Genomic DNA, 51,792 nt, shown 5'->3' on the forward strand with positions numbered 1-51,792 from the left:
CCGTCCGGCTTTGGCCGAGCGGCGTCAGGAAGCGCGGCAAGTCGGACATGCCGGCCGACATGATCTTCATCGTTCGGTAGGCGGTCCCCGCCGCGCAATGCGCCAGCGCCTGGCCGAGCCGCTCCCACGCCAGCACGAAGGCGGTCATGTCGAAATTGCCGTGCGACAGCATCAGGCCTTCGTCGATCAGCACGACTGGATTGTCGCCGGAGCTGGCGATCTCGATTTCCGTTATCTGACGCGCCTCGCCGATGGCGTGGAGGAGTGCGCCTGAGACCTGCGGCGCGCAGCGGTAGCTCAAGGGATCCTGCAGCCGCCGGGCCGCGCCATCGGCCAGCAAGGAACTGCCAGTGAGCAGGTCGCGAAGTCGTGCGGCCGCCTCGCGCTGACCGAAGGCCGGCCGTGCCGCCAGCGCCCGGTCATCGAAGGCGGTCACATTGGCGCGGAATGCCTCGAAATTCAGGGCGACAGCGGCAAGCGACCAAGTGAAGAGCTGTTCGATATCTTCAAGGCAAAGGCAGGCCTTGCCGACGGACAGGCTGTTGGCAACCACGATCGCGTGCCCGTCCTTCGGCGCAAGCCGAAGCGGTTCGAGCCCGGCTGTCATCAGCGCCTCGCCGGCCGCCATGACAGCGCCGCCGATTTCCGCTTCGCCGTCGCCCAGAAGCGCCCTGCCCATATGCGCCAGCGGTGCAAGGTCAGCCGCCCCGATCGAGCCGAGAGAAGGCACGACCGGATGGAAACCGGCATTCAGCGCCGCGACGAGACCCGAAAACACCGGCAGCGACACGCCGGAACCGCCAGCCGCCATTCCAGCGATCCGGACGGCCATCATCGCGCGCACGACGTCTCGTGGAAGCGGAGCCCCGACGCCAACGGCCCGGGCTTGTGGCACGCGTAGCTGGAAGGCGACGAGATCGTCGGTTGCGAGACGCGTATCGACGCCTGCGCCGAGCCCGGTCGTCAAGCCATATACGGGCACGTCGGATGCTGTGTAGCGATCGACGATGGCGCGCGCTGCTAGGATCTTATGTTCGACATCGGAAGAAATCGTCACCCGGGCATTCCGCCGCGCAATGGCAGCAATGTCGCTCACCGTCGGAGCGGTTCCCATGAAGGAGACGATATTGCCGGCGTTGGTCATCCCTGCCTGCCCTCCAGAAGAGCGAGCGGCTTTGCCCGTCCCTTGCCCGAACGTGCTTCCAGCCGGTACTTGTCGCCGGGATAAGAGAGCAGCGCGCAGGTGACGACGGCGTCGCCGGACCATGTGCGGCGGAAGACCCTGAGGCAAGGCTGATCCGGCTTCATGCCGAGCAATTTCCTGACCGTGGCATCCGGCTTCATCGCCTCGACGAAATGCTCGAATTCGGTAATCGGTGCCACCCGCGTCAGGTATTCGTTTGGGGTGATCTCGTTGAAATCATTGGTGAGATAGTCGGGCGCGACCACCGGATTGACATAGCGTTCCTCAACCTGGATCGGCTGATTGTCTTCCAGATGCACGATCAGCGTATGCATGACCTCGATGCCCGGCTCCAGATCGAGCGACTGGGCGACGCTTGCGTCCGCCTTGATGCGGTCGGCAATCAGCACCTTGGCGGTATGGCGATGACCCCGGCTGGAAATCTCCTCGGCGATGTTCTTGATCTGCAGGAGATCGATATCGTGGCGCTGCGAGGAAACGAAGGTACCGAGGCCGGCGGAGCGGGTCAGTACGCCTTCGAACATCAATTCGCGTAGCGCCCGGTTGGCGGTCATGCGGCTAACGCCGAAGGACGAGACCAGTTCGCTTTCGGAAAAAACGCGATCGCCCGGCTTGAGCTTGCCTTCGGCGATCAAACCCATGATCTTTTCTTTGATGCGCAGATAATGTGGCGCATCGCCCGCCGGTTTGGGTTTCGGTCCAGTCATGCCAACCTCGCAGTTCCATAATCGAGCGCCGTGACAGCACGCGCGGGCACTCGAGCCCGGAAGCGTATGTCGTGGCTTTCTCGCCAAATATCGAATTCCAGCTGGTCGCCGGGAAAGACGACGGCGGTGAAGCGGGCGGCGATGAAGCCGACATCCGCAATTTCGTTTGTACCCAACGTCCGCCCGATCGCGTAGCCGGCATAGCCGAATGTGCACAGGCCGTGCAGGATTGGGCGCGGGAAACCGGCGCGGGCCGCATAGGCAGGATCGGAATGAAGCGGATTGAGATCGCCGTTCAGCCGGTAGAGCAGGGCAGCATCTTCCGGCACCGCGATTGCGAAAACCGTATCCGGCGCGCGATCGGGAACGAGCGGCAGCGGCGCCAGTGGCGTTCCCGCCGATCCGCATCCACCGTCGCCGCGACAGGCATTCGTCTGAAGGATGGTCGCGACAGGTGTTTCATTCGCTTCTGTAACGATCGTTCGCTCGAAGGTCGCAAACATGCCCTTTTCCGTCCCACGGTCCACGACGGAGAGCATGTGGGAGCGCGACAGCAGCGGCGTGTCGAGGGGAAGGGGGCGATGGATCGTCAGGCGATGCTCCGAGTGAACGAGGCGCTGCCAATCGACGCCGGCATCCTTCATCCATGGACCGGCATGGGCGATCACATTCGCCATGGTTGGCGCGGCGCGCAGATCTTCTTCCTGCAGCCGCTGCAGATGCGCCGGATCGAGAGGGGCGGCGCCATAGCCGACGGTCAGCGCGTAGAGAATGGCGTCGCGCGCCGTTACCGTCTGCCGGGCTTCCGGAATGGGAAAGTCCATGAGCGCTTGCAGCGAGACGGTCATGGTCACGCTCCCGACTTGGCGGTAGGTTTGCGCACGCCGCCCGCCAGGCGGATACCGCCATCGACGGAGAGCAATTCGCCGGTGACGAACTCCGCGCCCTCGACCAGCCAGACAACCGCGCCGGCGACATCTTCGGGCGTTGCGACACGTCCGAGCGGTGCTGTGCCGGAAAAGCGAGCGGCAAGCGCATCGTAGGCATCGGTTCCAAGCGTCTGGCGCATCCAGCGGGTATCGATGACGCCGGGGCAGACGGCGTTGACGCGGATCTCGGGGCCACAGGTGCGGGCAAGCGCCATGGTCAGCGCGTTGAGCGCGCCCTTTGAGGCGGTATAGGCGAGCGAGGTGCCGCCGCCGGTAAAGGCGACATTCGAAGAGACGTTGACGATCGCGCCGGCGCCGGTGGCACGCATGGCCGGGATGGCGGCACGGCACATCTGATAGGCGCCGACGACGTTGACGCCGAACACCTTCTGGAAATCCTCAGCTGAAAGCGTTTCGAGATCGAAGGGATCGGATTTGACGGTAACGGCGGCATTGTTGACCAGCGCATCGAGCCGGCCCCAGCGCTCAACGGCCCTGGCCACCATCGCGCGGCAGGCGGCATCGTCGGATACATCTGCCTGAACGAGTTCGACCTCGGCGCCGAGCGCCTCGCAGGCGGCGACGGTCTCTTCCGCCTCGTCGCGGCTGCGGCTATAGTTGACGACGACCCTTGCGCCCTTTTCGGCAAACATGCGGACGCAGGCCGCGCCGACGCCGGTCGCCGATCCCGTGACGATGACGACGGAGCCATCAATCTTCATGGTCGAAATCCTTCATGGCGGATTGACGGAAAAGGCGGATGTCCATCTGCCCGAGCTGGTCGGCGATTGCGACGCCCGACGGCAGGCGATCGATGATATGGGCTTTCACATCGATATCCGGCGCGACTTCCATCAGTGTCAGCCGGCCATCGATGACGCGAAAAACGGCGCGTTCGGTGATGACGATCTGTTTTTGACCTTGCGGAGCGGCGGCGGGATCGGAGCTTACTTGGGCTACCTTGTCGACGATCTTGCAGGAACGGCCGTCCGTGACGATCGAGAGCTTCCCATCCTCGACCCGGATATCGGCGCTGCCATGCGAGAACGAGCCCATATAGACGACGGTGCCGGCGGTCTGGGAAATATTGGTGAAGCCGCCGACGCCGACGATGGACTTGCCGAAGCGGCTGACATTCACCGCCCCGCGCACGTCCACCTCCGCCATCCCAAGGAAAGCGACATCGAGGCCACCGCCGTCGTAGAAGTCGAACTGAGAGGCCTGTGGAATGATGGCGCTCGGATTGATCGCCGCGCCGAAGGAAAGCTCCTCGGCCGGAATGCCGCCGATGACACCGGATTCGATGGTCACGGTATAGTCGTCATAGGCTTCTTCACCGGCGATACGACCGATCCCCGCCGCGATGCCGATGCCGAGATTGATCGTTGCGTTGTTGTGGCCGAGAAGCTCCTGGAATGCGCGGCGCTGGATGATCTTGTCGACGGAAAGCGGTAGCGGTGGCAACTGGCCGGCAGCGGCCCGGAAGCGGCCGGTATAGGCGATATTGTCGGTTTCGCCGAAGCTGACGCCATGCTGGGCGGGATCGTCGCAGATGACGACATAATCCACCAGCATACCCGGAATGCGGACATCGGTGGCTGGCAGCGAGCCGCGTTCGGCGATGCGCTTCACCTGAACGACGACGATGCCGCCGGAATTCCGGCCGGCCTGCGCCATGGCGAGAACGTCGACCGGAAAAGCTTCGTCCTCCATCGTGATATTGCCGTCCTCGTCGGCGGTCGTACCACGCAGAAGGACGCAATCGAGCGGCATCGAGGGATAAAGCAGCCAGTCGCGGCCGCGCAAGGTGACCCGCTCCACCAGTTCGGTCGTCGTGCTTTCGTTCATACGGCCGCCGCCGTGCAGCGGATCCATGAAGGAGCCGAGGCCGATATGGGTGATGACGCCGGGCTGGCCGCTGGCAATGGCGCGATAGAGCTGGGCGATTACGCCCTGCGGCCAGCAATAGGCATCGATCTTTTCCGCAAGTGCCAGTTCGCCGAGCCGGGGAGTGCCGCGCCAGCCGCCGGCGATGACGCGCTTGACAAGACCCTCATATCCGAAATGGCCCATGCCGCGCGTCTTGCGGTCGCCGGCGCTGGCGGCAAACAGAAGCGTGAGATCGCGGGGAGCCCCCTCCGTCAGGTAACGCTCCTCGACGGCGGCCGAAATGGCCTCGGGATGGCAGCATCCTCCGAAAGCGGAGGCGGCGACGGTCATGCCGTCTTTCAAAAGAGCCGCCGCATCATTCGGAGTGATGATCTGCATACACGCATCCATTTAAGGGTTGGCTGTATATACAGGCATAGCGAATGAGCATTTGCAAGGCAATAATCGGTGCTGATTAAAAATCTGGCAGTCGGCCATGAAAGCCGGTGTGGCGCGCTGCTTGCTGGAGCTCGCGGGCCGGGGTTTCGCCCTTGCATACACCGTCACTAATCAAATCGATGGTTTTTATCAAGTTGCGAGGCCGAGGATTTTCAGGTCCGGCGCTGCGGAGCGGTATTCGGTACGCGCTCGCAACGCGAGACATTTAAATGCAGGTTTTTGCATATTAAATGGGCATGCCGCTAGTCCGGCTAAAATTTTTGCCATCCCAGTTGCGCAGCCATTGGTTTCGTGTAACCTGTATATACAGGTGGAACAAGAATGGGTGAGCCAGGTTGATCACTTTCGAAAATGTGACGAAGCGCTATCACGGCGATGTTGTGGCGGTGAACGAACTGTCGTTCACGGCGCCGACCGGTAAATTGACGGTGCTTGTCGGGCCGTCCGGATGCGGCAAGACGACATCGCTGCGCATGATCAATCGTCTCGTGGCTCCGAGTTCCGGCACGATCCGGCTGGGCGACGAACCGACATCGCGGATGGACGAAGCGGTGCTTCGGCGTCGGATCGGCTATGTCATTCAGCATGCCGGTCTCTTCCCGCACCGGACGATCATCGACAATGTCGCGACGACCGCCCGCCTGAACGGCACGCCGAAGAAGCAGGCCCGCGCGATCGCGCTGGAACTGCTCGAGCGTGTCGGTCTCTCGGAAAGCTTTGCGGATCGTTATCCCTGGCAGCTTTCGGGCGGCCAGCAGCAGCGCGTCGGCGTGGCGCGCGCGCTCGCCTCCAATCCCAAATTCATGCTGATGGATGAGCCTTTCAGCGCGGTCGATCCCATCGTCCGCACGCAGCTCCAGGACGAGTTCCTGCGTCTTCAGCGAGAGATGGGCAAGACCATCATCATGGTGACCCACGATATCGACGAGGCGCTGAAGCTTGGCGATCAGGTCGCGGTTCTGCGCGTCGGCGGCGAGCTCGCGCAGATCGCGACGCCGCAGGAGTTGCTGACCAAACCGGCCGATGCCTTCGTCGCCAATTTCGTCGGTCGCGACCGGGGCTATCGTTTCCTGGGCTTCGTCGGTGCCAATGGACGGCTGGCTGTCAAGACCGAGCCGACCGTGCGCCTCGGCGATGCGCCGGAAGCAGCGAGAGGCGCTGCCAAGGATCGCTGGCTGCTGGTGACCAACGAGCGCGGTGAACCTCTCGGCTGGACGGAACCGGCAAGCCTGCAGGGGCCAATCCGGATGGGCGACCTCAATCTCAGCGGTACGCTCGCCTCGGCTGACGGCTCACTTCGACAGCTTCTCGACGCGGCTTTGAGCTCGCCGAGCCGGCGCGGCGTTGTCGTCGACGACAAGGGGCAGCTGATGGGCTCCATTGGGGTCGCGGATCTGGTTGCGCTGCTGGATGGATCGGAAGATCCGGCGGCTCCGGTAAAGGGAGCCGACCATGCGGTTTGACTGGCTGCTGCGTGAGTCCGGGAACATTGCCAACCTGTTCTGGTGGCATGTCGGTCTTTCCGTCATTCCCGTCATTGCCGCTCTCATCCTTTCGCTGCCGCTCGGATGGCTGGCGCATAAAAGCGGGCTGTTCAAGTCGGCGATCCTCGGGGTCGCGGGCTTGCTCTACACCATCCCGTCGCTGGCGCTCTTCGTTCTGCTGCCTCTGGTGCTTCACACGAAAATCCTCGATCCGCTTAATGTGGTCGTGGCGCTGACGGTCTATTCGCTTGCCCTGCTTGTCCGCACCGTCAGCGATGGCCTCGGCGCCGTGCCCCCGGATACGCTGCAGGCCGCGACCGCCATGGGGTACCGGCCTTTGCAGCGGTTCTTCATGGTCGAGCTGCCGATTGCCGTGCCCGTTATTGCCGCGGGTCTGCGCGTGGCGCTCGTCTCCAATGTCAGCATCGTTTCTGTCGCTGCCTTGATCGGGACGCCGCAGCTCGGGCTGCTGTTCACGCAAGGTCTTCAGCTTCGATTCGTCACACCGCTGATCGCCGGCATCGTGCTCTGCCTGTTGCTTGCCGTCGTCCTCGACGGTCTCGTCGTCCTGCTCAATCGCTGGCTGACGCCCTGGCGGCCGAGAAAGGTGTGAGCTCATGATAGAATGGTTTCTCAATCCAGCGCAGTGGCAGGGCTCGGAGGGCATCCCGAACCTTCTTGCCCAGCACCTGCAATATAGTTTCATCTCGCTTTTCATCGCGGCGCTCATCGGCCTGCCTGCCGGCCTCTATGTCGGACATACCGGCAAGGGGACATTCCTGATCGCCGGCCTTGCCAACGCCACGCGCGCTCTGCCGAGCCTCGGCCTGATCGTCCTGCTCGTCATTCTCGTCGGGCCTTATTTCAAATCGGACCTGGCCTATCTGGTGCCGAGCATCGCCGTCCTGGTGCTGATCGCGGTGCCGCCGATCATGATGGGCGCCTATTCCGGGATCACCTCGGTGGATCCGGCCGCCGTCGATGCGGCCAGGGGCATGGGTTACCGACCGCTCGCCTTGCTGCTCACCGTCGAGCTTCCCTGTGCATTGCCGCTGATCTTTTCGGGCTTTCGCAGTGCGGCCTTGCAGGTGATTTCGACAGCGACAATCGCCGCCTACGTCTCGCTTGGCGGCCTCGGCCGGCTCATCATCGATGGCCGCGCCCAAAACGACTACATGCAGATGGCCGCCGGCGCCGTTCTCGTGGGTGTTCTCGCCCTGATCGTCGACCTGTTTTTCGGCCTCGCATCCAGGATCGCAGTCTCGCCCGGCTTGACGCGCCGGACTGTGAAGGGCGCCGCCACCCGGCGCCAGCTTGCAAACGGAAAATAACGGAACAGCTAGGAAGAACGATAATGATAAAGCGAAACATGCTTGCAATCGGCGCTATCGCCATTTCTGCCCTTCTTGCGGTCGCTCCGCTCGCGCGGGCCGAAGACCCCTTGTCCTCGAGCACGCCACGCTCGGATGCGGATACGATCATCGTCGGATCCGCGGACTTCCCGGAAAGCCAGCTCCTCGCCAAGATCTATGCCCTGGCGCTCGCCGCCAAGGGCATGAAGGTGGACACGAAGCTCAATATCGGCAGCCGCGAAGTCTACATGCCGGCGTTGCTCGACGGCTCGATCGACCTTCTTCCCGAATATGCCGGCGCGACGCTGAGCTACCTCGACAAGAACGCGACCGCCCATGCCCCGAAGGATGTCGTCGAGGCGCTCGGCAAGGTGCTGCCGAAGGGCGTGTCTATGCTGACGGCATCCGATGCCCAGGATTCTGACGTGCTTGCCGTCACCGAGGAAACCGCCAAGAAATACTCCCTGACGTCGATCGAGGATCTGAAGCCGGTCGCCGGCGAACTCGTTCTCGGTGGTCCGCCGGAATGGAAGACGCGCAAGGAAGGCGTCGTCGGCCTGAAGGACGTCTACGGCCTGGTATTCAAGGATTTCAAAACCCTTGACGTCGCTGGTCCGCTGACCCTTTCGGCTCTGACCAACGGCCAGGTCCATGCGGCTGATATGACCTCGACCGATCCGGCGATGAAGGCGAGCAAGCTCGTCGCGCTGAAGGACACGAAAAACCTGTTCCCGGCGCAGAACATCCTGCCGATCATCGCCACCAGCAAGGTCAGCGACAAGGTCACCGCGACGCTCAACGCCGTCTCCGCCGCGTTGACAACCGAGGACCTGATCGAGATGAACGGTCGTCTCGCCAATCAGGAAAGCTTCGACACCGTTGCCGGCGATTGGCTGGCGAAGAACAAGCTGAACTAATCGATATCGCGGCGGCCGAGCCCACGTTCGGCCGCCGGCACCTGAATAAAGGGAAGTAGAGAGGCCGCTTGTCTCCAGAAGGAGAAGGCTGGCATCCGTCCAAGGGAGGGCGGAAATGGAACATAGCGATCAATCGTCACACGCCTCCACCACCGTCACGCTCGGCACCGCGCCGACCACGATCGAGGAGATCGCGGCGATCGCCATGGGAGCAAAGGTCGCGCTTTGCCCAGATGCCCTCGAGGGCATGAGCAGGGTCCAGCAACATCTCCTCAAAGCGATCAAGAATAACGTGCCCATCTACGGTCTGACGACCGGGGTCGGCGATCTCTACACGGTCAAGCTCAAGCCCGAAGACATGTCGCAGATGCAGCTCAACACGCTGCTCAGTCATGCGAGCGGTATGGGCACGCCGCTTGATCCGCCGGCCGTGCGCGCCATCATGGCGACGATGATCAAGGCGCTCTTGCAGGGGTGTAGCGGCGTCAGCGCCGGGCTTGTGGAGACCATGAGCGAGATGCTCAACCGTGGCGTCATCCCCTGGTCGCCTGCGAAGGGTTCGGTCGGCTATCTGATCGCCACCTCGCATATCGGTCTCGTCATTTTCGGCGAGGGACGCGCCTGGTACGAAGGCGAGTTGCTTTCCGGACGCGAAGCGATGACCCGCGCCGGCATTGCCATCAAGGCTCCCGGTCCGCGCGAAGGGCATGCGCTGATCAGTGGTACCTATGAAATCACCGGCATCGGCGCGCTCGCCGTCCATCAGGTCGAGCAACTGGTGGCGATCGCCGATGTCGCCGGCGCCATGAGCCTGGAAGCGCTGAAGGGCAACAGCCGAGGCTATGACGAACGCCTGCAGCGGATGCGGCCGCATCCCGGTCAGGTCGCGACGGCAAGCCGGCTGCGAAGCCTGTTGTCGGATAGCGAGGTATTGGCGAAGCATCGCGATCACCGCCTTCAGGATGCGCTCAGCCTGCGCTGCATTCCGCAGGTTCATGGCGGCGTGCGCGACGCGCTTGCCTATTGCCGTGATGTCCTGACCATCGAGATCAACTCCGTGACCGACAATCCCGTTTTCGTCATCGAAGACGAGGAGCTTGTGCCTTTGCCCGGCGGTAACGGGCATGGCGCGCCAGCGGCGCTGGCGCTGGATGTGCTGGCGATTGCCATCGCCCATGTCAGCACCATGTCGCAGGCAAGGTCGGACCGCCTGACCAACGGCCATATCAGCGAGCTGCCGCCTTTCCTCATGGGCGCGAGCGGCGCCAATTCCGGCTTCATGATCCCGCCCTATGCGGCCGCTGCTATCGCCGGCGACAACCGCAGTCTCGCGGCGCCGGCTTCGGTCCATACGGTGACCACCTGCGCCAGCCAGGAAGACCATGTGAGCATGGGCGTTTCCGCTGCAATGCAGGCCCGCACGGCGGCCGACAATCTCGCCGATATTCTGACGATCGAGCTGATCTGTGCCGCCCAGGGGCTGGAATTCCACCAGCCTTTGCGGCCGGGCAGGGGTACGGGTGCGGCCTATGACGCGATCCGGCAGGTCGTTCCGCCGCGCGACAGCGACCGCGCCATGTATCCGGAATTGCAGGCCGTCCGCGACCTTATCGACAACGGCACCATCGCCGGGGCCGTCGACCGTGCCCTCGCAGTCAACGTTTAAGAGCTTGGAGACTTCCGTGACCGAAGCAACGCAGGCCGTACGGCCGCTGGATGGAATAAAGGTGCTGGATCTGGCGCGCGTGCTTGCGGGGCCACTGTGCTCCGCCATGCTCGGCGATCTCGGCGCAACGGTGACCAAGATCGAAATCCCCGATCATGGCGACGATTCCCGCGCCTTTTCCCCGCATGTCGGCGGCGAGAGCAGCTATTTCATGCTGGTCAATCGCGGCAAGAAAAGCGTCACGCTCGACCTGAAATCCGATGAGGGCCGCGAACTGCTGCTCGGATTGATCAAGCAGGCCGATATTCTCGTCGAGAATTTCAGGCCGGGCGTCACGGCGCGTTTGGGCATCGATTACGAAGCCGTAAAAGCGCTCAATCCGCGCCTGATCTATGTCAGCATTTCCGGCTTCGGCCAGGATGGCCCGCTTGCGCACCGCGCCGCCTATGATCACGTCGTCCAGGCGATGGGCGGCATCATGACCGTCACCGGTTGGCCGGACGGCCCGCCGACCCGTGTGGGTGATGCGATCGGCGATGTCGTCGCCGGCATTTATGGTTCCTGGGGCGCGCTTGCGGCGCTGCTTCAGCGCGATCGAACCGGCAATGGCCAGCATGTCGATGTCGCCATGCTCGATTCCATCATGTCCCTGCAGATGGTTTCGCTGTCGCAGATTGCCGGCGGCAGAGGCGCACCCGGCCGCGTCGGCAACGCGCATCCGATCAGCGCGCCGATGGATTCCTATCAGGCGGCCGATGGCTATGTCGTCATCGCCGTTGCTAACGATGCGCTCTTTGCCCGACTGGCGCGGGCGCTCGGCAATCCGGGCTTGACGGATGATCCTCGTTTCAAGACGGATCCCGACCGGCAGGGCCACCAGGAGGAGCTGCGAGCCATCATCGAGAACTGGACACGCACTCGCTCGACGGAGGAGGTGACGCAGCTGCTTGACCAGGCGGGTGTTCCGGCGGCGCCGATCTACGATCTCGCCCAAGCGCTCGCCACGCCGCATGCGCAGCACCGCCAGCTGTTGCATACCGTGCAGCATCGCAACGCCGGCGAATTCCAGGTCATGCCGCAGCCGGTTCGCTTCAGCGGCATTACTTCGGGTGGCGATTATGTTGCGCCGACCCTGGGGCAACATACCGATGCAGTCTTGAGCGACGAACTGGGGCTCAATGGCCCCGATATCGAGAATCTCCGGTTGCGAGGGGTCATCTGATCATGGCGCGAGATATCAACGACAAGACCAGTATCCGGCCGAAGGTCGCCGTTCTCGGCGCGGGCACGATGGGTGCCGGCATCGCCGGCGTGTTTGCAGCACAAGGCTATCCTGTCGCCGTCTATTCCCGCAGCGCGGAGACGCTTGACAAGGCGAGCAGCCGGATCGTCGCCATCGCCGGCGAAGCGGCCGTCACGTACACGACCTCGATCGAGGACTGCGTCGCCGGTGCCGGCATCATCAGTGAGAATCTCGCGGAAGACGTCACGCTGAAGCAGCGCATCTTCGGTGAGATCGAAGCCGCGGCGCCGGACGACTGCCTTCTGACGACGAACACCTCCAGCGTTCCAATCACCCTGATTGCGGCGGGGCTTGCCCGGCCGGAGCGGGTCGTCGGCATTCACTGGTTCAATCCACCGGCCGTCATGCCGCTTGTCGAGATCGTGCGCGGCGAGAAAACCTCGGATGAGGTCGTCCAACGCGCCCGCGCGCTTTGCGCCGATATCGGCAAGGAAGTGATTGAGGTGAAGACCGATATAGCGGGCTTCGTCGTCAATCGGCTGCAATATGCGATCCTGCGCGAGGCGCTTCACCTCGTCGAAGTGGGCGCCGCCTCGATTGAAGACGTCGACCGGGCAGTCGAGACCACGCTCGCGCCGCGCTGGTCGGCGGCGGGGCCGCTGCGGCTGATGGATCTGGCCGGTCTCGACACGGTCGAGAAAGTGTCGCGCATTCTGATGCCGGCGCTCGACCGCAGCGAAGGCATACCCTCCCTGGTGAGCCGGCTGTGCGAGGAAGGTGCTTTCGGAACGAAGAGCGGTCGCGGCTTTTACGATTGGACGGCGGAAGAGATTGCGGCTGTAATCGCGCGCCGCGACGATACCGTCCGCCTGCTGACGGAAAGGCGCGAGCCATGACATCCTCCCTCGTCAAAACCGAGAAGCAAAGCGGCGTCGCGCGCGTCATCCTCGACCGGCCGGCCAAGCGGAATGCGCTCAACATCGAGATGTTGACCGGGCTCGTCGATGCGTTGCGCGACTGCCAGGCGGATACCTCCGTGCGGGCGATCGTCATCAGCGGCAGCGAGCGCGGCTTTGCCGCCGGCGCCGATATCGGATCGCTCGCCGCCGCCAGTCCCATCGAGCTTTATATCAGCGGCTTCAGCGAGAAATGGGACGAGGTGGCGGCCATCACCAAGCCGCTCATCGCCGCGATTTCGAGCTATGCCCTTGGCGGCGGTCTTGAGCTGGCGCTGATCTGCGACATCGTCGTCGCCGACAAGACGGCGCTGTTCGGCCTTCCGGAAACCGCGATCGGCACCATACCCGGCGCCGGCGGAACCCAGCGCCTCGTGCGCGCCGTCGGCAAGTCGATGGCGATGGAGATGGTTCTGGCCGGGCGAAAGCTTGATGCGGAAGAGGCAAGGGCCTGCGGCCTGATCAGCAGCATCGCCGCCGATGGCGAGACGGTGGAAGCGCATGCCTGCACGATTGCCGAACGGATCGCCAAGGCGGCTCCCCTTGCCGTGGCGATGGCCAAGGCCGCGGTGCTCGAAAGCTTCGAAACGCCGCTCTCCGCCGGCATCCGCTACGAACGCTCGCTCTCGGCCCTGATCGCGGCAAGCGACGATCGTGCGGAGGGCATGCGTGCCTTCGCCGCGAAGGAACCGCCACAGTTCAAGGGACGGTGAGGGGCGGCGTTCCCGTCAACTCCTAAAGCTGGCGCCGAATGCGACGGCATCTCTTCCGGATCAAATGGGTCAGGCGTTCGAGTATCTTCGTCGGATCGCCGCCTCGTTCCAGGATCTCTGTTCTGACACTATCGCAGGCACTGTCAACGAGCACCGAAAGGTCCTCGATACGCTTGATCGTCGACGCCGGGCTGAGGCCTACCTCTTCGGCAAATGCTTTCCAATCCTTGCCGTGCAGATCCGAAGCGCTGAATTTTCCCCCGATGCCCTGCGGCAGGCTCTGGTCGACTTGTTCATAGGCCGCCGCGCACATCACGTCGTAGAGCGGCGCTAATTTGGTCGATCCGCCCGCGCCTATCAGGATGGAGTAGTTCTTCGCGTGGGAGTCGGAGTTGCAAATCAGCAGGTTGAAGATGACGGCATCCAGCAGTTTCAGTCGTTCACCCGGCGATATCAGATCATTCACCGCACCGAACATCTGTTTTAGCGTGACGCCTGTGCCGGATGATGAGCGCTCGTACTTTTGCGACGGAAAATGGCCGGTGAGCTGGCAAAGATCTTCCTGATGGAGCCGGCGCATGTCGCCTTGCTCGTCGGCGAAGCGATCATAGCGCTTCACCAGCAGATAGCGACGCTTGCCCGCCTGACGGACAGCCGCCTCGGCGGCGTCCAGGCCGCATGCCCCCGCCAGCGCCAGGCAGAAAGCTTCGTTGTCGACGCTTCCTTTCAAGCGATCCGTGTCCGGTTTGACAATATGGGTCGAAGGGGTGCCGTCGACCGGGATTGAGATCCGTCCATCCTGATCGACAAAGACCGGCAGCTTTTCCTGGACGCCGGCCAGCGACATCGAGACGCCACGTTCGCCGACAAGGAATGGCCTGGCTGGAAGTTCATTCAGAATGCGCTCCAAGGCCGCTTCGTCCGGAACCGGTCTGAGGTGGATGCCGGGTTTCTTTGGCTCACCGATGGAGAGAGCGCCGGCGGTGTCGCGGCCAATATGCCCAAGGAGACCGACGATATCCTGGGGGGATACTTTGAGGCGTTGACCGATTTCCGCAAGATGAAGTTCGGGCAGCAGGTTTGCGAGCCAGGGAAGGAGTTTGTCTGCGGCCACCGATCCTGATCGCAGCGGCATTGTAAGCGAAACCGGAAAAGCGGAGCGGCGTGCTTCCCATGTGGGATCATAGTCGAGGCGCCACTGATCCGTGAACGTCAAGTGCGCAAGGGGAAATCTCTCGTAATAGATGGCCGTCATGTCCCATCACCAAAGGTTGGCAGGAAGCCGAGTTCGTCGTCTTCCGGCCGCGGCGGCTGTGGCGATGCGGATTTGAGATCGGCGATCTCGCAGCCTGCGGCACGAGCAACGATGAGCGCCTTTTCAAGCTGGCAGCTTGGTTTGCCGGCTTCCAGCTCGACAATGAAACGCTCGCCTGTCCCAGACCGGGTTGCGAGTTCAGCCTGGGTCCAGCCGAGCGCTTTTCGCTTGTCTTTGATCAGGGTTCCAAAGTCGCGCGCCGAGCGGATCATTCTTCTCTCCCGTTTGTCTTACCGTACAGGAAGATTATCGCGTCAACAAGAGCAATCTTACCGATCGGGAAGTATGTCATATGGAGATTGAAAAACTTCCCGATCGGTAAGTTTTTATATGGAGAGGCACGCGTTGATGGCGACGAATTCAACAATTCTTGGGATCGTAGTCGACGGGCTGCGCTACAGGTAATGTGCCCATGGTGTCGATAGCCGGCGCGAGATCACATCGTCGCGCCGAGCTGCCAGGGCACGAACTCGTTGCGGCCGTAGCCGAGCAGTTCGGATTTCGAGCGCTTGCCGGAGGCGGTTTCCAGGATGGACTGGAAGATTTCGCGGCCTTTTTCCTCGATCGACACGCCGTTGATGATATCGCCGCAATTGATATCCATGTCCTCTTCCATCCGCGTGAACAGGTCGGAATTGGTGGCGAGCTTGAGGGACGGTGTCGGCTTGCAGCCATAGGCCGATCCGCGGCCGGTGGTGAAGCAGAGCACGTTGGCGCCGCCTGCAACCTGGCCGGTCGCGGCGACCGGATCGTAGCCGGGCGTATCCATATAGACGAAGCCCTTGCGGTCGATGCGCTCGGCATAGCGATAGACGCCGCGCAGGGTGGAACTGCCGCCCTTGGCGACGGCGCCGAGAGACTTTTCCAGAATGGTCGTCAAGCCGCCGGCCTTATTGCCGGGCGAGGGGTTATTGTTCAATTCGCCGCCCGTCTTGGCGGCGTAATCCCGCCACCAGTCGATCAGGTCGACGATCTTCTGGCCGACTTCCGGGCTCTCCGCCCGCCGGGTGAGGAGGTGTTCCGCGCCATAGATCTCCGGAGTTTCCGACAGGATCGCGGTGCCGCCATGGCGCACGAGAATATCAACGGCAGCCCCCAGGGCCGGATTGGCGGTCAGCCCGGAATAGCCGTCCGAGCCGCCGCATTGCAGCGCCAGCATCAGCTCCGAGGCCGGAACCGTCTCGCGTACCGACCTATTGGCAAATGGCAGCATCTCGCGGATTTTCTCGACGCCCATCATCACCGATTTGCGGGTGCCGCCGACGTCCTGGATCGTCAAGCTCTGGAAATGCTCGCCCTCGGCAATCCGGTAGGTCTTTTTCAGGCGCGGGATCTGAAACACCTCGCAGCCGAGCCCGATCAGGAGAATGGCGGAGAAGTTCGGATGGCTCGCATAACCCCATTGGGTCCTTGCCAGCAGATCGTACTCCTCGCCCTTGCTGCCCATGCCGCATCCGGTTCCATGGGTGAAGGGAACGACGCCGTCGACATTGGGATAATCGGCAAGGATGCCGGAGCGCATGATCTCGTCGGCGATGAAGTCGACGACGGTGGCGGAACAGTTCACGGAGCTGAGGATGCCGATATAATTGCGCGTGCCGACGCGGCCGTCAGCGCGCCGGAAGCCCTCGAACGTCGCCGGGCTTTCGCCGGGCAGAAGCCCGCTATCGGGTTTCGCCTCCGAGGCAAAGGCATAGTCGCGCTCGAAATCATGGATCGCGACATTATGCTCATGCACCCAATCGCCCGGCTGGATATCGCTGCTCGCAAAACCGATGATCTGCCCGAATTTGCGGATCGGCTCGCCAGTCCGGATCGGTTGGACGGCGACCTTATGGCCGCGCGGAACGGCTGCCGCGACCGTGACGCCGCCATCGATCACCTTGCCTCGCGACAGGCTTTCGATGGTGATGACGACATTGTCGGCGTCATGGAGACGAAGCGTGCGCGGCGTGACCATGCAATCACACCTCCAGAATGGCTTTGATGACGCCGGCTTCGGGGCGCAGCCATTCGGTGAAGAGCCCCGGAGCGTCCGAAAGCGCGCCGCGATGGGTGTTGAGGGCGGCGGTCGGCACGCGTCCCGCCTCCATCTGCTTTACCACTTCGGCAAAATCATCCGGCTGAGCATTGCGGCTGGCAAAGAGTGTCGTCTCGCGCTTGTGGAATTCCGGATCGGAAAAGGTGATGTCCTGGCGGACGACGCTGACGAGGACGTAGCGGCCGCCATGGGCGACGAAGCCGAAGCCACGCTGCATCGCGCCGGCATTGCCGGTGGCGTCGATGACGACATCGAAGAAATCGCCGTCCGTCAGGCGCTTGGCTTCCGCCTCCGCCTCTTCGTTGGCGAGAAGGGTCCTGTCAGCGCCGAGGGCGCTGGTCGTAAAGGCGAGGCGATCCTCGCGCATGTCCATGACGGTCACATCAGCACCGCGCGCCTTTGCGAAGATGATCGCCGACATGCCGATCGGTCCCGAGCCGACCACAAGAACGCGATCGGAAGCCTGGATGTTGCCGCGCTTGACGCCATGGGCGCCGATCGCCAGGAATTCGATCATCGCGGCGTCGTCGAGCGAGGCTTTGCCGGCCGAGATGACGTTCTGTTCGGGAACGCACAAATATTCGGACATGCCGCCGTCCTTGTGCACGCCGAGCACGGCGATGTTCTGGCAGGCATTGGTCACGCCGCGACGGCAGGCAACGCATTTCCCGCAGGAGAGGTATGGGACGATATAGACATTGTCGCCCTTCTTCAGCCGCGACGATCCCTGTGCGTCCTCGACGATGCCTGAGAGCTCATGGCCCATGACGCGCGGATATTCGAGGAAAGGGTGCTTGCCTTGGAAGATATGAAAATCCGTGCCGCATATGCCGACACGCTTGATGCGGACCAGCACCTCTCCATCCGCGGGAACGGGGATGTCCCGCTCGATCAGAGACAGCCGGCCCGGCTCGTTGCAGATCAATGCTTTCATCGTTCACTCCTTGTCCGCAGGGGCCAGCCCGCTCGAACCGCTTTATGGGATTGCAGGGAGCGCCGACAATGCGGCGCTCCGGTGTTTGTTTTACGTCTTCGGCATTTCGGCCGGAAGCGCTACGCCATTATACTTCTGATAGATCTCGTTGAGCTTGCCGTTGGCAAGGTTCTTGGCGATCCATTCGTTCAGCGTCGCCTTCAGCGCGTCGTCGCCCTTGCGCAGGCCGATGGCGTAAGGGTTGGTCTTCAGCACCAGCTTGACCTCGAGCGGGTCGCTCGTCCGGCGTTGATTGACGGCAGCCATGATCTGCGGAGAAGACGCCATGATGTTGACTTGGCCGGAAACCAGGGCTGTGATCAGAGTCGCGTCATCGTCGTAACGCACCATCTCGGCGCCTTGCGCCTCCGTTGTCGCGACCTTGTCGTTGGTCGAGCCGCGGGTCGTGCCAAGGCGCTGGCCGACAACATCCTGCAGGGTTTTGATGTTTACGCTCTTCGGCGCTGCGACAACGATCTGGATAACGCCATAGGCGTCGGTGAAATCGATGACCTTCTTGCGCTCCTCGTTGACGCTGAAGGAGGCCATGACGATGTCGGCCTTGCTGGTCAGCAGGAAGGGTACGCGGTTCGGGCTGGTGACCGGCACGATTTCCAACGGAAAACCGAGATCGGCGGCCAGCAGCTTGGCGGTCTCGACGTCGGAGCCGGTTGGCTGCATCGCCGCATCGCTCATGCCGAATGGCGGCGAGCCGAGATCGACGGCGATCAGTAGCTTCTTCCGCGTCTTGATGGTCTCCAGCGTATCGGCCAGAGCCTGGCGGGCGTTGACGCCCAAGAGTGTTGCACCGGCCAATGCGCCGGTTATGCCTGCCAGAAAACTTCTACGTTTCATGTTCTCCATCCCTTTGTCCTTCCAACAAAATCTCTTCCCGTTTCGGCCTCAGAGACCGCTGCCCACGAATTCGCGCAATTCCGTCGTCTGAGGATTGTCCAGCATCGCGCCCGGTCCGGTTTCCCAGACCTGGCCCTGATGCATGTAGACGACCTTCGATGCCACCTTGCGGGCAAAGGCCATCTCATGCGTGACGAGGATCATCGTCATCCCGCCACGGGCGAGATCCTCCATGACCTTCAGCACCTCGCCGGTGAGCTGCGGGTCGAGCGCCGATGTCACCTCGTCGAAGAGCATCAGCTTCGGCTTCATCGCCAGGGAGCGGGCGATCGCCACACGCTGCTGCTGGCCGCCGGAGAGCTGTTCCGGAAAATGCTCTGCCTTGGCTTCGAGGCCGACGCGGCTCAGCACTTCGCGCGCCAGATCGCGGGCGGCGGCCTTGCCGAGCTTCTTCACGCAGGTCGGAGCGAGCATGATATTCTGCTCGGCCGTCAGATGAGGAAAGAGATTGTAGCTCTGGAAGACGATGCCGACGTCGCGGCGCAGCGCGCTCTTGTCGAGCTTGGGGTCATGGACCGCGTGGTCGCAGACCTCGATCGTGCCGCTCTCGATGGTCTCGAGCGCATTGATGCAGCGCAGCGCCGTCGACTTGCCCGAACCGGACTGGCCGATCACCGCGGCAACCTCGCCGCGTCCAACCTCGAACGACACGCCGTTCAAAACCTTGACGGCGCCGAAGGCCTTGTGGACGTTCGTGACTTTAACGATGGATGACATTGAGCTTCCTCTCGAGGTTGCGGCTCCACAGAGAGAGCGGAAAGCACATGGCGAAGTAAAATACTGCCACCACGATGAAGACGGTGAAGGGTTCGAAGATCGAATTGTTGATGAGCTTGCCGGCCTGCGACAGCTCGACAAAGCCGACGACCGAGGCGAGCGAGGTGTTCTTGACGATCTGTACCAGGAAGCCGACCGTCGGCGGCGTGGCGATGCGCAGCGCCTGTGGCAGGATGACCTTGACCATACGCTGCCAGCGCGACAGCGCCAGACACTCCGCCGCCTCCCACTGGGTCTTCGGCACGGATTCGATGCAGCCGCGCCAGATCTCGCCGAGAAAGCCGGAGGAATAGATGATGAGGCCGGCTGCCGCCGCGATGATCGCCGGAACCTGATCGAAGCCGAGAATGGCGATGCCGAAGTAGATCAGGAACAGCAGCACCAGCAGCGGTGTGCCCTGAACGATCTGAATGTAGGCCGCCGCCGCCGTTCGCAGTGCGCCCGAGCTACTGACGCGCGCCAGTGCCACCAGAAAGCCGAGAAGCCCGCCGCCAACGAAGGCGATCGCTGAAAGGCCCGCCGTCCACATCGCGGCCCAGGCCAGAAACTCCAGATGAACGAAGCTAAAACTTGGCATTGCCGGGTCCTTTAAAGTGCCGTGCCGAGCTTGCGCCGGCGAACAAAGAGACCGAGGCCCAGCAGCCAGAGGGCGATGCGGACAACGAAGGACAGAAGGAGATAGAGGACACCGACGACGATGTAGGTCTCGAAGCTGCGGAACGTATCCGACTGGATGCGGTTGGCGACGGCGGTCAATTCCTCGGCCGAGATCTGCGAGGTGATCGAGGAGGCCAGCATCAGCAGCACGTATTGGCTGGTCAGCGCCGGATAGACGCGCTCGATGGCAGGGCGGATGATCACATGCCAGTAGGTCTGTTTGCGCGACAGCCCAAGACATTCCGCCGCTTCGAGCTGTGCCTTGTGGATGGATTGCAGGCCGGCGCGGACGATCTCGCAGGTATAGGCGCCGACATTGACGACCAGCGCTACGACGGCAGCCATGTTCGCCGAGACGTGGACGCCGAGGGTGGCGATGCCGAAATAGACGAGGAACACCTGCACCAGCAGCGGCGTGTTGCGGATGACTTCGACATAGGTGGCAATGATACCGCGAAGCCAGGGGCCGCCATCGGCCCGGCCGATGGCGCAGAGGGTGCCGAGGACGAAGCCGATGATGGTGGAGATGACGGAGAGCTGAAGCGTCAGCCAAACGCCCAGCGCGAACTCCTTCCAGTAAGGAAGGAGAGAGGCAAAATCGAACTGGTAGTTCATGCGGCGCCTCCGGATGCCGGATAACGTGACGCTATCGCCCGCAGGATCGGAGCCTCGTACCGCTCGGGCGTCTCTCCGACCCAGTCGAGAAAGGCGGCGATACGGCGCTCGACCTTCTGGGCATGATGTTGCGCGATATCGGCAATGCGGTGATTGAGGAACGGGTTGAGGAAACGATCAAGCGTGGTCGCAACATAGGACCGGGCCTCGTCGCCCATGCCTTTCGAGGCGAAGCCGGGGATGACTTCGCTATCGTAGAGGGCTTCCAGCCGGGCCTTTATGTCGGGATCAGCGAGGATTCCGCCGACAGTCTGACCCTCCGCGTGGCCTTCGGTCTGCCAAATCTCGGCGAGATAGGTGTGCCCGAGGTTGAGGATATGCAGCTTCAGACGCTCATAGGGTTCGAGGTCATCGGTCAGTACGATCTGCTCGTGCGTGCATGGCGGACGGACGCCCGGCGCCCGTTTGATCGCCCAGAGGGCATAGGGTTCCGCAACGGCGCCGATCGGTTCGATCGGCTCGGATACGATCCTGTCGACGAGCGTATCGGCAAAGGCGACATCGCGGTCGAGCCATTCGAAGAACTCGGCCGGCAAACCGTTTCGCCGCGCGCTTTCGATGACGACCTGTTTCAGGGCCTGGCCGTTGCCTGTTACCAGTTCGCACGGCAGCACCACCAGGGGACGCCCCGATGCCTGCCAGCGACGACAGAGAAGCTCTGCCAGTTTCGCCGGGAATGAGTGTGGAGGGCGGTCGCTGGAGGAGAACTCATCTCCATCCGGATCGGTCCGATAGCCGGTGTCGCCGGTATTGGAGACGACGAAATCCGCCTCCTCGACAAAGAGCCTGGTGATCTCGGCCCAGTCGTTTGCCGCCGACAGGCCACGGTCGACACTTCTGACCCGAACCGTACGATCGATCACCTTGCCGTCTGACATGCCGCGAATGACAACGGGATAGCCCTCTGGGCTGCCGAATGCCGCGACGCGGCCGCTTCGGCTGCCTGATCCGGAGACCTGAACGACGGAAATGGGGCCGACCTTCTGGCCGGCTTCGGCCGCTTCGTGGAAGAAGAACGCCACATGTGCTTGCAGGAAGCGGCTCGTTCCGAATTGGATGATGCGGCCGCTCACGCGTCTATCTTCCCGAAGGAGGCGCGGTCCAGAGATGTGTTTGCAAGATGAATTCCAGACAAGCTTCGATCCTCCCTTCGACTGTCTTTTGCATATATAAAACAGGCTGGAATTTTCGAGTCAACTGTTTTTTATATAAATAATCCGACCTATATGATACGGAGCGGTCGCAGCAGGGGGATGGTTTGGAATGAAAGGGAATGCAGTCTACAAGGGCGCGTACAACCGCTGCCTGTCCTATCTCGGCGATGTCGAGGTCGATCAGAAGCTGCCGTCGAATTCGGAATTGGCGTCGAAACTGGCGGTCAGCCGCACGACGGTGCGCTCGGTGCTGTCATCCCTGACGGATGCCGGAATTCTTCGCCTCGACGATGCCATCCACGCTTTGCGGCGACGGCCGGAGCCTGGCGACTATTTCCCCGAAACGCAGACCATGTCCGCTGCCGCCGCCGTCGAGCGCCGGTTCATGGAATGGATTCTGCAGGGGGATTTTCGCGCTGGGCAGCTGCTCAACAGCGCCGAACTTGCGCGGCAGTTCGGCACCTCGACCACCACCATTCGCGAATATCTTACGCATTTTCAGCACTTTGGGTTGATCGAGCGACGACCCAACAGCGCCTGGGTGTTTCTCGGCGTCACCCCGAATTTCGCCGCGGAAATATATGAAGTCCGCGAAATGTTCGAGCTGCGCTCGGCCAGACACCTGCTCAAATTGCCGGATAGCGACCCCTGCTGGAGGGAGCTGCAGGCGATCGAGGCGGAGCATCTTGAGCTGCTGAAGGACATTGATCGGCGCTATCGCGAATTTCCGGCGCTGGACGAACGCCTGCATCGTTGCGTGCATGATGCCTCGAAAAACAGGTACATTATCGAGTTCTACAATGTCGTTTCCGCCTTCTTCCACTACACCTATCAGTGGAATATCGATGACGAGAAACAGCGCAACATCAGGGCACTCACGCAGCATCTCGATTACATCGCAGCCCTTCGCAGCCGGGATCCGGCAGCGGTAGAAGCAAACTTGCTGGCCCATCTGGGCAGTGCCCGCGCAACGTTGCTGCGCTCCATCCAGATGGGACCGTTCAAGGTTCAGTCCTAGAGCGGTTCAACGCAATTCCGGACGAAAAACCGCTGCGCACTTTTCCTGAAATTGCTTTAAGGCGTCTGCACGCCCGTCGTGGCGGTATAGATGCTATAGAGAGACTTGGTGGCGGTGATGAACAGCTGGTTGCGGCGCGGCCCGCCGAAGGTGAGGTTGGAGACCGTCTGAGGCACCTTGATTTTGCCGAGCAATGTTCCATCCGAGGCGAAACAATGTACGCCGTCGCCCGCGCTCGTCCAGACATTGCCAGCGACATCGACGCGGAAGCCGTCCGGAAGTCCGCTGTCGATGTCGCAGAATACCCGGCTATTGGCGAGTGTCCGGCCGTCGATCACGTCGAAGACGCGGATGTGCCGTGGCGCGTTGATGTCATGGCTCGATGCTGAATCGGCGACATAGAGCTTGGTTTCGGCCGGCGAGAAGGCCAGGCCGTTCGGTTGGCCGAAATCGTCGACCACGATCTCCATCTCGCCGGTTTCCGGATCGAGCCGGTAGACGTTGCGCGTAGCCTGCTCGGGCTCGGCTTTATAGCCTTCATAGTCGGACAGGATACCGTAGGTCGGATCGGTGAACCAGACCGATCCATCGGAGCGGACGATCACGTCGTTGGGCGAATTCAGCCGTTTGCCCTGAAAGCTGTCGGCGAGAACAGTGATCGATCCATCGATCTCGGTGCGGGTGACGCGCCTTGCGCCGTGCTCGCAGGAAACGAGCCGTCCCTGGCGGTCGCGCGTGTTGCCGTTGGTGAAGTTCGAGGGTTCGCGAAAGGTCGAGACGCCGCTGTCCGGCACCCAGCGCAGCATGCGCTGGTTCGGAATGTCGCTCCAGATCAGGCAGCCGGAATCGGCGAACCACACCGGACCTTCCGCCCAGCGGCAACCGGAATAGAGTTCGTCCAGAGCGGCGCTCCCGACAACAAGATAGCGAAACCGGGGATCGTGTATTTCGTAGAGGGGGGGCTCGTTCTTGGCCATTACGGTGTTTCCTGTGATGCCTGCATGGATGTCGAAAAGAGTCTCAGCGCCCGCCGAGCGGGCGGCCGCCGGCCATCAGAATGACAGCGATGATGATGAAGCCGGTGAGGATAAGCCGCGAGCCCGCGCCGAAACCGTAGGTGTTCAGCATTGACACGACAAGGAACATGAAGAGCGATGCGCCCCAGATGCCCGGCACGTTCGAATCCCCGCCCGCGACCGCTGTCCCGCCGATGATGACAACGGCAATCGACATGAGCAGATATTCCGAGCCCATGTTGAGGGCGGCGCCGCCGGAGAAGCTGGCGAGGAGGTAGCCGCAGACCGAGGCGAGGATGGCGCAGAGGATATAGGTCGCGAGCCGCGTGCCATCGACAGGAATGCCGGCCATGCGGGCCGCGAACATGCTCTGGCCGATGGCCGAAATCCAGCGGCCATAGATGGTCTTTTCCAGCAGTATCCAGGCAAGTACGGAGAGCAGAAAGGCGACGATGGCGATGTTCGGGATGCCGACGAGGCTGGACATGGTGAAGTCCGCCAGCTGCTCCGGCGGCTTGATGCGCAGGCCCCGGTTGCTCCAGATCGCGCAGGATTGCACGATGAAGCTCATCGACAGCGTCGCGATGATCGGCGGGATGCGCAGGAGCTTGATCAGGGCATAATTGCCGATGCCGATGCCAAAACCGATCAGGATGGAAATCAGAAGGCCGGGCACGATCATGCCGTCCTCGACGTTCATCAGCTTCAGCGCCACGGTTCCGGCCAGCGTCATCGTTGCCGGAACGGAGAGGTCGATATTGCCTGGCCCAAGCGTGATGACGAACATCTGGCCGATGCCGACGATGACGGAAAAGGCAGCGAAGGTGAGCGCTGCCTGCGACAGACCGAGAGAGCTGGCACCGCCCGTGAACAGGACGGTCAGGCTCCACACGACCAGCGTCGCGGCAAAGGACCAGATCCAGGGTTTCCGATGGAGCGCGCGAAGGGCGTTCATGCGCGGTTCCCCCGCTTTTCAAGACGGTTGAGGAAGAGACGCAGGGCAAGCACGACGATGAGGATGGCGCCTTGCGCTCCGATCTGCCAGTCCGGCGAAATCCGAAGGAAAGACAGGAACGATCCGGCCAGCGTCAGCGTCAACGCGCCGATGACGGCGCCGATCGGCGAGATACGGCCGCCGGTGAATTCTCCACCGCCGAGGATGACGCCGGCAATCGACAGCAGCGTATAGCGCAGCGCAATGTTCGCATCCGCCGAGGTGGTGAGGCCGACAAGGGCGATGCCGGAAAGCACCGCAAAGAGACCGGCGAGCCCATAGGCTGCAGCACGAAGGACGAGGATCGACCATCCGGCGCGTTGCACCGAGCGCTGGTTTCCGCCGACGCCGCGGATCAGCACGCCGAAGGCGGAGCGCATGACGACGAAATGCGCGACAAGGGCGATGACGACGCTGGCAACGATCGCCATCGGAACAAGCGGCGGTTTCGAGGTCATCAGCCAGCGTGCCCAGGTGGGTGCCTCGCCGCCGGGGGCCGGTAGCAGCAGCACGGCAAGACCGCCCCAGACGAAGCTCATGCCGAGCGTCACCACGATCGACGGCAGATCCCTGACGTAGATGACCACGCCGATGACGGCATAGGTGGCGATGGCTGCCGCGAGGATCAGAATGCCGAGCAGCGGGGAGGATTGAAGATAGGTCGCCGCAACGCAGGCGGCGAAGCTGACGAAGGTTCCCATCGACAGATCGAGGTCGTTGACGGACATGATCATCATTTGGGCAATGGTCGCGAGCGCAATCGGCACGGCGAGATTGAACAGGAGATTGAGCCCGGTATAGCTCATGGCGCGCGGCTGAAGATAGAAGACCGCGACCAGCAGCACGACGAGCGAGAGTGCCGGGACGAGCAGCCGCACCATACTGGGCGAGATGCGGATCATGCGTCTTCTCCAGAGAATGAGGCTGCCAGCACATTTTCCTCCGTAATGGCGTCGCCGACGAGTTCCGAAACGATGGCGCCGCTGCGAAACACATAGACGCGGTCGCAAAGCCGGATTTCGTCCATCTCGGTCGAATACCAGATGAATGTCCGGCCGCCGGCCGCTTCGTGATTGAGGATGCTATAGACCTCCTGTTTGGTGCCGATATCGACGCCGCGCATCGGATCATCCATCAGCACCAGCGACGACGTTGTCGCCAGCGCGCGGGCAAAGAGAACCTTCTGCTGATTGCCGCCCGAGAGCGACAGGATGCCGTTCGTCATGTCGGGCGTGCGGATTTCGATCCGGCCCTTCCAGTCTGCGCCGAGCCCGTCTTCGCGGGTTCTGTTGACCAGGAATTTCTCCGACAGGTCGGAAAGGGAAGCGATGCTGAGGTTTTTCAAGATGCTCCAGAGGGGGAAGGTTCCGTTCAGGCTGCGGTCGCCGGCGACGAAGGCGATGCGCCCTTGTCTTCCCGGCAGCCAGTCGCTGCTGAGCGTGCGGTAGAGTTCGAGCAGCATGTCCGTCTGGCCATGCCCGCCGAGACCGGCAAGGCCAATCACTTCGCCCTTGTAGGCCGTGAACGGAAGGCCTTTGCCGCCTCTGGCGGGGAGGGAAAGGATGGGCGATGTGTCGGCGGCTCTATTCTTATTGCGGTCGAAATCATGGTCCTTGACCACGCTACCCATCGCCTGGACGAGGCTATGGGTCGAAAATTCTTTTGCCGGGCGGTCGGCGACGACCTTGCCGTCCTTCATGACGACGATGCGGTCGGAGGTCGACAGGATCTCGCCGAGAATATGCGAGATCAGCAGCACGGCACCGCCCGCATCGACATATCTACGCACATAGGCCGTCAGCTGCGCCGCAAGCCCCGCATCGAGCGAGGATGTCGGCTCGTCGAGGATGACCAGCTTGGGCTCGTGTCCGACCGCGCAGAAGACGATGGCGATTTCGACCATCTGCCGCTCGGCGATCGAGAGTTCGCCGACGGTGTGCATCACGTCGATGCCGTGGCCGGCGAAAATCTCGTCAAGCTTGGCGCTGACGATGCCGGCCGCTTGGCTGCGCCAGTTCCATCCGCTGAGGTCGCGATGCATGATCCGCATGTTTTCGACAACGGTCAGGTTCGGCGAAAGGGACAGTTCCTGAAACACGCAGCGGATGCCGTGGCCGCGTGCCGCATTGATGCCGCGCGCGGTCTCGTCGCCATTGTAGGCAATGGTGCCCTCGTGAGGGCTGAGGCTTCCGTTGAGGACGTTGACGATCGTCGATTTCCCGGCGCCGTTATGGCCGACCAGCCCGATGCATTCGCCGGTATCGATGATCAGGTCGGCGCCATCCAGTGCCTTGACGGCACCGAATTGCACCTTGACGCCGCGCGCGGAGACGACCGGCTTTGTCTGTGCATCCTCGTTCATGGGCCTGTTGTCTTTGGCTGCATTCATGGATCGATCCGGCAAGAATTCCTCATCGACCGGCGCCACTTAAGAATGGCACCGGTCTTGAACGGCGGCACGCCTCAGCTCACTTGGCCGCGGCGATGACCTTCTGTGCGTCTTCCAGCGAATATTCGACATTGGCGACGCCACCCTGCTGGGTATTGGCGAGGTTGGTTTCGAGATTGTCCTGGTCGATGCGCAAGAACGGGACGACCAGATCCTTCTTCACCTGCTTGCCGTCGAGAATCTGTTGGGCGACCCAGAAGGCGAGCGTCGAGACGCCGGGGGCGATGGAAACCGACATGGTCTCATAGCCGCTTGCGTCCTTTTCCTTCTTCCACCAGGCCAGTTCGTCCTGACGATTGCCCATGACGATCGTCGGCATTGGACGCTTTGCCGCGGCAAACGCCTGGGCCGCGCCATAGCCGTCGCCGCCCTGTGTCGCGACGGCGGCGATCTCGGGTAGGCTGGGCAGAACGCCTGCGACAGCGCGCTGGGCGACGTCCTGCGCCCAGTCGCCATGCACGGAGCCGACGATCTTGAACTGCGGATATTTCGCGACGGCATCGTGAATGCCGGCCGAAATCTCGTCATCGACGGAGACGCCGGCAAGGCCGCGGATTTCCAGGATGTTGCCGCCCTTGGGCAGCTTCTTGGCCAGATACTCGATCTCGCTTGCGCCCATTCCCTTGAAGTCGACGGCAATGCGCCAGGCGCAGGGTTCGGTGACGATACCGTCGAAGGATACGACGGTGATGCCAGCATCGCAGGCTTCCTTGACGGCGCCGTTGAGAGCCGTTGGCGATGCCGCGTCGATGACGATGGCGTCATAGCCCTGCAGGATCATGTTCTGGATTTGCGCCGCCTGTTCGGTCGCCTGGTTTTCCGCCGTCGTGAATGGATCGGCTGCGGCAACCACGCCGGCTTTCACGGCTTCGCCCGTCACCTTCTGCCAGCTTGTCAGCATGGCCTGACGCCACGAGTTGCCGGCATAATTGTTGGACAGGGCAATTTTCTTGGATGATGTGTCTGCAAGTGCGGCAAACGGCGTCGCAACGGCTGCGATCACGACGGATGCCAGAAGTGTCTTGGCGATATTCATGTTTTTCCTCCCAAAAAGACCTAAATCTCACTCCCAGGTCATGATTTTCGAACGCGCTCCTCAACGATGCTCGAAAATAGTATTTGCGCTGAAGGTTCCCCTGTCAGTAAGAATAGGATGTCCGAGATTCTTTCGGTTGTACAGGCGCTTAACGGGACGGATGTTGCGGGATTCCGCATAAAAATTGCGCCTTTCCGCAAGACGAACGATCCTGATCAGCGCTTAATGACCTTCGGATTTCGCGTTCCGCAACTGGCCTGGGGAGAGGTCGGCGCGTTGCCTGGGAGGGCCGCCTTGCACACGTTGGAGCCTCGGTCGGTCTTCGACCATTATCTCAGCATTTCCAGGCTTTTGGCCGGGCAGCTCGATTTTCATTCGGTCATCCGCTCCGTCGCCGCCGAGATCAGCCATGTCATCCCCTACGACCATTTCGATGTCTGCATCATCATGGTGGATGAGAAATATCACATCGCCTATGAGAGCGGCCTTGAGACCGATTGGGGCAAGCGCCATCCGGCTCCGGTCAGCGACAGCCCCATCCGCACGCTGCTTTGGGGCGAAGTCGACCATCTGTTGACCGATGACGCTTGCAACGATCCGAGGTTTCACTTCGAAGGCGCCTTCTCGCATCCGATCATCAGCCAGTCGCTGAGGGCGCGCCTGCATGTGCCGCTGAAGGTCCAGGGTGCTGTGATCGGGGCTCTGAGCTGCTCCAGTCACCAGGCCGGCTTCTACGGGGCGCAGGACGTGGTGAATGCGCGCGCCATCGCCGATCTGCTGGCGCCGCATTTCTTCGCGATCCGGGCCGCCGAACAGGCGAAGCGATCGGCGATCGTCGAGGCGGAGGCGCGGGCCAGGGAAGAGGGCTTGCGGTTGGGGGCACTGAAGCTGACGGAGGCTCTGGAGACTGAGCGCCAGCGCATCGGCATGGACCTGCACGACCAGACGCTTGCCGACCTCACACGTCTGTCGCGGCGGATGGAGCGGCTGGCGCACATGCCCGATGTCACCGGCGAAGCGCTTGAGCCTTTGTTTCGTGGGTTGCAGCAATGCATGCACGACCTGCGCCAGATCATCGAGGAGGCCAAGCCCTCGGTTCTGCAGCTTTTCGGCTTTGCCCAGGCGGTCGAAAATCATCTGGAGCGCTCGATCCAGGAAAGCGGCGCGGCTGTGGAGTGGAAATTGACCGACGAGACCAACGGCGCCATCGACTGCCTGGAGCAATCCGTCAGCATCGCCTTGTTCCGTATAGCGCAGGAGGCGATCAACAATGCCGTGCGCCATGCGCAGGCAAGCCGCATTCTGGTTCGCCTGGGAGCCACCGGCGGGGCCGTGACCATTGAGATCGATGATGATGGCGTCGGCTTGGCCCATTCCCGCAAGCCATCCGGGGGCGGCATCGAGAATATGAAAACCCGGGCGCGGCTTATTTCTGCGCGTTTCGCCGCGAGACCCGCAGGCCCCAAGGGCGGAACCTGCGTGAGCGTCACCCTGGCTGGCCGTCCTCTCGCGGCGGGAGGCGCGGCATGAAGGTGCTGATCATCGAGGACGATCCGCTTCACCGTTCCTATCTCAACGAAGCGGTCCGGGCGGCTCTTCCCGAATGCGATACCGTGCTGGAGGCGGAAAACGGCAATGCCGGCGAGCGGCTGGCGCGCGATTTCAGATCGGCGCATGTCGTCATGGACTTGCAGATGAGCCCACGAAATGGCATCGAGGCGGCGCGGACCATCTGGAAGGAGCGGCCCGAGACACGCATCCTGTTCTGGTCAAACTATTCCGACGAGGCCTATGTTCGCGGTGTGTCGCGCATCGTGCCGCAGGGCGCGGTCTACGGCTATGTGCTGAAGTCAGCCTCGGATGATCGGCTGAGGCTGGCGTTGCGCAGCATCTTCATCGAGAGCCAATGCGTGATCGACCGCGAAGTGCGCGGCATGCAGCAGAAGAGCCTTGGAAACGCCAATGGCTTTACCGACGCCGAATATGAGATCCTGATCGATATCGCGCTTGGCATGACCGATCGGGCCATCGCCCAGCGGCGCAATCTGTCGGTGCGCAGCGTGCAGAACCGGCTGCAACAGCTCTATGAGAAACTCGATGTCTACCAGTCCATCGGCGGCGAGGCGGATGGTGGCCGGTTCAATCTGCGCGCGCGGGCTGTGGCCGTGGCATTTCTGCGCAAATTGCTGAACCATAGCGCTCTTGAGCGCGCCGAGGCCGATTTGGCCTATTGGCTTGGCCGGCAGAGAACCTCGGCACATCCGGATGTCGGCCGCTCTCCCCGGAATGGATGAGGATATCCGGTTACGGAAACGCCATGGCAGATCAGACTAGATATGCCATGGCGATTGCTAATTCGACGAAGGTCAGATCTCTTCCTGACGGCTGCGGGCCATGACGACCGGGAGCAGCAGATCGCCCCAGTTGCCGTCGCCGCCGTGATGCCGGGCCGAGCGGACCAGCTCGACCGAGACGCCTGCCTCGACGGCCTTCATGACCGAATGGTTCAGGCGGTGCAGATCGTTTGCAAGCATGCGGATTGTGTTCTGCTGATCCGGCGACAGGCTTGACGATTGTTCTTCCGCGCGTTCGCGGACGCGTGCGATGGAAGCCATGTTTTCTCCTCCTTAAGCTCTGGGGTTATTCGGCGGCCGGCCGGAACTGTTCGTGCTCGGTCGATGCCTTCATGGCGGTGGTCGACGAAAGACCGCCGCTGATGGCGAGCGACACGGCATCGAAATAACCGGTGCCGACTTCGCGCTGGTGCTTGGTGGCGGTGTAGCCATTCTTTTCGGCCGCGAACTCCGCCTCTTGCAGCTCGGAATAGGCTGCCATCTGCCGCTCTTTGTAGCCACGCGCCAGCTCGAACATGCCGAAATTGAGCTGGTGGAAGCCGGCAAGCGTGATGAATTGGAACTTGTAGCCCATGGCGCCAAGCTCGCGCTGGAACTTGGCAATCGTCGCCTCGTCCAGGTTTTTCCGCCAGTTGAAGGACGGCGAGCAATTGTAAGCAAGAAGCTTATCCGGATGATGCCTGCGAACGCCTTCGGCAAAGCGCCGTGCCTGCTCCAGATCGGGCTTCGATGTTTCGCACCAGATGAGGTCGCAATGGGGCGCATAGGCGACCGCGCGGGCAATGCAGGGCTCGATGCCGTTGCGCACTTGATAGAAGCCTTCGATCGTGCGCCCCGCATCATAGTCGACGAAAGGCCGGTCGCGTTCGTCGATATCGGAGGTCAGCAGCTTTGCGGCTTCGGCGTCGGTGCGGGCAATGACCAGCGTCGGCACGCCCATGACGTCGGCCGCAAGCCGGGCCGCATTGAGGTTCCGGATATGCGCCGCGGTCGGGATCAGCACCTTGCCGCCGAGATGCCCGCATTTCTTTTCCGAGGCGAGCTGATCCTCGAAATGGACGCCCGCGACGCCGGCTTCGATATAGGCCTTCATGATTTCGAAGGCGTTGAGCGGCCCGCCGAAACCTGCTTCCGCATCGGCGACGATCGGGGCGAACCAGCTGTCGACGGAAAGTCCCTTGTCTTCCGAGGTCTCGATCTGGTCGGCGCGCTGTAATGTGCGGTTGATGCGCTTGGCAAGCTCCGGCCCGGCATTGGCCGGATAGAGCGATTGATCCGGATACATGGCGGACGCCGTGTTGGCGTCGGCCGCGACCTGCCAGCCGGAGAGATAGATCGCCTTCAGGCCGGCGCGGACCATCTGCATGGCCTGGTTGCCGGAGAGCGCGCCAAGCGCATTGACGAAGTCCTCGCCATGCAGAAGCTGCCAAAGCCGGTTCGCGCCCATCTCGGCCAGCGAATAGCGAAGTTCCACGGAGCCGCGCAGCCGCTTCACATCCTCGGCGGAATAGGGGCGCTCGATGCCGTCGAAACGACCGGTCGGGATATTGCGGATCAACTTGTCAAATTCTGTCACGATTTCCTCCATACAGAATGCTCGTCGCTGAGGTGACGCATTGACAAGATCGACAAAGTGACGGCGAAATGCCAGTCAAACCTTTCAAATGACGCTTAGAAAAGGGTCATGTTGCAAATCCTTGACGAAGACGTGCAGTCACTTTGTCAATTTTTGTAAATATGGCTTAGGCAGAGGAGGCCGGATGGTGGAGAGAAAGATTTTCGCAGGCCCGAAGGTCCGGCGCGTACGCAACGGGCTTGGCATGACGCAGATCGCCATGGCGGATGCGCTGGAGATCTCGCCGTCCTATCTCAACCTGATCGAGCGCAATCAGCGCCCATTGACCGTGCAACTGCTGCTCAAGCTGAGCTCCGCCTTCAAGATCGATCTCGACGATCTCAGGAGCGAGGCGGGCAATGGTCTCAGCCAGTTGAAGGAGGTCTTCGCCGATCCTCTTCTTGCCGGCGAGCTGCCGGGCGATCAGGAACTGGTCGAGCTGGTCGACCTTGCGCCCAATGCGGCAAGCGGCATGGTCAAGCTCTATCGTGCCTACCGCGAGCAGGCGGTGCGCCTGTCCGACCTGATGACCTTGACCACGGAGAGTGGAGCAATGCCGCCGATCGGCGGGGCTCGCTTACCGGCCGACGAGGTTCGCGATGTTTTCGAGAGCCATTCGGCTTATTTTCCGCGTCTGGAAGCGGCGGCGGAAGATTTTGCAGTCAGCCTCTCGCCCGAGCATGATCTGCTCGTCGCCTTAAAGGAGTGGCTGCGCGTCGAGCGCGGGATCACTGTCCGTATTCTGCCGGTCCATGTCATGCCCGATCTTCGCCGGCGCTTCGACAGGCATTCGATGCGCCTCTTCATATCGGAACGGCTATCACCCGCCGACCAGGCACATGAAATCGCCATCGAGGTCGCAACGCTTGCCCTGCAGGATGCAATCAGCGAGGAGTTGCAGGCTCTCTCCTTGTCGACGCCGGAGGCGAAGCGCATCGCCCGCTTCGAGCTTGGCCGTCTGGCTGCCCTGGCGCTTGCCATGCCCTATGCGCTTTTTCTGAAAGTGGCCCAAACCACGAAATACGATATCGACATTCTCTGCGCGCGCTTCTCGGTTTCTTTCACGCAGGCGGCGACCCGCCTGACGATGTTGCAGCGGCCGGGCGCATCCGGCGTGCCCTTCTTTCTGATGGAGATCGATTCAGCGGGGCATCGTCTGCGAAAAATCGGCGCGCATGGTTTTCCGAGGTCGGGATTTGGCGGCGGCTGTCCGAAGCTCAACATCCACGCCGCATTCCTGCAGCCGGGCCAGATCCTGTTCGAGACCGTCGAAATGCCGGATGATTCGACATATCTGACCGTCGCCCGCACACAGGAGGGGCCACGGGCACCGTTCGGCGAGCGGGTGAGGCGAACCGCGTTGCTGCTGGGTTGCGATGTCATGGCTGGCGGTAACCTCGTCTACGGCCAGATGGGCGCGCCGGGCCAGCCGCCGATCCCGGTCGGGCCGGCCTGTCGGCTATGCGAGCGCAAGGGTTGTCTTTCTCGCGCCGAGCCGCCGGTCACACGGCCGCTCGGATTGGACGAGATGACGACGGGCCTGAGCATCTTCGATTTCTAGCCGGATAGTGCCCATCGTATGGGGAACAATCGCCGGCGGAATCCGTTTCTGCTGATCGACGCTGTCAGCGGGACATGGCTGCGTTCAAGGACAAGACCGGCGAGGGCGACGGACCATGAACGAGATTTGCTTCCGCCAACCGTTCGTGCCTTCAAGCCTGTCATCGGCTTTTCCTACAGATGGACAATCAAATGCGCTCCATGACCGCCTATTTGCTGCAGCTTCTTGTGTGGCTGGTCTTCATGGCATTCGTGATCCTGTGGCCTGCCGGTACTCTGGCCTTTCCCGGCGGCTGGGCGTTCATCGTTCTGTTCGCGCTCGGCAGTCTGGCGATGATCTTTTGGCTGGCAAGGTACAGTCCAAGTCTGTTGCGTGAGCGCATGGGCTCGCCGCTGCAACGCGGTCAAAAGCCATGGGATCGCGCCTGGCTGATGCTCTTCATCCTGGCCTTCTGCATCTGGATGGGGTTCATGGGCTGGGATGCGGCCCGCACCGGCTTCATGGCTGTCCCGCCCTGGCTCCAGATACTCGGCGGTTTGAGCATGGTGATCTACATGCTGGGGGCCTGGTGGACGTTTCGCGAAAATGCCTTTGCCGCGCCATCGGTGAAAATCCAGCCGGGCCAGAAGGTGATCGATACGGGTCCCTATGCGACAATCCGCCATCCGATGTACGCAAGCGCGCTGCTTCTCTTCCTTGGTACCCCCTTTTTGCTGGGCTCGTGGTGGGGCCTTCTGCTTGCCCCGCTGTTCATTCTCGCAATTGCCTGGCGTGCCGTTCATGAGGAGCGTACTCTTAGTCGGGAGCTGAGCGGTTATGAGGAGTATGCCGGGCGCGTGCGCTATCGGCTCGTTCCATTCATCTGGTAGATGATGCATTCCTGAAGATCTCGTCGACGACTAATTTGCATCCGACAGGGGAATGAAATCCGTCGCGAAGGCCGGATGCGGTTCGAACGCGGCCTTGAGATCATCTCCCGGAAAACGTCACCCAAAGGGCTTTGGAGAGGGATTTACATCCCTCGCGCGAGAAATAATAGCAATGCCCGTTTTGCTATTTTCAATGGACAGCATGCCATCGATCGCGGGGCGTATACGTATGATCAATGCAATTTATGTTGCAGGCATAATGATTTAAAGTATATTCTCAAAATCTAATGCACAAATGTGCTGGGTTTAATCATTGGGGGGTAGTTATGAGTCAGCCTTCGAAATGGTGGTGGGGACTAATCCCCCTGGCGGTTCTTTGGATCCTTGCCACGATCTTTACCGGGCAATCCATAAACAGCGATCTTGGCAGTCGGTCGACATCGGCTTTGGGCACTTCCGTCGAGAATCCCGCCTTCAGCGTGTCGGGACGCGATGTCTCGGTTTCCGGCACCGTGTTCTCCCCGGCCGAAGCCTCACAAATTGCAGGTACGGTGGATCAGGTCTGGGGCGTCCGCAAGGTTCTGATTGATGCCAAGGAGCCGGATGTCGCCAAGCCCTTTAACTGGGGCATAACCCATGAAGGCTCAGGTGTTGTCCTGACCGGCAACGTGCCGAACCCGACGACGCGTGACAAGATCGTTTCCGCCGCGAAGACCGCCTTCTCGGGCGCCGAAATCAAGGACGAGATGCAATATGCCAGCGGCGCACCCGACGCTTACGATGGTGGCGTGCAGTTCGGGCTGGCTCAGCTGGCCCGCCTGGCGAAAGGCAGCGTCTCCCTGTCCGATACGGGGCTGGCGATTTCAGGCACGGCCGCTACGAGTAACGCATACGAGGCGATCACCGCGGCGCTGAAGACATTGCCGCAGGGCCTGACACTCGCAAAATCAGACATAACGGCACCGGCTCCCGTCGCTGCGGCGGCACCCGCGGCAGCGCCCACGCCGGCGGCAACACCGACGACAACGGCTGCGGCAACAGCGGTGACGACGGCTGCAAACACCGTCGCACCTGCGCTTGCGCCGTCCTCCTTTAGCTTCGATGCCTTGAGGGAGGCGGGAAAACTGACGCTTTCGGGCAACTATCCCGACGATGACGCGCACGGCAAGATCATCGACGCCGCCAAGAACCTGTTCTCCAGCGATGAGATCAGCGATGAGCTGAAAGCGGCTCCCGGCGCGCCGAATGGATTTGCGACCGCGGCACTCGGCGGGCTCAATGCCCTGTCGCGTCTTGCCAAGGGCTCATTCTCGCTCTCCGGCACCGATGCCAAGCTCTCCGGCGAGGCGCTTTATAACGGCGCGGTGAAGAGCATTCAGGACAGCTTTGCCGCCGCGATACCCGAGGGCTTCAAGGCGATGCCTGCCGAGATTGCCGTCAGCGCGCCGGCTGCGGCTGTCGATGCTCCGAATTGCCAATCGCTGCTCAACACGATCCTCAGCAAGTCGAAGATCAACTTTGATACAGGCAAGGCGCGGATCTCGCCGGCATCGTCCGGTGTGCTGGACACGATCGTTGCGACAATCGGCCGGTGCCCCGGCAATGCCGTGGAGGTTTCGGGTCACACGGATTCGAGCGGGGACGAGGCGGCAAACGTCGCCCTGTCCGAACAGCGCGCCAAGGCGGTCGTCACCTATCTGACGGACGCAGGCGTGCCGGCAAGCCGGTTGACCGCAGTCGGCCTCGGCTCGTCGCGTCCGGTTGCATCGAACGATACCGATGAGGGCAAGGCGCTCAATCGCCGTATCGAATTCTCTGTCAAATAGGGGAGGCAGCAATGACCTATCTGTTTTCGACTTATTGGCCCTGGATGCTGCTTGCGCTGGTGCTCGGGGGCATTGTCGGTTTCGCGACTTTCCTGCGGTCCGGCAAAGGCTGGTGGCCGGACGCCTGGCCGGGCTGGTTCAAGCTGTTGAGCCTGCTGTTCCTGGTGGGGCTTGTGGTGGCCATCTTCAAATGGCTTCCGGGTCTGCTGGGGCATTACCTGGAAACCGCGCTGCTTTTCGTCGGCAGCTATATTGTCGGCTGCTTCCTCGGTAGCTGGCTGGCAAGCTTCCGCTCGCGGGAGGAGATCGAGACGAACGAGCCTGTTGCGGTTGCCGAGCCTGCGCCGGTACGGGTTACGCCTCCAGCTCCCACACCAGTGCCAACGCCGCCCGCGGCTCGCGTGGTGACGCCGCCTCCGGTCGTTACCCCCATTCCGCCGCCCGCTCCGGTGAGGGAAACTTCTTCGGCACCGGCATCCACTGCTCCCGCGAGCGATCACATCCATCCCGGCCAACGCCCGCCAGCCGTCGCGAAAGGGCTTGCCGCTCTGGACGATCTGAAGCTCATTGATGGTGTCGGCCCCGTCAACGAGGGAAAGCTCCACGAGTTGGGCGTCTGGACCTTCAAGCAGGTCGCGGCCTGGACGCCGGCAAATGCCGAATGGGTCGGCAGCTATATGGCCTTCCCGGGGCGTATCGAGCGCGAGGACTGGATCGGTCAGGCCGCACAATTGGCGAAAGGGCTCGGAACCGATGCCTCGCGCCGGGCCGATCTGGGCGATGCGTCCGCGTCGTCGGGCTTTGTTTCATCGGCGCCCGCCGCTGCTCCCGTCGCCGCCGGCGATCATCCCGGTCAGCGCCCGCCGTCCGCCGCGAAAGGGGTTGCAACTCCGGACAATCTGAAGCGCATCTCCGGCATCGGTCATGTCAACGAGGAAAAGCTGAACGAGCTGGGCATCTGGACCTTCGCGCAGATCGCGGCCTGGACAGAGGCAAATGCCGAATGGGTCGGCAGCTATATGGCCTTCCCGGGGCGCATCGAGCGTGAGGACTGGATCGGGCAGGCCGCCAAGCTGGCAAAGGGGATCGAAACCGAATTCTCGCGCCGGGTCGATCACGGCGACGTGCCTACCTCGTCGTAACGGGGTTTCGACAAGCATGCAGATGGCCGCTCACACCATGAAGAGCGGCATGATCCTCCCCTCCGAATAGGGAATGCTCCGCCGCTGATCGGGCGGCGGAGCAAAGTCATATAATCCCAGACCTCAGTTCTTGACGGTGTCTTCCAGGAAGAAACGGCCGAGCGGATTCTGGTAGAAATTCTCGACGTTCTTGCGCGAGACGTTGATATAGGGGCTGTAATAGAGGTCGATCCAGTTGACGTCGTCCTTCGCCATCTTCTGCAGATCGATATACATCTGCTCGCGCTTCTTCGGATCAAGCTCCAGGCGAGCCTTGGCGACCAGTTCCTTCACCGCTTCGTTCTTGTAATTGGTCGAATAGTTGTTGTTGGAATCGTGACCGAGCACGAAGGTCGTTTTCTGGTCTGGGTCGAGAATGTCGTTGGTCCAGTAGTTGACTGAGATGTCGTAATCGCCGGCGACCGTCATATCCCATTCCTGACTAGGATCGACTTTCTGCAGGTTGGCGGTGATACCGGCCTTCTGCAATTGCTGCTGCACCAGCACGGCCGTCTGCTCGTCGACTTCGTCGCCAGCGCGCAGAAGGTAGGTCAGCGTCAGGTTGGAAACGCCGGCGTCAGCCAGCAGCTTCTTGGCCTTTTCCGGATCGTAGGGGCGCTGCAGGTTGTCTGCGTAGTGATACAGAGCGCCCTTCGGAATGTAGGAATTGGCGACCGTGCCCTGGCCGAAGGTGACGGCATCGACGATTGCCTTCTTGTCGATGGCGAGGTCGAGGGCCTGGCGGACCTCCTTCTTGCCGAGTTCGCCATGCGCGTGGTTGATCAGGAGGTGATCCTCGCGCGTTGAGGCATCGATGTCGACATTGAGGTTCGGGTCCTTCTTCAGTTCTGCCACGCGGGAGAAGGGAACGAAGATCGCGGTATCGAGTTGGCCGGCCTGGACGTTCAGCATGCGGGTATTGTCATCCGGCACGGAGATCCATTCGACGCCGTCGAGCTTCACCCGGTCGGCCTGCCAGAAGTAAGGGTTCTTCTTGAGGATGATGCGGTCGCCGCGCCGCCATTCTTCGACGGAGAAAGCGCCCGATCCGATCGGCTTTTCGGCGTAAGCGTCGGGGCCGAGCGTCTCCATGCCCTTCTTCGAGATGACGGAGGCGTTCGGCAGCGCCAGTGTCGACAGGAACGGTGCTGAGGGATGCTTGAGCTTGATCGTCAGCGTGTGCGGGTCGGTCGCGACCGCCGTGTCAATCACCTTGTAGGAATCGCTCCAGAGCGAAGCGGCGTCGTCACGGATACGCAGCAGGCTGAAGGCGGCATCCTCTGCCGTCAGCGGTGAGCCGTCGGAGAATTTCGCGTCGCGGATCTTGAAGACATAGGTGAGGCCGTCTTCGGACGCGGTCCAGCTTTCGGCAAGGCCAGGCTCCAGCTTGGTGCCGGTCTTGTCGACGCGGATGAGCACGTCATAGACGTTCGAGAACACCCAGTTGTCGATGTTCTGGGCGGTCTTGATCGGATCGAACGTGGTCGAATCCTCGCGACGGCCGATGGTCAGCACGCCGGCTGCCTCGGCATAGGTTGCGGTGAGGGTGAGGCCGGCGACAATGGCCGCGAGCCCGATTGATTTCCATCTGCTGGTCATAAGATCGTTCCCTTGGTTGTTATGGCATGCGTTTGAAGGGCAGGATTTCGGCGACGTTGTTTTCGCCCCGAAGATCTGTGTCGGCAAAGAGCTGCCTGTCCGGATCGATGTCCGGAATGGCGGCGATGAGCGAGGCCGTATAGGGGTGCTTCGGACGCGCGAAGACCTCCTCGGACGGACCTTCCTCAACGATCTCGCCACGATACATCACGACCGTGCGTTCGCAGAGATTGCGAACGATGGCGAGATCATGGGCGATGAAGAGCAGGGTCAGGTTCATCTTCCGCGTCAGCTCGCGAAAGAGCTCGATGATCTGCGCCTGGATGGTGACGTCGAGGGCGGCAACGCACTCGTCGGCGATGATGAGCTGAGGGTCGACGGCAAGCGCACGCGCAATGCCGGCGCGCTGGCACTGGCCGCCGCTCATGCTGCGCGGCTTGCGTTTGGCGAATTCGCGCTCCAGGCCGACGAGATCGAGTAGTTCAGCGACGCGGGCCGGGATGTCGGCGGATGCGACCTTGCCCTGCACTTTGAGCACTTCGGCGAGCATGTCGCCAATCGTCAGCCGCGGATTGAGCGCGTTATAGGGGTCCTGGAACACCATGGCCGCTTCGCGCCTGAGCTTCGCGAGGCCCGCCGTTCTTTGCTGGGCCAGGTCGATGCCATCGAAGGTGATGTGGCCGGAGGAGAGCGGTGTCAGGCCGAGGATGGCGCGGGCAAGCGTGCTCTTGCCGCTGCCGGATTCACCGACGATCCCGACCGTCTCGCCCGGCATCAACCGCAGGCTGACGCCTGAGACGGCGTTGACCGTTCTGGCGCCACTGCCCTTTAAGAAGCCGCCGCCGACATTGAAGCGGACGTGCAGGTCGTCGATTTCGAGGAGCGGCTTGAGGGGCGCATCATCTTTCACCGCTTCCGCGACGGATGCCGTCTCGTCCGGCATCGACGGATGGCTCTTGATCAGGTCGATCGTGTAGGGATGCCGTGGCTGCGACAGCAGCGTCCGTTTCGGACCGTCCTCCAGCAGCTTGCCGCCGCGCATCACGGCGATGCGATCACAGGTCTGGGCGACGATGCCGAGATCATGGGTGATGAGGATGATGGAAAGACCGCGCTGGTCGCGGATGTCCATCAAGAGCTTGAGGATCTGCGCCTGGATGGTGACGTCGAGCGCGGTCGTCGGTTCGTCGGCGATCAGAATCTTGGGGTTGCAGGACAGGGCGACGCCGATCATCGCGCGCTGGCGCATGCCGCCGGAGAATTCGTGCGGATAGCTCTCATATTGCCTGATAGGATCGGGAAAGCCGACCTGGCCGAGGATTTCGATGGCGGCCGCGCGCGCGTCGCGGGCGTTGAGACCCTGATGATAGCGGATACCCTCGGCGATCTGGTTGCCGATGCGCATGACCGGGTCAAGATGGCTCGTCGGGTTCTGGAAGATCATGCCGATCTCGCCGCCGCGTACCTTCAGCATGTCGGCGTCGCTGATTGTCGTCAGATCGCGGCCCTCGAGTATGACACTGCCGCTTTCGATCTTCAGAAGCGAGGAGGGGAGGAGGCGGATCAACGAGCGGCACAGCAGGCTCTTGCCGGAGCCGCTTTCGCCGACGAGGCCGAGGATTTCACCCTTTGCGAGATCGAGCGACACGGCATCAAGCAGTATGCGCTCGCCGCTGTCGAGATGCGCCTTGACGGTGAGGTCGCGGACGGAAAGGACGGAGGCGCTCATTCGTGCACCCCCAGCAGTTCGCCGAGCGCATCGCCCAGCATGCTGAAACCGAAAGCGAGGCAGACGATGGAGAGGCCGGGAAACAGCGTAATCCACCAGGCTGTGGTGATGAAGCTCTGGCCTTCGGCGACCATCACACCCCATTCGGCCAGCGGCGGCTGCACCCCGAGACCGAGATAGCTGACGGCGGCGCCGCTCAGCAGAACGAGCACGGCGTCCGACATGGAAAAGACGATCGAGCCGGCAATGGCGTTCGGTAACAGGTGGCGGAACATGATACGGAAGCGGCTGAAGCCGAGGCTGACGGCGGCAACAGCATAGTCGCTGTTCTTCAGCACCAGCATCTGCGCGCGGATGAGGCGGGCATAGGAGACCCAGCCGACTAGCGCCATGGCGATATAGAAGCTACTCAGCCCCGGCCCGAGAATGGCGATGATCGACAGCATCAGCACCAGGAAGGGAAAAGCGAGGATGATGTCGACGATCCGCATGAAGATCGCATCGATCACGCCGCCGAAGAAGCCGGCGATGGTGCCGATGGTCGTGCCGATCAGGAAGGGAAAGACGACGCCGATCACGGCAATCTGCAGGTCGATGCGCGCGCCCCAGAGGACGCGGGACAGGATATCGCGGCCGAAATTGTCGGTGCCGAAGGGGTGAAACAGGGACGGCGCCTGCAGGCGGGCATCGGCATTCTGCAAGATCGGATCGTAGGGTGCGATTAGTGGAGCGCCGAGCGCCGCCAACAAAAAGAACAGGAGAATGCCGCCGCCGATGACAAGGGGCAGCCGCTTGCCGAGAAAATGGCGCCAGGCGATCGAAGCAGGAATAGCTGCCTGGAGGCTCATATGGTCACCCTCGGGTCTGCGGCGACGGTGACGATGTCGGCCAGGAAGTTGACGAGCACGGTGGCGCAGGCAAAGACCATGGCGACACCCTGGACCACCATGTAATCGCGCGAGAAGATGGCGCGCACCAGAAGCTGGCCCATGCCGGGCAGCGCAAAGACGCTTTCGACGACGACCGTGCCGCCGATCAGCCAGCCGATATTGACCGCCAGCAGGTTGATGGTCGGCACCAGCGAATTCGGCACCACATGCCGCCAGAAAACGATGCTCTCCGGCATGCCGCGTGCCCGCGCCGCCGTCGCCACGTCCGATTTCAGGGATTCGATCATCGCGGCGCGCAGGCTGCGGGTCAGCACTGTCGATAGCGACAATGCGATGGTGAGGCTCGGCAGGATAAGGTGCAGCAGTTTGTCGCCCAGCGTCTCGCCGTAGCCGGAGACGGGAAGCACACCGAGATCGACGCTGAAGAGGATGATCAACATCAAGCCGAGCCAGAAGGGTGGAAAGCCGATGCCGAAGGTGGAAACGATACGCACGATATGGTCCGCCGCGCGGCCATTGTTGCGGGCGGCAATCGCTGCCATCGGCACGGCGATGAGGATCGACAGGATGACGCTGGCCATGACCAGCGCCACCGTCGGCTCGATGCGGGTGGAAATCAGCTTCAGCACATCGATCTTGTAGAGGATGGACTTGCCCATCTCGCCATTGGCGAGGTTCTTCAGAAAGTAGAAGTATTGCAGCCAGATCGGTTGATCGAGGCCGTATTGGGCGCGGATATTGGCCAGCGCCGTCGGCGTCGCGCGCGTGCCGAGAATATTGCGGGCGGGATCGCCGGGAATGAGACGCACGAGGATAAAGGTGATGACGCTGATGCCGAAAATGACGGGCAGGAATTGCAGCGGCCGGCTGAGAACGAACCTATAGCGATGCATGGTGACGCTCGCTCCCTTGCCTTCTTCGGTTTTTGAACACTTCCTGTCGCATCATGCCTGCCTGTGTCTCGCCAGGAAATCGAGAAGTGCGGGATAATAGTCGCCGGGGTTTTCATAGAAGGGCATGTGGCTCGCATTCGCAAACACCTTGAGTTCGGCATTCGGAATGGCGAGTTTCATGCGCAGCGCGCAGGCGGGTGTCAGCTCGTCATGCTCGCCGACGGTGATCAGCGTCGGCACCGTCATGCGCGGCAGGTCCGGGATGCGGTTCCAATCCTTGAGATTGCCGATATAGAGGAATTCATTCGGCCCTTGCATTGTCGCGTAAGGACCCATGTTCCAGTCGTCGAGCGAACGGCGGACGGGCACCGGCCATTCCGGCAGGCGGCAGACATGGCGGTAATTGAGGATCGTCACGGCGGCCATGTATTCCGGATGATCGTAGGTGCCCTGCGCCTCATGCTTCTGCATCATCGCCACCGTTTCCGCACCGAGCGCCGCCCGCAGCCGCTCCAGTTCCAGGATCAGGTGGGGCATGTCGGCGACGGTGTCTTCGAGGATCAGCGTCCGGAGGTTTTCCGGATAGGTCAGCGCATAATCGATCGCGAGCCAACCGCCCCAGGAATGGCCGAGCATATGGACCTTGCCGAGGCCGAGTGTCTTGCGGACGGTTTCGGTTTCCTCGACATAGCGGCCGATGGTCCAGAGCGCCGGATTCGTCGGGCGATCGGAAGCGCCGGTTCCGAGCTGGTCGAAGGCAACGACGCGATAACCCTGGTCGACAAGGCAGGAATGCGCCTCGCGCAGATAGTCGCAGGGAAGACCGGGGCCGCCGTTCAGACAGAAGACGGTCTCCGCGCCGGAGCCGAAGCTATAGGCAATTACCTTGTGCCCATCGACCTCGACTTCCACGCGCTCGTCCGGCTGCATTTCGCGCCACATCAGCTTACTCCGGCAAATATTCTTCTTGCCCAACATTTGGGCATGATTAAATTTTTACCGTAAACCACGATCCACACCAGCTATAAGAAGTGATAGGGTTGGGATTTGGATGTAAGCCGGAGTTCTCCATGCTTGACGAAATCGGAACGATCAGACGCAAGTTTACCGCGCATGATACGCTGGACGGACGGATCGACCAGGCTTTCGAGGCGATGCAACAGCTCGGTTTCGAAGCCCTGGTCTACGACTATACGCCGGTGCCCTTCGACCTCGATGGCGAGATCATGGTTCCTTCGTTTCTGAAGCTGCGCAACATCTCGGACGATATGCTCGAATACTGGCTCGACCGAGGCTATTTCCGCATCGATCCGGTGCAGCAGGTGGCGTTGCGCACCTCGGCGCCGTTCTTCTGGAATTACAATGTCGAGGCCGATACGGCGATCAACCGCTATCTCGGAGAAAATACCGAACCGGTCGCCCGCTACCTCAATGAGCGCGACATGTCGACGGGCGTCACCGTGCCGGTGCACATGCCGCGCGGCGATTATGCGACGGTGACCGGCATCCGCTTCGGCGCGAACAAGGATTTCGAGCGCAATGCGCTGCGCTACATCGCCGATTTCGGCCTGCTTGCGCATGTCTTCCACGAAAGCGCCTATGCGCTTTTCGATTCGAGTGCCCGTAGCGTTGGCAAGATGAGGCTGACGGAGCGGGAGCGGGAGTGTCTGCGCCACTCGGCCGAGGGGCTTTCGGCCAAGGAAATCTCGCGAATCATCAACCGCTCGGTACCGACCGTCGTCATGCACCTCAATGCCGCCGCCAAGAAGCTCGGCGCCAAGAACCGCACGCAGGCGGTGGTGCGGGCCACGCATTACCGGCTGCTGGAAAACGAGCGATCCTATAACTTCTGATAGCTGCCGCAGGCCTTGAGGCCGCGTTATGCTTTTTCCATCCTAGTCAAAGAGATGGAGAAACCCGTGGCCGCCGTCGCATCGAAAGAAGCCTTTCTGCCCTTTCGCGAATACCAGACCTGGTATCGCATCACCGGATTGCTCGATAGCGGCAAGCTGCCTCTCGTCGTCGCCCATGGCGGCCCCGGCTGCACGCACGACTATGTAGACTCCTTCAAGGGTATCACCGAGATCGACGGCCGCGCCGTTATCCATTACGACCAGCTCGGCAATGGCAATTCCACGCGCCTGCCGGAGAAAGGCCCGGATTTCTGGACGCCGGCGCTGTTCCTCGAAGAGCTGGACGCGCTGCTGAAGCATCTCGGCATTCAGGATCGTTATGCTTTCCTCGGCCAGTCCTGGGGTGGCATGCTGGGTGCCGAACATGCGGTGCGCCAGCCGAAGGGACTGAAGGCGCTCGTCATCGCCAATTCGCCGGCGAACATGCACACCTGGGTTTCCGAGGCCAACCGTCTGCGCCGCGAGTTGCCGCAGGATGTGCAGGATACGCTTCTGAGACATGAAGAGGCCGGCACGATTACCGATCCGGAATACATCGCCGCCTCCCGCGTCTTCTACGACCGGCATGTCTGCCGCGTCGTTCCCTGGCCGCCGGAAGTGGCGCGCACCTTCGCGATCATGGACGAAGACAATACCGTCTATCGCAACATGAACGGCCCGACCGAGTTCCACGTCATAGGCACGATGAAGGATTGGACGATCGAAGATCGTCTACCCCTGATCGAAGCCCCGACGCTGCTGATCTCCGGAAAATACGACGAGGCGACGCCTGATGTCGTCAAACCCTATGTCGACCGCGTTGCCGGCTGCAAATGGGTACTCTTCGAGCATTCCAGCCATATGCCGCATGTCGAGGAAAAGGAACTTTGCCTGACAACCGTCTCGGCCTTCCTGTCTGAGTACGATTGATGCCATTGTAACATTTGCCGGCTAAGGGGTTGGCCGCGTCGCATGTCGAAGATAAGTCTCTTTCGAAGAAAATCGTATGTAAAACAAACGAATCAGTGAAAATCTTCCGCAGGCAGCTTCCGGTTCAAACGGATTTGGTGGCGCGCATGATTTCGGAATCGACCGAACAGCTGTTTCCGAGGGGCGTTGGTGAACGCGAGGCTTGTTCTTTTGCCGGTCCGGCTTGGCAACTTAGCCTTTCGCGCGGAAATCCCTGTTGACCTCAACTTAGGTTGGGGTGTGAGAATGCGTTCATTCGCTGGCGAGGGAGGAGCTGATGGCGATCATTCTGGGCGATAGTGATCTGGACCAGCTTCCGGTCATGCGGCTCGCTATCGAGGCGATCGAGGAAGCGATCCTTGCTCGATCCGCGGGGGATCTGGTTTCGCCGCCGAGACACGATGTTTCCTTTGCCGAAAAGGGAGACCTGATTTTCACGATCGGCGGAACGCTCGATGAAGCCTCGATCGCCGGCTTCCGGGTCTATGACACGTTTAGAGGGCCTCGCCACGAGCAGATCGTCGCGGTCTGGTCGACTGAAACGGCGGAGCTTCAGGGCCTCATCATCGGCACACGGCTGGGGGAGGTTCGTACCGGTGCGATCGGCGGCATCGCCATTCGCTATATGTCGCCCCCCGATGCCAGGACAGTCGGCATCGTCGGCAGCGGCCAGCAAGCCCGCACGCAGTTGGAGGCCGCGGCCCTTGTGCGCGAACTGACGCATGTCCGGGTCTATAGCCGCAGCGAACGACGGCGCTGTGTTTTCGCACTGGAGATGGAGCAGCGTCTGGGTATCCCGGTCGAGCCGGTGGACACGCCGCGTCGCGCCGTGAGCGACGCCGATATCGTGATCTGCGCCACGACCAGCCTCACGCCGGTGATTGAAGCCGGCTGGCTGAAGCCCGGAGTTCACATCAATACCGTCGGCCCCAAGACGGTTGACGAACACGAGCTCGGCCTTGATGTCGCCGCTGCCGCCGATCTCGTCGCGACCGACTCTCCCGAGCAGGTCAGGGCCTATAAGGCGCCGTTCTTTCTGCATGGCTCGCCGAGCGCCGAGCGTCTGGTCGATTTGGCGGCGATCGTCAGTGGCAAGGTCATTGCGCGCGAGGCACCCAACCAAACGACATTGTTCTGCTCGGCAGGCCTCAGCGGCACCGAGGTTCTGGTCGCCGCGCATATTCTGGCGGCATTCAAGGCGAAGGCTGCTGCCGGTTTCTAATCTCTCATTGAGCCGTCAGGATTTGATCTGTCCTGCAGCAATTGCCGCGCCGTTGTCCGAAACATCTCCGCCAGCTGCTTCAGAAGCGGGCCAGTCGGCGAGCTTCTGCGCCAGCAAAGGCCGATACGACGCTTCGGGTTGCCGTCGCTGAATTTCAAGAGACGGATCTGGTCCGACGACATGATCGGGCCAATGGTCGCCAGCGCGGGTAGGAGGGTGATGCCGACATTTGCCCCGACCATCAGGCGAAGCGTTTCGAGGCTGGTGGCTTGGAAGGAGGATTTCTGTCCCGCGCCGGAGAGCCGGCAGACGTCGAGCGCGTGTTCGCGCAGGCAATGCCCTTCCTCCAAAAGCATCAGGTCGTAGCCGGAGAGATCTTCCATGCTGATGCTTGCCCGATCGACCAGCGGGTGCTTCTTCGGCACGGCGAGCAGAAAGGGCTCCTCAAACAGGAATTCCACCTGCAGCTGGTCGCTTTCGACCGGCATGGCCAGGAGTGCTGCATCAAGCTCGCCGCTCCGCAGCCGCGAGAGCAGCACGCCGCTTTTCTCCTCGCTCAGAAGAATTTCCAGTTGCGGGAAGCGTTCATGCACCTGCGGCACCACATGCGGCAGGAAATAAGGGCCGAGCGTCGGGAAAGCACCGAGACGGAGCGTTCCGAGTTCCTGGTTCTGGTTCAGCAGCGCGGCATTCTTCAATTGCTGGACATCGACGAGGATCCGTTTTGCCCTCTCGGCAGCATCCTTGCCGAAGGCGGTCAACATGAAGGAGCGCGAGTCGCGTTCCACCAGCGGCGTGCCAAGTTCCGCTTCAAGCTTCCTGATCTGTGCCGACAAAGTCGGCTGGCTGACCAGACAGGCCTCGGCCGCGCGGCCGAAATGGCGATATTTGGCCAGCGCGACGAGATATTCCAGTTCTCTGAGTGTCATGACGCTTCGCCGCTTAGGCGGCCTTGGCTTCCTCTTCCGTGGGAGCAGAGGTGCGGATGAGATGGTCGAAAGCAGCGAGCGATGCCTTGGCGCCTTCACCAACGGCGATGACGATCTGCTTGTAGGGAACGGTCGTGCAATCGCCGGCGGCAAAGACGCCGGGCAGCGATGTCTGGCCGTGATGATCGACGACGATCTCGCCACGGGGAGAAAGCGCGATAGTGCCCTTCAGCCATTCCGTGTTGGGCAGAAGGCCGATCTGCACGAAGATGCCGTCGAGCGCCAGCGTGTGCTTCTCGTCCTTGTTGCGGTCCTCGTAGACAAGACCGGTGACCTTGCTGCCGTCGCCCAGCACTTCCGTGCTCTTGGCCGACAGGATGATCCGGACGTTGGAAAGGCTGCGCAGCTTGCGCTGCAAGACATCGTCTGCGCGCAGCTTGCCGTCGAATTCGATGAGCGTGACATGCTTGACGATGCCGGCGAGGTCGATCGCCGCCTCGACGCCGGAATTGCCGCCGCCGATCACGGCCACATCCTTGCCCTTGAAGAGAGGACCATCGCAATGCGGGCAATAGGCGACACCCTTGTTGCGATATTGCTCCTCACCGGGCACGCCCATCTGCCGCCAACGTGCGCCGGTGGACAGGATGAGGGTGCGGGATTTCAGCGTCGCGCCGCTGGCAAGCTCGACCTCGAACAGGTCGCCCCTAGGTGTCAGCTTTTCAGCCCTCTGCAGGTTCATGATCTCGACGGGATAGTCCTTCACATGCGCCTCGAGAGCGCTGGCGAAGGCGGGGCCTTCGGTGTGCGGGACCGAAATGAAATTCTCGATCGCCATGGTATCGAGCACCTGACCACCGAAGCGTTCGGCGACAACGCCAGTGCGGATGCCCTTGCGGACGGCATAGATCGCCGATGCAGTGCCAGCCGGGCCGCCGCCCACTACCAGCACGTCGAAGGGCTCGAGATTGGCGAGCTTTTCAGCGGCGCGCTTGGCAGCGCCTGTGTCGAGCTTGGCGATGATCTGCTCGACTTCCATCCGGCCCTGGCCGAAAACCTCGCCGTTCAGGTAGACCGTGGGAACCGACATGACTTGCCGATCCGCGACTTCCTGCGGGAACACGGCACCGTCGACGGCGACATGGCTGATCTTCGGATTGAGGATCGACATCAGGTTGAGCGCCTGAACAACGTCAGGGCAATTCTGGCACGACAGCGAGAAATAGGTTTCGAAGCGGAATTCGCCGTCGAGATCGCGGATCTGGTCAAGAATGGCCTGTTCAACGCGCGGCGGATGTCCGCCGGTCTGCAGAAGCGCAAGGACGAGCGAGGTGAATTCGTGGCCGAGCGGAATGCCGGCGAAACGCAGGTTGATATCGTGGCCCGGGCTGGTCAGGGCAAAGGAAGGGGCTCGTTCGCTGGTGTCATGCTGTTGGGCGAAGCTGATCTTGTCGGAGAGGCCAGTAATATCTTCGAGAAGCGCCACCATCTCTTTCGATTTGGCGCTGCCATCGACATTCGCGCGGATTTCTATCGGCCGTACGACTTTTTCCAGATAGGCCTTGAGCTGGCTTTTCAGTGCGTCGTCAAGCATCGATATGTCTCCGGTTCGGAAGGGAAATTAGAACGAGTTGTCCCGTAGGACAAAACGCCATCAGTCTAAACTATGTGTGGGAGACCTTCCCCGTTGCCGGGGAAGGTCATGGCCGAAGCCGAAATCAGATCTTACCGACCAGGTGCAGCGAAGGAGCCAGGGTCTTTTCGCCTTCTTCCCACTTTGCCGGGCAAACTTCGCCGGGATGGGAGCGGACGTACTGGGCAGCCTTGATGCGGCGCAGCAGGTCGGCGGCATTGCGGCCGATGCCTTCGGCGGTGATTTCCACAGCCTGAACGACACCGTCAGGGTCGACGACGAAGGTGCCGCGATCGGCAAGGCCTTCGGCTTCGCGCATGACGTCGAAGTTACGGGTGACGGTACCGGTCGGGTCGCCGATCATCGCATACTGGATCTTGCCGATGGTTTCGGAGCTGTCGTGCCAGGCCTTGTGGGTGAAATGCGTGTCGGTCGAAACCGAGAAGACCTCGACGCCCAGGCGCTGCAATTCGGCATAATTATCCGCGACGTCGCCCAGTTCGGTCGGGCAAACGAAGGTGAAATCGGCCGGATAGAAAAAGAAGACCGCCCATTTGCCGGCGATGTCAGCTTCGGTGACCTCGATGAACTTGCCCTGCTTGAAGGCCTGGGCTTTGAACGGCTTAACGGCGGTATTGAGAACGGACATGATAGCCTTGTATTGTTTGGACAGGAGGAGTTTCGCGCTGCAACATAGTGCGTGCGCCGCAATAAGCAAAATAGATAAATCCGAAAAATTCGATAGGTTTTGTCTATGGAGCCGTTCTATGCGACGGAAAACTGTGTCTTATCAAGCCTGGAAGCCGTTGTGGCGCAAACCCGGCCAGGGTGCGAAGATGGCGGTTCTGAGTGGAAAGGTTTGCAATGAAAGATAATGTGACAACCGCCGCGTCCGAAGCGTTGAGAAGAACGGAAGACGTTCTCGCCAAGCGTTTCCAGGGGTACGCATTCGCATTTGCTGCCGGTTCGATCATGCGTGGCGAAGGGAAAAGCACGTCCGATGTCGATCTGGTGGTCGTCTTCGACAGGCTTGATACGGCATGGCGCGAATCTTTCATGGACGACCATCTGCCTTTTGAGGCTTTTGTCCACGACCCGGAAACGCTGAGCTGGTTCTTTGAAAACGACATGGCGCTCGGCTACCCGATCATCATCCATATGGTGGCTTCGGGCCATATATTGGGTGGGGATGTGGAGGAGGCCAAAGCCTGTCAGGCGCATGCCCGAAAGCTGCTCGACGAGGGCGCGCCAGCGCTGTCTGCTGCCAAGCTGGACGCGCTGCGATATCAGATCACAGATACGCTCGGCGATCTCGTGGACGAGCGAGGTGTCGAGGACATGCGGGCGATCACGGCGCAGCTATATCAGCCGCTCGCCGATCTGATGCTGCTCACCCGTGGCCGATGGTCGGGGAAGGGAAAATGGATTCCGCGGCTTCTAAAAGCATTCGACGAAGAGTTGTTCGACAGCTTTGATCGAAGCTTTGCGCTTGCCCTGGCGGGAAACGTGAAACAATTGATCGAGTTTGCTGGCGCGGAACTTGCGCGAACGGGCGGAGCCTATTTTCACGGCGATCGGCGAGAGGCGTCGCAGACCTCTCGCCGAAGCCGCCGATGGTGAATGGCTTTCTTCAGCCTGCCCCTTGCAATCGGCGTGATGCTGTACTATCTGCGCATCATCACCTGTATCGATAGCCTGCCGGGCCGACCTTTCGAGGCCGAGCCGGTGTCTGCTGTCCAGGGTAACAGCGAGGGCGCTCCCCAGTCATGGGTCGAGCGCCCTTTGCTTTTCGAGCATAGGTCCCGCCATTATGCGTGCAGGCATTATACGTGCAGGGCTCGCCGCGCCGCGCCGACCTCTGAAGTTGATCGAGGGTGTTATTGTAATCGATTGCGTACATTAGCGTGCGCTGACGCCTCGCCTGCATCTAACTGTCATTCTGTGGCGAAAATTTAGGATTAGTGTTCTCCTTGAGCGCACGAATCTGTCATGATCAGCCTGCCGACGAAGACTGGAGCGGCAACCGTAACCAAACGCGTACGTTTCCATATGGGCTTGAAACAGATGTGTTTTGTCGATCCACAGCAGTCCGTGCCACGCTCGCACACAGT

The 51,792-nt window shown here is 61.5% G+C and carries 48 protein-coding genes and 1 pseudogene (1 of these 49 cut by a window edge); 19 read left to right on the top strand and 30 right to left on the bottom strand.

Going from position 1 to position 51,792, the window contains the following annotated elements; all coding sequences use genetic code 11:
- The 5 genes in view from AC1RO0_RS28535 to AC1RO0_RS28555 are tightly spaced (at most 2 nt apart) and all read right to left on the bottom strand, a layout consistent with a single transcriptional unit that may run on beyond the window.
- Window positions 1-1,144, bottom strand: the 5' portion of a protein-coding gene (locus tag AC1RO0_RS28535) for an HAL/PAL/TAL family ammonia-lyase (RefSeq protein ID WP_498595914.1). 356 nt of this gene lie to the left of the window's left edge; only the first 1,144 of its 1,500 coding nucleotides appear in the window; the start codon lies at window positions 1,142-1,144; the stop codon falls past the left edge of the window.
- The gene (gene hutC / locus AC1RO0_RS28540; protein ID WP_498595915.1) at window positions 1,141-1,911 is read right to left on the bottom strand and encodes a histidine utilization transcriptional repressor HutC; all 771 of its coding nucleotides are present in this window, start codon (window positions 1,909-1,911) and stop codon (window positions 1,141-1,143) included. The genes AC1RO0_RS28535 and hutC overlap by 4 nt, the downstream gene beginning before the upstream one ends.
- On the bottom strand, window positions 1,908-2,759 hold the full coding sequence (locus AC1RO0_RS28545) for a MaoC family dehydratase (RefSeq protein ID WP_498595916.1): 852 nt from the start codon (window positions 2,757-2,759) through the stop codon (window positions 1,908-1,910). Before AC1RO0_RS28545 ends, hutC begins: the two co-directional genes overlap by 4 nt.
- A gap of 2 nt (window positions 2,760-2,761) precedes the next feature.
- The gene (locus AC1RO0_RS28550) at window positions 2,762-3,562 is read right to left on the bottom strand and encodes an SDR family NAD(P)-dependent oxidoreductase (protein WP_498595917.1); all 801 of its coding nucleotides are present in this window, start codon (window positions 3,560-3,562) and stop codon (window positions 2,762-2,764) included.
- Window positions 3,552-5,108 carry an acyl CoA:acetate/3-ketoacid CoA transferase gene (locus AC1RO0_RS28555; RefSeq protein WP_498595918.1) on the bottom strand — a complete coding sequence of 519 codons (1,557 nt, stop codon included), beginning with the start codon at window positions 5,106-5,108 and terminating at the stop codon, window positions 3,552-3,554. Before AC1RO0_RS28555 ends, AC1RO0_RS28550 begins: the two co-directional genes overlap by 11 nt.
- Before the next feature lie 395 nt (window positions 5,109-5,503).
- On the opposite strand from AC1RO0_RS28555, the gene AC1RO0_RS28560 reads away from it, so the two are divergent.
- The 8 genes from AC1RO0_RS28560 to AC1RO0_RS28595 all read left to right on the top strand — a co-directional run bounded on the left by AC1RO0_RS28560 (window position 5,504) and on the right by AC1RO0_RS28595 (window position 13,499).
- The gene (locus tag AC1RO0_RS28560) at window positions 5,504-6,631 is read left to right on the top strand and encodes an ABC transporter ATP-binding protein (protein WP_498595919.1); all 1,128 of its coding nucleotides are present in this window, start codon (window positions 5,504-5,506) and stop codon (window positions 6,629-6,631) included.
- Window positions 6,621-7,265 carry an ABC transporter permease gene (locus tag AC1RO0_RS28565; RefSeq protein ID WP_498595920.1) on the top strand — a complete coding sequence of 215 codons (645 nt, stop codon included), beginning with the start codon at window positions 6,621-6,623 and terminating at the stop codon, window positions 7,263-7,265. The genes AC1RO0_RS28560 and AC1RO0_RS28565 overlap by 11 nt, the downstream gene beginning before the upstream one ends.
- A gap of 4 nt (window positions 7,266-7,269) precedes the next feature.
- A complete protein-coding gene (locus AC1RO0_RS28570) occupies window positions 7,270-7,983 on the top strand; it encodes an ABC transporter permease (RefSeq protein WP_498595921.1) in 714 nt (237 codons plus the stop codon).
- 23 nt (window positions 7,984-8,006) lie between these two features.
- Window positions 8,007-8,921: an ABC transporter substrate-binding protein gene (locus tag AC1RO0_RS28575; protein ID WP_498595922.1), complete on the top strand. Its 915-nt coding sequence runs from the start codon at window positions 8,007-8,009 to the stop codon at window positions 8,919-8,921.
- A gap of 115 nt (window positions 8,922-9,036) precedes the next feature.
- Window positions 9,037-10,587, top strand: a complete 1,551-nt coding sequence (locus AC1RO0_RS28580) for an HAL/PAL/TAL family ammonia-lyase (protein WP_498595923.1) — start codon at window positions 9,037-9,039, stop codon at window positions 10,585-10,587.
- A 16-nt stretch (window positions 10,588-10,603) separates the two neighbouring features.
- Window positions 10,604-11,809 carry a CaiB/BaiF CoA transferase family protein gene (locus AC1RO0_RS28585; protein WP_498595924.1) on the top strand — a complete coding sequence of 402 codons (1,206 nt, stop codon included), beginning with the start codon at window positions 10,604-10,606 and terminating at the stop codon, window positions 11,807-11,809.
- Window positions 11,810-11,811: 2 nt separating this feature from the next.
- A complete protein-coding gene (locus tag AC1RO0_RS28590) occupies window positions 11,812-12,726 on the top strand; it encodes a 3-hydroxyacyl-CoA dehydrogenase family protein (RefSeq protein ID WP_498595925.1) in 915 nt (304 codons plus the stop codon).
- On the top strand, window positions 12,723-13,499 hold the full coding sequence (locus AC1RO0_RS28595) for an enoyl-CoA hydratase-related protein (protein WP_498595926.1): 777 nt from the start codon (window positions 12,723-12,725) through the stop codon (window positions 13,497-13,499). The genes AC1RO0_RS28590 and AC1RO0_RS28595 overlap by 4 nt, the downstream gene beginning before the upstream one ends.
- A 22-nt stretch (window positions 13,500-13,521) precedes the next feature.
- Here AC1RO0_RS28595 and AC1RO0_RS28600 read toward each other — a convergent pair whose 3' ends face one another.
- The 10 genes and pseudogenes from AC1RO0_RS28600 to AC1RO0_RS28645 all read right to left on the bottom strand — a co-directional run bounded on the left by AC1RO0_RS28600 (window position 13,522) and on the right by AC1RO0_RS28645 (window position 21,925).
- Entirely contained in the window at window positions 13,522-14,409 is an 888-nt protein-coding gene (locus AC1RO0_RS28600) for a HipA domain-containing protein (protein ID WP_498595960.1), read from the bottom strand.
- A gap of 114 nt (window positions 14,410-14,523) precedes the next feature.
- A pseudogene (locus AC1RO0_RS28605) lies at window positions 14,524-14,754 on the bottom strand (HipA N-terminal domain-containing protein); the annotation flags it as partial.
- Entirely contained in the window at window positions 14,751-15,026 is a 276-nt protein-coding gene (locus AC1RO0_RS28610; RefSeq protein ID WP_498595927.1) for a helix-turn-helix transcriptional regulator, read from the bottom strand. The gene AC1RO0_RS28610 and the pseudogene AC1RO0_RS28605, both read right to left, overlap by 4 nt.
- Window positions 15,027-15,250: 224 nt before the next feature.
- Window positions 15,251-16,774: a UxaA family hydrolase gene (locus AC1RO0_RS28615; protein ID WP_498595928.1), complete on the bottom strand. Its 1,524-nt coding sequence runs from the start codon at window positions 16,772-16,774 to the stop codon at window positions 15,251-15,253.
- Window positions 16,775-16,778: 4 nt separating this feature from the next.
- Window positions 16,779-17,789: a zinc-binding alcohol dehydrogenase family protein gene (locus AC1RO0_RS28620; protein ID WP_498595929.1), complete on the bottom strand. Its 1,011-nt coding sequence runs from the start codon at window positions 17,787-17,789 to the stop codon at window positions 16,779-16,781.
- A gap of 90 nt (window positions 17,790-17,879) precedes the next feature.
- Window positions 17,880-18,683 (bottom strand): transporter substrate-binding domain-containing protein, encoded by an 804-nt coding sequence (locus AC1RO0_RS28625; RefSeq protein WP_498595930.1) that lies wholly within the window; start codon window positions 18,681-18,683, stop codon window positions 17,880-17,882.
- A gap of 48 nt (window positions 18,684-18,731) precedes the next feature.
- Window positions 18,732-19,460: an amino acid ABC transporter ATP-binding protein gene (locus tag AC1RO0_RS28630; protein WP_368513207.1), complete on the bottom strand. Its 729-nt coding sequence runs from the start codon at window positions 19,458-19,460 to the stop codon at window positions 18,732-18,734.
- A complete protein-coding gene (locus AC1RO0_RS28635; RefSeq protein ID WP_498595931.1) occupies window positions 19,444-20,097 on the bottom strand; it encodes an amino acid ABC transporter permease in 654 nt (217 codons plus the stop codon). The genes AC1RO0_RS28630 and AC1RO0_RS28635 overlap by 17 nt, the downstream gene beginning before the upstream one ends.
- A gap of 11 nt (window positions 20,098-20,108) precedes the next feature.
- Window positions 20,109-20,792 (bottom strand): amino acid ABC transporter permease, encoded by a 684-nt coding sequence (locus AC1RO0_RS28640; protein ID WP_498595932.1) that lies wholly within the window; start codon window positions 20,790-20,792, stop codon window positions 20,109-20,111.
- Entirely contained in the window at window positions 20,789-21,925 is a 1,137-nt protein-coding gene (locus AC1RO0_RS28645) for a mannitol dehydrogenase family protein (protein ID WP_498595933.1), read from the bottom strand. The genes AC1RO0_RS28640 and AC1RO0_RS28645 overlap by 4 nt, the downstream gene beginning before the upstream one ends.
- Before the next feature lie 190 nt (window positions 21,926-22,115).
- Between AC1RO0_RS28645 and AC1RO0_RS28650 the strand changes: the two genes are divergently transcribed.
- A complete protein-coding gene (locus tag AC1RO0_RS28650) occupies window positions 22,116-23,024 on the top strand; it encodes a GntR family transcriptional regulator (RefSeq protein ID WP_498595934.1) in 909 nt (302 codons plus the stop codon).
- Window positions 23,025-23,080: 56 nt separating this feature from the next.
- Here the strand turns inward: AC1RO0_RS28650 and AC1RO0_RS28655 are convergent, their stop codons facing one another.
- The 5 genes from AC1RO0_RS28655 to AC1RO0_RS28675 form a co-directional block, all read right to left on the bottom strand.
- On the bottom strand, window positions 23,081-24,001 hold the full coding sequence (locus AC1RO0_RS28655; RefSeq protein ID WP_498595935.1) for an SMP-30/gluconolactonase/LRE family protein: 921 nt from the start codon (window positions 23,999-24,001) through the stop codon (window positions 23,081-23,083).
- A 43-nt stretch (window positions 24,002-24,044) separates the two neighbouring features.
- Window positions 24,045-24,995, bottom strand: coding sequence for an ABC transporter permease (locus tag AC1RO0_RS28660; protein WP_498595936.1), 951 nt, complete (start codon window positions 24,993-24,995; stop codon window positions 24,045-24,047).
- A complete protein-coding gene (locus AC1RO0_RS28665) occupies window positions 24,992-25,936 on the bottom strand; it encodes an ABC transporter permease (RefSeq protein WP_498595937.1) in 945 nt (314 codons plus the stop codon). The genes AC1RO0_RS28660 and AC1RO0_RS28665 overlap by 4 nt, the downstream gene beginning before the upstream one ends.
- Window positions 25,933-27,396 carry an ATP-binding cassette domain-containing protein gene (locus tag AC1RO0_RS28670; RefSeq protein WP_498595961.1) on the bottom strand — a complete coding sequence of 488 codons (1,464 nt, stop codon included), beginning with the start codon at window positions 27,394-27,396 and terminating at the stop codon, window positions 25,933-25,935. Before AC1RO0_RS28670 ends, AC1RO0_RS28665 begins: the two co-directional genes overlap by 4 nt.
- A gap of 106 nt (window positions 27,397-27,502) precedes the next feature.
- The gene (locus AC1RO0_RS28675; RefSeq protein WP_371110898.1) at window positions 27,503-28,519 is read right to left on the bottom strand and encodes an ABC transporter substrate-binding protein; all 1,017 of its coding nucleotides are present in this window, start codon (window positions 28,517-28,519) and stop codon (window positions 27,503-27,505) included.
- Window positions 28,520-28,813: 294 nt separating this feature from the next.
- Between AC1RO0_RS28675 and AC1RO0_RS28680 the strand changes: the two genes are divergently transcribed.
- Complete coding sequence (locus tag AC1RO0_RS28680; protein ID WP_498595938.1) at window positions 28,814-30,049, top strand: GAF domain-containing sensor histidine kinase; 1,236 nt, start codon at window positions 28,814-28,816, stop codon at window positions 30,047-30,049.
- A complete protein-coding gene (locus tag AC1RO0_RS28685) occupies window positions 30,046-30,813 on the top strand; it encodes a response regulator (RefSeq protein WP_498595939.1) in 768 nt (255 codons plus the stop codon). The genes AC1RO0_RS28680 and AC1RO0_RS28685 overlap by 4 nt, the downstream gene beginning before the upstream one ends.
- 72 nt (window positions 30,814-30,885) lie before the next feature.
- Here the strand turns inward: AC1RO0_RS28685 and AC1RO0_RS28690 are convergent, their stop codons facing one another.
- Entirely contained in the window at window positions 30,886-31,134 is a 249-nt protein-coding gene (locus AC1RO0_RS28690; protein ID WP_498595940.1) for an SMc00767 family acetate metabolism repressor, read from the bottom strand.
- 25 nt (window positions 31,135-31,159) lie between these two features.
- Window positions 31,160-32,461, bottom strand: coding sequence for an isocitrate lyase (aceA, locus tag AC1RO0_RS28695; protein ID WP_498595941.1), 1,302 nt, complete (start codon window positions 32,459-32,461; stop codon window positions 31,160-31,162).
- 172 nt (window positions 32,462-32,633) lie between these two features.
- On the opposite strand from aceA, the gene AC1RO0_RS28700 reads away from it, so the two are divergent.
- The 4 genes from AC1RO0_RS28700 to AC1RO0_RS28715 all read left to right on the top strand — a co-directional run bounded on the left by AC1RO0_RS28700 (window position 32,634) and on the right by AC1RO0_RS28715 (window position 37,886).
- Window positions 32,634-34,049, top strand: a complete 1,416-nt coding sequence (locus AC1RO0_RS28700) for a helix-turn-helix domain-containing protein (protein WP_498595942.1) — start codon at window positions 32,634-32,636, stop codon at window positions 34,047-34,049.
- A gap of 191 nt (window positions 34,050-34,240) precedes the next feature.
- Entirely contained in the window at window positions 34,241-34,918 is a 678-nt protein-coding gene (locus tag AC1RO0_RS28705; RefSeq protein ID WP_498595943.1) for a methyltransferase family protein, read from the top strand.
- Window positions 34,919-35,244: 326 nt separating this feature from the next.
- Complete coding sequence (locus tag AC1RO0_RS28710) at window positions 35,245-36,744, top strand: OmpA family protein (RefSeq protein WP_498595944.1); 1,500 nt, start codon at window positions 35,245-35,247, stop codon at window positions 36,742-36,744.
- Window positions 36,745-36,755: 11 nt separating this feature from the next.
- Window positions 36,756-37,886: a helix-hairpin-helix domain-containing protein gene (locus AC1RO0_RS28715; RefSeq protein ID WP_498595945.1), complete on the top strand. Its 1,131-nt coding sequence runs from the start codon at window positions 36,756-36,758 to the stop codon at window positions 37,884-37,886.
- A 123-nt stretch (window positions 37,887-38,009) separates the two neighbouring features.
- Here the strand turns inward: AC1RO0_RS28715 and AC1RO0_RS28720 are convergent, their stop codons facing one another.
- From AC1RO0_RS28720 to AC1RO0_RS28740, 5 genes are read right to left on the bottom strand one after another with little or no spacing between them, the layout of a single operon-like run.
- Entirely contained in the window at window positions 38,010-39,524 is a 1,515-nt protein-coding gene (locus AC1RO0_RS28720; protein ID WP_498595946.1) for an ABC transporter substrate-binding protein, read from the bottom strand.
- Between the two features lie 19 nt (window positions 39,525-39,543).
- Window positions 39,544-41,253: a dipeptide ABC transporter ATP-binding protein gene (locus tag AC1RO0_RS28725; protein WP_498595947.1), complete on the bottom strand. Its 1,710-nt coding sequence runs from the start codon at window positions 41,251-41,253 to the stop codon at window positions 39,544-39,546.
- Entirely contained in the window at window positions 41,250-42,101 is an 852-nt protein-coding gene (locus tag AC1RO0_RS28730; protein WP_498595948.1) for an ABC transporter permease, read from the bottom strand. The genes AC1RO0_RS28725 and AC1RO0_RS28730 overlap by 4 nt, the downstream gene beginning before the upstream one ends.
- Window positions 42,098-43,036, bottom strand: coding sequence for an ABC transporter permease (locus AC1RO0_RS28735; RefSeq protein WP_498595949.1), 939 nt, complete (start codon window positions 43,034-43,036; stop codon window positions 42,098-42,100). Before AC1RO0_RS28735 ends, AC1RO0_RS28730 begins: the two co-directional genes overlap by 4 nt.
- A gap of 51 nt (window positions 43,037-43,087) precedes the next feature.
- Window positions 43,088-43,978: a proline iminopeptidase-family hydrolase gene (locus AC1RO0_RS28740; RefSeq protein WP_498595950.1), complete on the bottom strand. Its 891-nt coding sequence runs from the start codon at window positions 43,976-43,978 to the stop codon at window positions 43,088-43,090.
- A gap of 128 nt (window positions 43,979-44,106) precedes the next feature.
- Between AC1RO0_RS28740 and AC1RO0_RS28745 the strand changes: the two genes are divergently transcribed.
- From AC1RO0_RS28745 to AC1RO0_RS28755, 3 genes are all read left to right on the top strand, one after another.
- Window positions 44,107-44,889: a helix-turn-helix transcriptional regulator gene (locus tag AC1RO0_RS28745; protein WP_498595951.1), complete on the top strand. Its 783-nt coding sequence runs from the start codon at window positions 44,107-44,109 to the stop codon at window positions 44,887-44,889.
- A 54-nt stretch (window positions 44,890-44,943) separates the two neighbouring features.
- Window positions 44,944-45,858, top strand: coding sequence for a proline iminopeptidase-family hydrolase (locus AC1RO0_RS28750; RefSeq protein WP_498595952.1), 915 nt, complete (start codon window positions 44,944-44,946; stop codon window positions 45,856-45,858).
- A gap of 316 nt (window positions 45,859-46,174) precedes the next feature.
- A complete protein-coding gene (locus AC1RO0_RS28755; protein ID WP_498595953.1) occupies window positions 46,175-47,119 on the top strand; it encodes an ornithine cyclodeaminase family protein in 945 nt (314 codons plus the stop codon).
- Here AC1RO0_RS28755 and AC1RO0_RS28760 read toward each other — a convergent pair.
- From AC1RO0_RS28760 to ahpC, 3 genes are all read right to left on the bottom strand, one after another.
- A complete protein-coding gene (locus AC1RO0_RS28760; protein ID WP_498595954.1) occupies window positions 47,116-48,048 on the bottom strand; it encodes a LysR substrate-binding domain-containing protein in 933 nt (310 codons plus the stop codon). The genes AC1RO0_RS28755 and AC1RO0_RS28760 overlap by 4 nt on opposite strands.
- A 13-nt stretch (window positions 48,049-48,061) precedes the next feature.
- Window positions 48,062-49,642: an alkyl hydroperoxide reductase subunit F gene (gene ahpF / locus AC1RO0_RS28765; RefSeq protein ID WP_498595955.1), complete on the bottom strand. Its 1,581-nt coding sequence runs from the start codon at window positions 49,640-49,642 to the stop codon at window positions 48,062-48,064.
- Window positions 49,643-49,766: 124 nt separating this feature from the next.
- Window positions 49,767-50,330: an alkyl hydroperoxide reductase subunit C gene (gene ahpC / locus AC1RO0_RS28770; protein WP_007697523.1), complete on the bottom strand. Its 564-nt coding sequence runs from the start codon at window positions 50,328-50,330 to the stop codon at window positions 49,767-49,769.
- Between the two features lie 215 nt (window positions 50,331-50,545).
- Here ahpC and AC1RO0_RS28775 point away from each other — a divergent pair, with 215 nt between their 5' ends.
- Complete coding sequence (locus tag AC1RO0_RS28775) at window positions 50,546-51,301, top strand: nucleotidyltransferase domain-containing protein (protein ID WP_498595956.1); 756 nt, start codon at window positions 50,546-50,548, stop codon at window positions 51,299-51,301.
- Window positions 51,302-51,792 lie beyond the last annotated feature (491 nt).

This window comes from Rhizobium sp. GW821-FHT14E12 (genome assembly GCF_058803745.1).

Excerpts from the sequence above, each read along its gene's own strand:
- AC1RO0_RS28615 (WP_498595928.1), bottom strand. The coding sequence starts at position 16,774 with ATGGTCACGCCGCGCACGCTTCGTCTCCATGACGCCGACAATGTCGTC.
- AC1RO0_RS28640 (WP_498595932.1), bottom strand. The coding sequence starts at position 20,792 with ATGAACTACCAGTTCGATTTTGCCTCTCTCCTTCCTTACTGGAAGGAG.
- AC1RO0_RS28545 (WP_498595916.1), bottom strand. The coding sequence starts at position 2,759 with ATGACCGTCTCGCTGCAAGCGCTCATGGACTTTCCCATTCCGGAAGCC.
- AC1RO0_RS28690 (WP_498595940.1), bottom strand. The coding sequence starts at position 31,134 with ATGGCTTCCATCGCACGCGTCCGCGAACGCGCGGAAGAACAATCGTCA.
- AC1RO0_RS28555 (WP_498595918.1), bottom strand. The coding sequence starts at position 5,108 with ATGCAGATCATCACTCCGAATGATGCGGCGGCTCTTTTGAAAGACGGC.
- AC1RO0_RS28740 (WP_498595950.1), bottom strand. The coding sequence starts at position 43,978 with ATGTGGCGCGAAATGCAGCCGGACGAGCGCGTGGAAGTCGAGGTCGAT.
- AC1RO0_RS28710 (WP_498595944.1), top strand. The coding sequence starts at position 35,245 with ATGAGTCAGCCTTCGAAATGGTGGTGGGGACTAATCCCCCTGGCGGTT.
- AC1RO0_RS28685 (WP_498595939.1), top strand. The coding sequence starts at position 30,046 with ATGAAGGTGCTGATCATCGAGGACGATCCGCTTCACCGTTCCTATCTC.
- AC1RO0_RS28580 (WP_498595923.1), top strand. The coding sequence starts at position 9,037 with ATGGAACATAGCGATCAATCGTCACACGCCTCCACCACCGTCACGCTC.
- AC1RO0_RS28630 (WP_368513207.1), bottom strand. The coding sequence starts at position 19,460 with ATGTCATCCATCGTTAAAGTCACGAACGTCCACAAGGCCTTCGGCGCC.
- AC1RO0_RS28570 (WP_498595921.1), top strand. The coding sequence starts at position 7,270 with ATGATAGAATGGTTTCTCAATCCAGCGCAGTGGCAGGGCTCGGAGGGC.
- AC1RO0_RS28705 (WP_498595943.1), top strand. The coding sequence starts at position 34,241 with ATGCGCTCCATGACCGCCTATTTGCTGCAGCTTCTTGTGTGGCTGGTC.
- AC1RO0_RS28760 (WP_498595954.1), bottom strand. The coding sequence starts at position 48,048 with ATGACACTCAGAGAACTGGAATATCTCGTCGCGCTGGCCAAATATCGC.
- AC1RO0_RS28660 (WP_498595936.1), bottom strand. The coding sequence starts at position 24,995 with ATGAACGCCCTTCGCGCGCTCCATCGGAAACCCTGGATCTGGTCCTTT.
- AC1RO0_RS28745 (WP_498595951.1), top strand. The coding sequence starts at position 44,107 with ATGCTTGACGAAATCGGAACGATCAGACGCAAGTTTACCGCGCATGAT.
- AC1RO0_RS28625 (WP_498595930.1), bottom strand. The coding sequence starts at position 18,683 with ATGAAACGTAGAAGTTTTCTGGCAGGCATAACCGGCGCATTGGCCGGT.
- aceA (WP_498595941.1), bottom strand. The coding sequence starts at position 32,461 with ATGGAGGAAATCGTGACAGAATTTGACAAGTTGATCCGCAATATCCCG.
- AC1RO0_RS28775 (WP_498595956.1), top strand. The coding sequence starts at position 50,546 with ATGAAAGATAATGTGACAACCGCCGCGTCCGAAGCGTTGAGAAGAACG.
- AC1RO0_RS28755 (WP_498595953.1), top strand. The coding sequence starts at position 46,175 with ATGGCGATCATTCTGGGCGATAGTGATCTGGACCAGCTTCCGGTCATG.
- ahpC (WP_007697523.1), bottom strand. The coding sequence starts at position 50,330 with ATGTCCGTTCTCAATACCGCCGTTAAGCCGTTCAAAGCCCAGGCCTTC.
- hutC (WP_498595915.1), bottom strand. The coding sequence starts at position 1,911 with ATGACTGGACCGAAACCCAAACCGGCGGGCGATGCGCCACATTATCTG.
- AC1RO0_RS28595 (WP_498595926.1), top strand. The coding sequence starts at position 12,723 with ATGACATCCTCCCTCGTCAAAACCGAGAAGCAAAGCGGCGTCGCGCGC.
- AC1RO0_RS28720 (WP_498595946.1), bottom strand. The coding sequence starts at position 39,524 with ATGACCAGCAGATGGAAATCAATCGGGCTCGCGGCCATTGTCGCCGGC.
- AC1RO0_RS28665 (WP_498595937.1), bottom strand. The coding sequence starts at position 25,936 with ATGATCCGCATCTCGCCCAGTATGGTGCGGCTGCTCGTCCCGGCACTC.
- AC1RO0_RS28610 (WP_498595927.1), bottom strand. The coding sequence starts at position 15,026 with ATGATCCGCTCGGCGCGCGACTTTGGAACCCTGATCAAAGACAAGCGA.
- AC1RO0_RS28650 (WP_498595934.1), top strand. The coding sequence starts at position 22,116 with ATGAAAGGGAATGCAGTCTACAAGGGCGCGTACAACCGCTGCCTGTCC.
- AC1RO0_RS28675 (WP_371110898.1), bottom strand. The coding sequence starts at position 28,519 with ATGAATATCGCCAAGACACTTCTGGCATCCGTCGTGATCGCAGCCGTT.
- AC1RO0_RS28635 (WP_498595931.1), bottom strand. The coding sequence starts at position 20,097 with ATGCCAAGTTTTAGCTTCGTTCATCTGGAGTTTCTGGCCTGGGCCGCG.
- AC1RO0_RS28550 (WP_498595917.1), bottom strand. The coding sequence starts at position 3,562 with ATGAAGATTGATGGCTCCGTCGTCATCGTCACGGGATCGGCGACCGGC.
- AC1RO0_RS28715 (WP_498595945.1), top strand. The coding sequence starts at position 36,756 with ATGACCTATCTGTTTTCGACTTATTGGCCCTGGATGCTGCTTGCGCTG.
- AC1RO0_RS28750 (WP_498595952.1), top strand. The coding sequence starts at position 44,944 with ATGGAGAAACCCGTGGCCGCCGTCGCATCGAAAGAAGCCTTTCTGCCC.
- AC1RO0_RS28575 (WP_498595922.1), top strand. The coding sequence starts at position 8,007 with ATGATAAAGCGAAACATGCTTGCAATCGGCGCTATCGCCATTTCTGCC.
- AC1RO0_RS28590 (WP_498595925.1), top strand. The coding sequence starts at position 11,812 with ATGGCGCGAGATATCAACGACAAGACCAGTATCCGGCCGAAGGTCGCC.
- AC1RO0_RS28735 (WP_498595949.1), bottom strand. The coding sequence starts at position 43,036 with ATGCATCGCTATAGGTTCGTTCTCAGCCGGCCGCTGCAATTCCTGCCC.
- AC1RO0_RS28655 (WP_498595935.1), bottom strand. The coding sequence starts at position 24,001 with ATGGCCAAGAACGAGCCCCCCCTCTACGAAATACACGATCCCCGGTTT.
- ahpF (WP_498595955.1), bottom strand. The coding sequence starts at position 49,642 with ATGCTTGACGACGCACTGAAAAGCCAGCTCAAGGCCTATCTGGAAAAA.
- AC1RO0_RS28700 (WP_498595942.1), top strand. The coding sequence starts at position 32,634 with ATGGTGGAGAGAAAGATTTTCGCAGGCCCGAAGGTCCGGCGCGTACGC.
- AC1RO0_RS28730 (WP_498595948.1), bottom strand. The coding sequence starts at position 42,101 with ATGAGCCTCCAGGCAGCTATTCCTGCTTCGATCGCCTGGCGCCATTTT.
- AC1RO0_RS28725 (WP_498595947.1), bottom strand. The coding sequence starts at position 41,253 with ATGAGCGCCTCCGTCCTTTCCGTCCGCGACCTCACCGTCAAGGCGCAT.
- AC1RO0_RS28565 (WP_498595920.1), top strand. The coding sequence starts at position 6,621 with ATGCGGTTTGACTGGCTGCTGCGTGAGTCCGGGAACATTGCCAACCTG.
- AC1RO0_RS28620 (WP_498595929.1), bottom strand. The coding sequence starts at position 17,789 with ATGAAAGCATTGATCTGCAACGAGCCGGGCCGGCTGTCTCTGATCGAG.
- AC1RO0_RS28670 (WP_498595961.1), bottom strand. The coding sequence starts at position 27,396 with ATGAACGAGGATGCACAGACAAAGCCGGTCGTCTCCGCGCGCGGCGTC.